Source organism: Agrococcus sp. GCM10030265, assembly GCF_042666675.1.
In the GTDB taxonomy this organism is placed as follows: Bacteria; Actinomycetota; Actinomycetes; order Actinomycetales; family Microbacteriaceae; genus Agrococcus.
In genome coordinates this window covers 1-57389 of the sequence record NZ_JBHTCZ010000008.1, presented here as the reverse complement: position 1 = coordinate 57389, position 57389 = coordinate 1, and the positions used below count along the sequence as shown (strand labels likewise).

Genomic DNA, 57389 nt, shown 5'->3' with positions numbered 1-57389 from the left:
CGCGAGCGCCACTTCGTCGACCTCGGCGTCGCCCTCACCGTCGTCGGACTCGTCGGCGTCGTCGCCGCCGTCGCCGCGGGCGCGCCCGTCGGCGAGGCCGCGGCCGTCGTCGCGGGGCTCACGATGCTCGCGCTCATGCTCGCCTACGGCATCCGCGGGCGAGCGCTCTCGTCGCGCTGACGCCGCAGCGTGGCACGAGGTGGCGTCGAACGATCGCTCGACCACGATGCGCAGTCCACGTGCCGCTGCGCGCCACCTCGTGCCATCCGCCCCGCGTCGCACGCCCGCACGACATGCGAGGATCGATGCCGACCCGTCGATGGAGACCCCATGCGTGCACTCGTCACCACGGGCGAGCCCGGACTGCGTCTGACCGACGTGCCCGAGCCCGCCACCCCGCCAGGCCATGTCGCCGTGCGCGTGCTGCGCGCCGGCATCTGCGGCACCGACCTCCACATCGACGCGTGGGATGCGTGGGCGCAGAGCGCCGTGCGCCCCGGGCTCGTCGTCGGCCACGAGGTCGTGGGCGAGATCGTCGAGGTCGGCGACGGCGTCGCCGAGCTGCACGTCGGCCAGGTGGTGTCGGCCGAGGGCCACGTCGTGTGCGGGCAGTGCCGCAACTGCCGCGCCGGCCGCCGCCACCTGTGCATCCGCCAGTCGAACCTCGGCGTGCAGCGCGACGGCGTCTTCGCCGACCGCGTCGTGGTGCCCGCGACGAACGTGTGGGTGCACGAAGGCCGCACGCTCGAGGGCGTCTCGGGCGAGGAGCTCGACGTGCTCGGCATCTCGGATCCGCTCGGCAACGCCGTGCACACGGCACTGAAGTTCCCCGTGATCGGCGAGGACGTGCTCGTGACGGGCGCCGGCCCCATCGGGCTCATGGCCGCCGCCGTCGTGCGGCACGTCGGGGCGCGGCACGTGCTGCTCACCGACGTCGCCCCCGCGCGGCTCGAGCTCGCTCGGGCCATGGGCTTCGAGGCGATCGACGTACGCGCGCACCGCATCGAGGATGCGCAGCGCCGCTTCGGCATGCGCGAGGGCTTCGACGTGGCGCTCGAGATGTCGGGGGCGCCGAGCGCGCTGCCCGCGATCATCGACAACCTCAACTTCGGCGGGCGCATCGCGATGCTCGGCCTGCCGTCGCAGTCGATCGACATCGACTGGGGCAAGGTCGTGAGCCACATGCTCACGATCCAGGGCATCTACGGTCGCGAGATGTACGAGACCTGGTACGCGATGTCGGGTCTCGTCGCGACGGGCCTCGATGTGTCGCCCGTCATCACGCACCGCTTCGCGTTCGCCGACTGGCGCGAGGCGTTCGAGGTCGCGCGCTCCGGTGGCGCGGGCAAGGTCGTGCTCGACATGACGAGGGAGGGCTGATGTACGGCATCAAGGATGCGCTGGCGGCCGAGCTGGCGGAGATCGACGAGGCGGGGCTCTTCAAGCGCGAGCGCGCGATCGCCGGGCCGCAGGGCGCGATGGTGACGGTGCGCGACGCATCGGTGCTGAACCTGTGCTCGAACAACTACCTGGGGCTCGCCGACCATCCGGCGATCGTCGAGGCGGCGAAGGCCGCCCTCGACGACTGGGGCTTCGGCATGGCGTCGGTGCGCTTCATCTGCGGCACGCAGGAGCAGCACCTCGAGCTCGAGCGGCGGCTGTCGGCCTTCCTCGGGCAGGAGGACACCATCCTCTACTCGTCGTGCTTCGACGCGAACGGCGGACTCTTCGAGACGCTGCTCGGCGCCGACGACGCCGTGATCTCGGACGCGCTGAACCACGCGTCGATCATCGACGGCGTGCGGCTGTCGAAGGCGGCCCGCTACCGGTATGCGAACCGCGACATGGCCGAGCTCGAGGCGCGGCTGCAGGAGGCGCAGGGCGCGAGGCGCCGGCTCGTCGTCACCGACGGCGTGTTCTCGATGGACGGCTACCTCGCGCCGCTCGAGGCGATCTGCGACCTCGCCGAGCGCTACGACGCCATGGTCATGGTCGACGACAGCCACGCCGTCGGCTTCACGGGCGCGACGGGCGCGGGCACGCCCGAGCACGCCGGCGTCTCGGGCCGCGTCGACATCGTCTCCGGCACCCTCGGCAAGGCGCTCGGCGGCGCATCCGGCGGCTACGTCTCGGCGCGCACCGAGATCGTGGCGCTGCTGCGCCAGCGGTCGCGGCCGTACCTCTTCTCGAACGCCCTCGCCCCATCGGTCGTCGCAGGCTCGATCGCCGCGCTCGACCTCGTCGAGGGCGCCGGCGAGCTGCGCGAGCGGCTGCAACGCTCGACGGCGCGCTTCAAGGCCGGGATGGAGGAGGCGGGCTTCGAGCTGCTGCCCGGCACGCATCCCATCACGGCCGTCATGTTCCACGACGCGCGCCTCGCGGCCGACATGGCCGACGCGATGCTCGAGGAGGGCGTGTACGTCACCGCCTTCTCGTTCCCCGTCGTGCCGCGCGGCGAGGCCCGCATCCGCGTGCAGATCTCGGCCGCGCACTCCGACGACGACGTCGACCGCGCGATCGCGGCGTTCGTCGCGGCCCGAGCGCGCGTGCAGGGGTGACCACCTCCGCCTACCCCCTGCCGCGCGGGCGTCGCCGCGGGCGCTCGCGGCTCGTCCGCCTCGCACGGCTGTGGCGCACGCGGAGGCCGCGCCGCTTCACCGAGAAGGTGCGCTACAAGATGCAGCGCGACCGCCGCGACCTCGTCGTGACGTTCGCCGACAAGGCGGCGGTGCGCGATCACGTCGCCGCTGCCGGGTTCGCGCATCTGCTGCCCGAGGCGTACGCCGTGCTCGACCACGCCGACGAGCTGCTCGCGCTCGACCTCCCCGACTCCTTCGTCATGAAGCCGACGCACGGCAGCGGTGCGGCGATCGTCGTGTCGCACCGCGCACCCGCCGACGCCGTGCTGCCGCGCCCCGAGTGGGGCTGGGCGTACGCGCACGTGCGCCCCGAGGCGACCGACCGCGAGACGCTGCGCGCCATCGCCGACGGATGGTGCGGCCGGCTCTACGGCAGGGGGCCGAACGAGGAGTGGGCCTACAGCCGCATCCGCCCCCGCATCATCGTCGAGGAGCTGCTCGCGGGCGCCGACGGCGGCATCCCCGACGATGCCAAGCTCTTCGTCTTCCACGGCCGCGTGCAGTACGTGCAGGTCGACTCGGGTCGCTTCGGCACGCGCACGCAGGACTTCTTCGACCGCGAGTGGCGGCATCTGCCGCTGAGCGGCGGCCCGCCCTGGTCGGAGACGCCGCCGCCGCGCCCCGAGCGCCTCGACGAGATCCTCGCGATCGCCGAGCGCCTCGCCGCCGGCACCGACTTCGTGCGCGTCGACCTCTACCTGCTGCCGGAGCGCATCGTCTTCGGCGAGCTGACGAGCTACCCGGCGGGCGGGCACAGCCCCTTCTTCCCCTCGTCGTACGACGAGGAGTTCGGCAGCCACTGGACGGTGCCCGCGCGGTACCGCTGAGCGCGGGGAGCGGCGGATGCGTCGCGCCCGCGCCGAGGGGCGACGCGGGCGACGCGGGTCGCGTCGGTCGCCATGTGACGTCGCGCCTCGCGCTCCCTCGCCGCCGCTGCGAGCGTGGTGGCATGGCACGCATCCGCGACCGCGAGCACGACGCATGGTGAGCGACCGTCGGCAGCCCACCGCGCCGCATCCCTACGACCTGCGCGACCGTGCCCGGCTCTCCCGTGCGTCGAGCCGCAAGTGGAGCCTGCACCCGGGCACGATCGGGGCGTGGGTGGCCGAGATGGACTTCGGCACGGCGCCTGCGGTGCAGGAGGCGCTGCAGCGCGCGATCGCCGACGAGGTGCTCGGGTACCTCTCGCCGGCGCTGGCGGGCGACCTCGCCGACGCGACCGCCGACTGGATGCGCGACGCCTACGGCTGGCAGGTCGACCCCGATCGGGTGCACGCGGTCTCCGACGTGATGGCGGCGCTGCGCGTCGCCGTCGAGGAGTACAGCCCCGAGGGATCGGCGGTCATCGTGCCGACGCCCGCCTACATGCCCTTCCTCACCTACCTGCCCACGCTCGGCCGCGAGGTGGTCGAGGTGCCCGGCACCGTGGTCGACGGGCGCTGGCAGCACGACCTGGACGGCATCGACCGCGCCTTCGCGGCCGGCGCCCGCACGCTCGTGCTCTGCAACCCCCACAACCCGACGGGCACCGTCCTCGGCCGCGACGAGCTGCTGGCGATCTGCGAGGTCGTCGAGCGGCACGGCGGCCGCGTCTTCGCCGACGAGATCCACGCCCCCATCCGCTTCGACGCGCACGAGCACGTGCCCTACGCATCCATCTCGGATGCGGCGGCGGCGCACGCGACCACCGGCACGAGCGCCTCGAAGGCGTGGAACGTGCCCGGGTTGAAGGCGGCGCAGCTCATCACGTCGAGCGACGCCGACGAGGAGCGCTACGGGCGCTTCGGGTTCTCGGTCGTGCATGGCGCGTCGACGCTCGGCGTCGTCGCGGGCATCGCGGCGTATCGCGATGGTCGCGCCTGGCTCGACGATGCCCTTGGCTACCTCGACGCGAACCGCCGCGCGCTCGCGGCGCTCGTCGCCGAGCACCTGCCGGACGTCGAGATGCGCGCGCCGGAGGCGACGTACCTGGCCTGGATCGACGCATCCGCCCTGGGCCTCGCCGATCCCGCGACGTTCTTCCGCGAGCACGCCGGCGTCGCGCTCACCGACGGCGCGCTGTGCGGCAGGGGGTCCGAGGGGTTCGTGCGCCTCGTGTTCGCGACGCCGCGACCGCTCCTCGAGGAGGCGGTCGCGGCGATGGGACGTGCCGTGCGCGCCCGCTGAGCGGCCGGCCGCCGTCAGGACGCGCCCGCGACGGCGACGCCCGCTCCCTTCGGCGGCCTCGCGCTCGCCTGCGCGGCGCGCGGGGCCGCCGGGAGCGGGCGTCGTGTCACACGACGACGCGCTCGCGGTCGGCTCCGCGCACGCGCCGTGCGCCGTCGCCGAGGGATGCGAGCTTCGCCCACGCGATCTGCGGGTGCACGCGACCACCGAGTCCGCAATCCGTCGACGCGATCACGCGGTCCGGGCCCACCACGTCGACGAACCGCTCGATGCGCTGCGCGACGAGGTCGGGGTGCTCGACGACGTTGGTCGCGTGGCTGACGATGCCGGGCACGAGCACGAGGTCGTCGGGGACGGACGCCGCCTGCTCCTGCCACACGGTGTGCTCGTGCTCGTGCCGCACGTTCGCCGCCTCGAACGACAGCGACCCCACGCGCGCCTCGAGCACCACGGGCAGGATGTGCCGCAGCTCGACGTCGGTCGTGTGGGGTCCATGCCACGATCCCCAACAGAGGTGCAGGCGCACGAGCTCCCGCGGCAGGCCCTCGATGGCGTGGTTGAGCGCCTCGATGCGGATGCGCGTGAACCGCTGGTAGTCCTCGATGCTCGGCTCCGGGCGGATCTGATCGAAGTTCTCGGCGAGCGACGGGTCGTCGATCTGCACGACGAGCCCCGCGTCGGTGATGGCCCTGTACTCCTCGCGGAGCGCATCCGCCCACGCGAAGATGTGCTCCTCGTCGCTCGCGTAGTGCTGGTTGCCGACGCGGGCGGCGCTGCCGGGAGAGATGGCGGTGAGGAAGCCTCGCTCGCCCGGCTGCAGGGCGGCCGTGAGGTTCTGCACGTCGGACTGCACCTGGGCGAGACCCGTGTAGCGGATCGGGCCGGTCGTCGTCGGGAAGGCCGTCGCCTGCTCGCCGGTGCCGATGCCGCTCGTCGGGTCGGCGTAGGCGTCGGCGAAGGCCGTGAAGTCGCGGCGATCGAGGAACGCCGTGAGGCGCACGTCGCCGGGCTCGGACAGCACCGGGGTGGGCGTGAAGAAGTCGGTCTCGGTGAGCGACAGCCCCGAGAAGCGCTGGAACGAGTACGTCCACCATGCGCCGTAGTCGATCGGGGCGCGCATCGTATGGCCGTACTCGCCGTCGCCGAGCAGCGTGATGCCGGCCTGGCGCTGGCGGTCGACGACGTCGGCGACCGCGGCCGCCACGGCCCGCTCGTGCTCGTCGGAGGGGATGAAGGTGAAGCCGTCGTCCGACAACGGCCGGGCGGCGTTCGCCTCGAGCAGCGCGGGCGTGCGGGGCAGGCTGCCTGCCGTGGTGGTCTGGATGCTCATGGTCCCGACGGTAGGCGCGCGGCGGGGTGGGCTTCCAGGGCGGCCGACACGGTGCGTCATGCGCGCGGTGCGACGGCCTGGAAGGCGGCCGACACGGTGCGTGGCGCGGTCGGCGCGCACCGCCTCGTCCCGCATCCGTGCACGGGGCGACGCGCGGATGCGGGGCGGGCGCGGCGGCCTGCGACCCGGCTACGACGCGCGCAGGTTCGCGCGCAGGCCGCCTCGGACGAGCTCGCGGCGCAGGATGCCGCGGCGTCGGAGGATCGGCACGAGGTCGTCGAGCACGCGATGCACCGTGACGGGGTGGAGGTCGCCCCACAGCAGGAACCCGTCGTTGTCGACCGCCTCGCCGAGGTGCTCGATGCGGTCGGCGAGCTCGTCGGCCGTGCCGACGAGACCGCCACCGACCGCGACGTCGCTCGAGGTCGTGCGCCCCAGCCGGGCGTGCGCTGCGAGCAGCTGCCGCAGCGGCGTCGTCGTCGCGTCGTGCGCGCCGACGAGGCGGGCGATGCTCCCGTGCGACACATGGTCGCCGAAGGTGCCCGGCGGGATGGGCGCATCCACGTCGAGGGCCGTGAGGTCGGTCTCGAGGTCGCTCGACTGGCGCCGTGCGATCGCGAGGATCGTGGCGTCGTCGGGATTCGCCGACGCTCTCACGAGTCGATCCGCCTCCTCGGCGCTCGCCGTGATCGTCGGCTGGATCGCGAAGAGGATCGTGACGTCGTCGGGCTGCCTGCCCGCGGCGATCGCCGCGTCGTGGATGCGTGCGCGATGGGCGCGCAGCCGCTCCGGCTCGAGCGACGAGAGCGCGAGCTGCACGTCGGACATCGCTCCCGCGAACGCGAGGCCACGGCCGGAGCCACCCGGCGAGACGATCACCGGCTCGCCACCCGTGAACGGCACGGCGTTCAGCGGCCCGTCGAACGCGAAGTGCTCGCCCCGGTGCCGCGTCGCCGCGAGGCGGCCGCCATCGGCGAAGACGCCGGACGCGCGGTCCTCGACGAGCGCGCCCTCCGGCCACGAGCGCCACAGCGCCCGCACGCCCGAGAGCCACTCCTCCGCGCGGTCGTACGCTGCGTCGTGATCGAGCGGCGGCGCGTCGCCGAAGTGCCGCGCGCTGCCGGTGTCGGTCACGACGTTGACGCCGAGCCGGTGCCCGCTGAGGTGCTGCAGCGTCGCGAGCTGCCTCGCCGCGGTGTACGGCGGCAGGGCGGCGGGGTTCACGGTCGGGACGATGCCGATCGCCTCGGTCGCGGCGAAGAGGTACGGCGCGAGCAGCAGCGGGTCGTGCTTGGGGCCGCCGAACGCGTGCCGCACGCGCAGGTCGATCGTGGCGGGGCTGCCGAGCGAGGGCGCATCCTCGATGACGAGCAGCTCGATGCCCGCCCGCTCGAGCTCGCGCACCGACTGCTGGTAGAGCGCCGGCTCGGTCCAGCGATGGTCCCAGTCGAGGTACGGGTGCCCCCATCCCTGGGGTCCGAACCCGCGGGCGAGGAACCAGCCGAAGTGCTGCAGCCTGCTCACGAGCGCCTCCTGCTCATGCGCCGGCCGCGGCGAGGCCGCGCTCGAGGTCGCGCAGCAGGTCGTCGACGTCCTCGATGCCGACCGAGATCCGCAGCGTGCCCGGACCGATCCCCGCCGCCTCGAGCTCGGCGTCCGTGCGCTGCGCATGGCTCGTCGTGCGCGGATGCAGGATGAGCGAGCGCACGTCGCCGAGGTGCGTCATCTGCGTGAACAGCTCGAGGGCGTCGACGAGCCGTCGCGCCGCCTCCTGCCCGCCGTGCAGGTGGAAGGCGAACACCGAGCCCTGCCCGCGCGGCAGGTAGCGGTCGGCGAGCGCGCGGTACGGACTGCCTGCGAGGCCCGAGTAGTCGACGGACGCCACCTGCGGCTGCCGTGCGAGCCACTCGGCGATCGCGAGCGCGTTCTGCGAGTGGCGCTCGACGCGCAGCGAGAGGGTCTCGATGCCCTGCCCGATGAGGAAGGCGGTGAGCGGCGACACGGTGGGGCCGAAGCGCACGGCGAGGTCGCGGAGCGCTGCCATCCTGGCGAGGCCGCCGTGGCGCTCGGCCCGGCTCGGCCCGCCGAGGCGACTCCGTGCCACGAGGTGGGGGTAGCGCTCGCCGTCGCGCGCGGCGTCGAAGCCGCCCGCATCCACGATGACGCCGCCGAGCACCGAGCCCTGCCCGGCGAGGAACTTGCTCGCCGAGTGCACGACGAGGTCGGCGCCGTGCTCGATCGGCCGCAGCAGGTACGGGGTCGCGAGGGTGCTGTCGACGACGAGCGGCACCCCGTGCGCGTGCGCGACGTCGGCGACGGCGCGGATGTCGACGAGGTCGTTGCGAGGGTTCGGGATCGCCTCGGCGAGCACGGCGCGCGTCTCGTCGCGGACGGCGGCCGACCAGTCGGCGGGCTCGTCGCCCACCACGAAGGTCGTCGCGATGCCGAGCCGCGCGAGCTCCTCGAGCAGGAGGCTGCGCGTGCCCTCGTAGAGGCTCGCGCCGGCGACGACATGGCCTCCGCTGCCCACGAGCCCGAGCAGCGCGACGACGATCGCCGCCTGCCCGCTGCCGACGAGGAGCGCCTCGGCGCCGCCCTCCAGCTGCGCGATGCGGCGCTCGACCGCCGTGATCGTGGGGTTCGCGACACGCGTGTACGAGTAGCCCTCGCCGGTGCGGAAGTGCTCCACGGCCTCGTCGAACGCGTCGAACGGGAAGCCGGCCGCCATGTGGAGCGGCGTCGTGCGGGTGCGCACGGGCTCCTCGACCTCGACCGGCTGCAGCTGGCGCGTGGCGAAGGCGAGCTCCGAGGTGGCGGGGTGGCGGCGCAGCATGGTGCGACTACGCTGCCACGCGCGGGGCGCCTGCGCGTGAACGCTACGTCTCGTGACGCCGCGCCATCTCGTGCGACCCGTCATGCCGACGTGGTGGCCGACGCCGACGGCTCGGAGGCGTCGGGCGTGCGCCGAGCCTCGAGCGGCAGGCGGGGTGCAGACGGCAGGCGGGCGAGATCAGGGCGCGGTGGCGCAGCGCGTCCTCGAGGCGCTCGCTGGGCCGGGACTGCGCCTGCGCGACGACCAGCAGACGGCGAAGGCAGCCACCGGACGGTGCCGCGCCGCTGCCGCTGAGGCTCGGCTCGGCGTCCTCAGCGTCCGCCAGGCAGCTCCGCCGGCTCGGCGACGAGCGCACGCAGCGCGTCGGCGCCGACGTTCGCGCCGAACGCGGGCGTGCCAGGCTCGAGCCGTGCACCCGCGGCGAGGCCGCCGATCACGACGGGGTCGAAGCCCATCGCGTCGACGAGCTCGGCCGCGATCGCGAGGTCCGTCGCGTCGTCGCCCGCCATCGCGATCGCCCGGCGCTCGGGGTGGCCGGCGACCCGGGCTGCCTCGTCGAGGTCGTGGTAGCCCATGTGGTTGAAGGCCTTCACGACGCGCGCATCCGCATCCGCCAGCACCCGCTGCACGAGCTCGGACGACGAGATGCCCGGGGGCACGACGCGCTCGCGCGGGCCGTCGACCTCCCACCAGTGGTTCGTCGCGTCGAGCACGAGGCGCCCGCGCAGCGCATCCACGGGCAGCGTGCGCACCTTGCCGAGCGGCAGCGCGAGGATGACGACGTCGGCACCCGCGGCCTCGGCGGCCGTCACGGCGTGCGCGCCGGGCGTGAGCACGTCGGTCGACAGGGCGATGCGCTCCGCCGCGCCCGAGCCTGCCACGAGCACGCGGCGTCCGGTCGCGAGCGCGAGGCGCGCGAGCACCGTGCCGAGCCGGCCGGCGCCCAGGATGCCGACCGTCTGCGCCGTCCCGGCCGTCTCGTCCGGCTCGATCGCGGCGCTCATCGCACCGCCGCCGGAGCGGGTGCCTCGGCCAGCAGCTCGCGCACGCGCGGGATGACCTGCGTGCCGTACAGCTCGACCGAGCGCAGGCGCGCGGAGGCCGAGACGGCGCCCGCGGCGGAGTAGATCATGTCGAAGCGGCCGGCATCGAGCGCGCGGATCGCGGCCGCGACGCGGCGAGCGACCGTGTCCACCGAGCCGACGAGCAGCGAGCCGTGCGCGACCTCGGCGGCGAACTCGTGCTCGCGCATCGGCGGCCAGCCGCGCAGCGCTCCGATGCGGTCGCGGATCTCCCGGTAGCCGGGGTAGAACAGCGCCGTCGCCTCCTCGTCGGTGTCGGCGACGAAGCCCGGCGAGTGCATGCCGATGGGCAGGGTCGGCTGGCCGAGCTGCTCGGTGGCACGCCGGTAGAGCTCGGCGTACGGCGCGAAGCGGTCGGGGCTGCCGCCGATGATCGCGAGCATGAGGCCGAAGCCGTAGTGCGCGGTGCGCAGCACCGACTGCGGCGACCCGCCGACGCCGACCCACGTCGTGAGCCTGCCCGACTCGGTCTTCGGGTGCACGTCGGCCTCGTGCAGCGCGGCACGGGTCGTGCCCTCCCACGTGACGGGCCGCTCGTCGAGCAGGCGCGAGAAGAGCTCGATCTTCTCCTCGAAGAGCACCTCGTAGTCGGCGAGGTCGAAGCCGAACAGCGGGAACGACTCGGTGAACGACCCGCGGCCGAGGATCACCTCGGCGCGCCCGTTCGACAGCGCATCCACGGTCGCGAAGCGCTGGAAGACGCGCACGGGGTCGTCGGACGACAGCACCGTGACGCCGGATGCGAGCCGGATGCGCTGCGTCGCGGTCGCGATGCCCGCGAGCACCGTCTCGGGGCTCGAGATCGCGTACTCGGGGCGGTGGTGCTCGCCGAGCGACACGACGTCGATGCCGACCTGATCGGCGAGGATCGCCTCCTCGACCGTCGCGCGGATGGCGGCGGCGGGATGCATGAGGGCGCCCGAGTCGTCGCGCGGCAGGTCGCCGAAGCTGTCGATGCCGAACTCGATCTGCGAGACGTTCATGGTCGGTGCTCCTCGTGGGTGCTGGCTCGCGCCGCCGCTCGGTGGACGGGCCGTCGCGAATGATTGACATGTGCATCATCTCGACGGATGGTGGACATGTCAACTACCCTGTCCGCATGGCCAGGACGTCGAGGGATCTGCCGACGAGCGACGAGCTCGCCGCCTGGCGCGAGCACGTCGAGACGTTCGAGATCGTGCGCGCGCGCATCGCCGCGCAGCTGCAGCGCGACTCTGGGCTCTCGGCCGGCGACTACAAGGTGCTGCTCGCGCTGAGCGAGAGCGAGGGCCGCACGCTGCGGTCGTCGAGGCTCGCGTCGCTCATCGAGTGGGAGCGCAGCCGCCTGTCGGCGCAGCTCGGCCGCATGGAGCGGCGCGGGCTCGTGCGCCGCGAGCCGTGCGCCGAGGACGCACGGGGGTCGAACGTCGTGCTCACCGACGCGGGCGCCGACGCGTTCCGCGCCAGCACCATCCCGCACCTGCGCGCCATCAAGGAGCTCTTCGTCGACGCCTTCACGCCCACGCAGCTCGCCGTGCTGCGCGACGCATCCGCCGCGATGCGCACCCACCTGGAGGCGACGTCGCGATGACCGACGCCGACGCCCGCCGGGCGACCGTGGTGGTGCTCGGCGGCGGGCAGGCGGGCCTGTCGGCGGCGCACCACCTCGCGCGTCGCGGCTTCGCGAGCGCGCTCGACGCACCGCACGCGCCCCGCACGTTCGTGGTGCTCGACGCCGAGGACGGCCCCGGTGGCGCGTGGCGGCACCGGTGGGCGTCGCTCACGATGGCGACCGTCAACGGCATCTTCGACCTCCCCGGCTTCCACCGGCAGCCGGGTGACGCTGCCGAGCCGGCGCGCGATGCGGTGCCCGCCTACTTCGCTGCGTTCGAGCGCGCGGAGTCGCTGCCCATCCTGCGGCCCGTCCGCGCCCTGTCCGTCACGCGTGCGGACGGCGATCCGCGCGGCGCGCTGCGCGTCGCGACGACGCACGGCACGTGGGAGGCGCGCATCGTCGTGAACGCGACCGGCACGTGGACGAATCCCAGGATCCCCGCCGTCCCCGGCGCCGAGACCTTCCACGGGACGCAGCTGCACACGCGGGACTACGTCTCGCTCGACGCGTTCGCCGGGCAGCGGGTCGCCGTGGTGGGTGGCGGCATCTCGGCGGTGCAGCAGCTCGAGGAGATCTCGCGCGTCGCCGACGCGCGCTGGTACACGCGCCGCGAGCCGGTCTTCCGCGACGGCGGCTTCATGCCCGAGGTCGACGGCCGCGACGTCATCGCCCGCGTGATCGCCGACGTCGAGGCGGGGCGGCCGACCGGCAGCGTCGTGTCGTACACGGGACTCGCGTGGACCCCGTACGCCATCGCCGCGCGCGACCGCGGCGCGCTCGTGCGCCGGCCGATGTTCACCCGCATCGAGCCCGGCGGCGTGCGCGAGGCCGACGGCACGCTCACGCCGATCGACGCGATCCTGTGGGCGACGGGCTTCCGCGCAGCGCTCGCCCACCTCGGACCGCTCGGCCTGCGGAACGACCTCGGGGGCATCGCGATGCGCGGCACGCAGGTCGCCGACGAGCCCCGCGTGCACCTCGTCGGCATCGGGCCGTCGCAGTCGACCGTCGGCGCGAACCGCGCGGGCAGGGATGCGGTGCGCACGATCGAGCGGTGGCTGGATGCGGAGGCGGCTGCAGCTTGAGGCGGGGGGCCGTGCGAGCGGGGTCGCGACGGACGCTGGTTCGCGGGGCCTGGCAGCACGCGGCACATGCCGCGAGCCGGCCCCGGCGACCCCGGCCGAGCGTCCAGAGGGACGGGCAGCGCTGCGAGGCTCACGGCTCGGACCACGTCGCGGCGTGCCACGATGACCCGGTGCCCGAGACTCCGCATCCGCTCCTCTCGCGCCTCGTCGGCATGCGGCTCGCCTCCGTGCAGTTCGTCCTGAACGACTACGTGCGACTTCACTTCGAGTCGAATGCGCTCGACGGGGAGATGCCCATCCTCGATTGCTTCGCATGGCCGCGCATCGAGGTCCGAGGCCGCGTCTGGGCCGAGGCGGACGCTGGCTACGGCGACGTCATGCGACGGCTCGCTCCAGGAGACGTGCTCGAGGTCGTGGAGGTGCCCGGGCACGGCATGCGCATCGTCCTCGACACCGGCGCCCTGATCATCGACCCGCGGCTCGACGAGGTCGTCGTCGAGATCGCTCTGCTGAACATGGGAGACGGCGGCTGGGGCGTCTGGCGACCTGGTGACCATCCCTTCGCCCACCTCCGCTAGGCGGCTTCGTCTCGGTGACCTCGAGGTGCGGTCGACGTCGGACGGTGCGCCTAGCCTCGAGGGGTGAGCGGGGTGCGGGCGATGGGTGAGCAGGACGAGGGCGCGGTGGCGCAGCGGGTCATCGAGGCGCTCGCCGGGCCGGGGGCGCGGCTGCGCGACGACCAGCAGACGGCGGTCGACGCCCTCGCGGCGGGCGACGGTGCGCGCGTGCTCGTCGTGCAGCGCACCGGATGGGGCAAGTCGGCCGTGTACTGGGTGGCGACGGCGCTGCGGCGCGCGCAGGGCCACGGGCCCACGCTCGTCGTGAGCCCGCTGCTGTCGCTCATGCGCGATCAGGTGGCCGCCGCGCAGCGTGGTGGCCTCGTCGCCGCGGCGATCAACTCGTCGAACGTGGGCGAGTGGCGCGAGATCGAGCGCGCGCTCGCCGACGACGAGATCGACGTCGTGCTCGTCTCGCCCGAGCGCCTCGCGAATCCCGGCTTCGGCGCCCGGGTGCTCGACGCCATCGGCCACCGGCTCGGCCTGCTCGTGATCGACGAGGCGCACGCGGTCTCCGACTGGGGCCACGACTTCCGGCCCGACTACCGCCGCGTGTCCGACGTGCTGCAGCGTCTCTCGCCCGCGACGCCCGTGCTCGCCACGACCGCGACGGCCAACGAGCGCGTCACGGCCGACGTCGCGGCGCAGCTCGGCACCACCGCGGGCACCGAGACGCTCGTGCTGCGCGGTCCGCTGTCGCGCGCATCCCTCGCGCTCAACGTGCTGCCGGCGCTCTCGCCGATCGAGCGCTACGCGTGGGTCGTCGACCACCTGCCGACGCTGCCGGGCTCGGGCATCGTCTACGCCCTGACTGTCGCCGACGCCGAGCGCCTCGCGACGGCGGTGCGGGCCGTGCACGGCGACGCGCTGCGGGTCGAGGCGTACACGGGGCAGCTCGAGCCCGCGGTGCGCGAGCGGCTCGAGGACGACCTGCTGCAGAACCGCGTCAAGGCGCTCGTCGCGACGAGCGCCCTCGGCATGGGCTACGACAAGCCCGACCTCGGATTCGTCGTGCACGTCGGCGCGCCGCCCTCCCCCGTGTCGTACTACCAGCAGGTGGGCCGTGCAGGGCGAGGCATCGAGCACGCCGAGGTCGTGCTGCTGCACTCCGAGTCGGACGCGGGCGTGTGGGACTACTTCGCGACCGCCACGATCCCCGACGAGCAGCAGATGCAGACACTCCTCGCCGAGCTCGCCGCCGAGCCCGCATCCGTCGTCGACCTCGAGGCGCGCACGGGCCTGCGGCGCACGCGCGTCGAGCTCATGCTGAAGCAGCTCGCGGTCGACGGCGTCGTCGAGCGGTCGGCCGACGGCTGGTCGTCGACCGGCACCCCCTGGCACTACGACCGCGCGCACTACGACGGCGTCGTCGCCGTGCGGCGCCGCGAGGCCGACATCATGCGCGACTACGCCCGCGGCAGGCGGTGCCTCATGCAGCTGCTGCAGGAGTCGCTCGACGACCCGACGGCTGCGCCGTGCGGGCGCTGCTCCGTGTGCACGGGCACGCTGTCGGAGGGCCTCGCCGGCGCGCCGCGGCCCGAGACGGTGCGCGCCATCAGCACGGCGCTGCGCGGCAGCGCCCACGAGCTCGAGCCGCGCAAGATGTGGCCCGGCGGCGCGCTCGGCCGCGGCCGCATCCCCGAGTCGCGGCGCGCCGAGACCGGCCGCGTCATCGTGCACGCCGACGCCCCCGAGTGGTCGGATGCGCTGCGCGCCGCGATCGCAGGCGACGCCGGCGCGCTCGACGAGCTCGGGCAGGCCGCGGTCGCGACGCTCGGCGCCTGGCGCACGACGTGGCCCTCGCGTCCCGAGGTCGCCGTCTCGCTGCGCGCCGCATCCGACGCGGGCACCCTCGCCGCCGCGATCGCCGAGCGGGTCGCGAGCGCCGGACGCCTCGACCTCGCCCACGCGACGGTCGGCGACATCCCGAGCCGCGACCTCACCTCGGCCGACGAGGCCGCAGCCTGGCAGCGGTCGATCCAGACGCCTGGCGACGTCGCGGGCCGCGCCGTGCTGCTCGTCGTCGACGCATCCGCATCGCAGTGGCCCGTGACCATCGCCGCGGCGCAGCTGCGCGATGCGGGTGCGACGCACGTGCTGCCACTGCTCGTGCACCGACGCGTCTGACGCCTCAGGCGTCCCCCGCGCTCGCCGCGTCGTTCGCAGCATCTCCAGGGCCGATCGTCAAGCCTCAGCATGGGCACTGAGCATCCGTCACGATGGTCCGACATGACTCTCGAGGCCCAGCGCACCAGCACCCCGATCGACGCGACGACGCTCGCGGCGATCGAGGATCGCGTCGCCATGGGCGACCGAGGAGCGTTCGCAGAGCTCGTCGACCTGCTGCTGCCGCGCGTGCATCGCCAGCTCGAGGCCGCGCTCGGCGCGAGCGAGGCCGACGCCCTCGCATCCTCCGTGCTCGTCGAGGCGTGGCGCACGGCCCCCCGGATCCGTCGCAGCGGGGCGTCGATCGCCGCGTGGGCGCTCGCCCGCACGGCGACGCTCGCCTCGGCCGCCGGCTCCGCCGCCGCCTGAGCGCCTCGTCCCGCAGGCCGCGTCCGCGACGGGGATGCCGCGGGGAGTAGGCTCGGTGCGCCCCTCCCCTCCGAACGTCTGGAGCCACGTACCCGTGTGCGGCATCGTCGGTCTGGTCTCCACCAGCCCCGTCAACCAGCAGGTCTACGACGCGCTGGCGCTCCTCCAGCACCGAGGCCAGGACTCGTGCGGCATCGCCACCATCGATGGTCGGCACGCGCACGTCCGCAAGGCGCAGGGGCAGGTGCGCGAGGCGTTCCGCACGCGCGACATGCGCACGCTGCTCGGCAACGTGGGCCTCGGCCACGTGCGCTACGCCACGAAGGGCGAGGCGTCGAACGAGCTCGAGGCGCAGCCGTTCTACGTCAACGCGCCCTACGGCATCGTGCTCGTGCACAACGGCAATCTCACGAACACGCGCGAGCTCGCCGCGCAGCTCGAGACGCTCGACATGCGGCACGTGAACTCGGGCTCCGACACCGAGATGCTCGTCAACGTGCTCGGCTCCGAGCTGCAGCAGCTCGTGAACGGCTCCGGCCTCGACACCGATCAGCTCTTCACGGCCGTGCGCCGCGTGCACGAGCGCGTCGAGGGCTCGTACGCCGCCATCGCGCTCATCGCCGGCCACGGCATGCTCGGCTTCCGCGACCCGTACGGCATCCGCCCGCTCATCCTCGGCCGCCGACCCGCCGGCAACCGGATGGAGTGGGTGCTCGCGTCGGAGTCGCTCGTGCTCGAGGCGTCGGGCTACGAGGTCGTGCGCGACGTCGCGCCCGGCGAGGCGGTGTTCATCACGCTCGACGGCGAGATGGTGTCGCAGCAGTGCCACCCGAACCCCGTGCTCATGCCGTGCTCGTTCGAGTACGTCTACCTCGCACGGCCCGACTCGACGATGAACGGCATCGGCGTCTACGACGCGCGCCTGCGCCTCGGCGACCGTCTCGCCGACACGATCGCGCAGCACGCACCCGCCGGCGACATCGACGTCGTCATGCCCATCCCCGACTCCGCTCGCCCCGCCGCCATGCAGGTCGCGCGGCGGCTCGGCATCGAGTACCGCGAGGGCTACTACAAGAACCGCTACGTCGGCCGCACGTTCATCATGCCCGGGCAGGAGCAGCGCAAGAAGTCGGTGCGGCAGAAGCTCAACGCGATGCCGAGCGAGTTCCGCGGCAAGAACGTGCTCATCGTCGACGACTCGATCGTGCGCGGCACGACGAGCCGCGAGATCGTCGAGATGACGCGGCAGGCGGGCGCGAACGAGGTGACGTTCACGTCGGCGGCGCCGCCCGTGCGCTACCCGCACGTCTACGGCATCAACATGCCCTCGCGCACCGAGCTCATCGCCGCCGGCCGCTCGATCCCCGAGATCAACGCGGCGCTCGGCGCCGACCACACGGTGTTCCAGGAGGTGGCCGACATGCAGTCGGCGATCCTCGAGGGCACCGACATCCCCGGCCTCGACATGTCGTGCTTCACCGGCGAGTACGTCACGGGCACCGTCACCGACGAGTACCTCTCGTGGGTCGAGCGGACGCAGCTGAGCTGACGCCCGTGGCCTCCGCTCGCGCGATCGGCGTCGCCGCCGCGATCGACGTCGCGGCCGTCGTGCTCTTCGCAGCCGTCGGGCGGGCGAGCCACGCGTCGTTCACGCTCGCGGGCGTCGCCACGACGGCGCTGCCCTTCCTCGTCGCGCTCGCCGTGGGGTGGATCGCGTCGCTCGCGTGGCGCGCGCCGCACGCGCCCGTGCGTGCCGGGCTGCCGATCTGGGCCGTGACGGTCGTGGGCGGGATGCTCGGCCGCGTCGCGCTCGGCGAGGTCACGGCCGTCGCGTTCGTCGTCGTCGCGACGCTCACGCTCCTGCTGCTCCTCGTCGGCTGGCGCGTCGTCGCGCACCTCCTCGGCGTGCTGCGCCGCACCGCCGAGGACGCCGCCGCACGGCGATAGCCTCGAAGGACCCGCCACCGATGGAGGTCCCCCCGTGCCCGCAGCCGCCGATCCGCTCGCCCACGCGCAGGATCTCGCCGACCTCGTCGCCGCGTCCCCCTCGGCGCTGCACGCCGCCGCCGAGGTCGCGCGCCGGCTCGAGGAGGCGGGCTTCGCACGGCTCGACGAGGGCGACGCGTGGCCGGCGAGCCCCGGCGCGTACGTCGTCGTGCGCGACGGCGCGGCCATCGCGTGGGTCGTGCCCGCATCCGCGTCGGCGACGACGCCCGTGCGCATCCTCGGTGCGCACACCGACTCCCCCGGCCTCGTGCTGAAGCCGCAGCCGACGACGGGGCGGCTCGGATGGCTGCAGGCGGGCGTCGAGGTCTACGGCGGGCCGCTGCTGAACTCGTGGCTCGACCGCGAGCTGCGCGTCGCGGGGCGGCTCGTGCTCGACGACGGCGCCTCGGTGCTCGTCGCCTCGGGCCCGCTGCTGCGGCTGCCGCAGCTCGCGATCCACCTCGACCGCTCGGTGAACGACGGCCTCGCCCTCGACCGGCAGGCGCACACCCAGCCGGTGTGGGGGCTCGGCGCCCCCGAGTCCGCCGACCTCGTCGGCGAGCTGGCCGACGGCGCCGGGGTCGACGTCGCGCGCGTGCGCGGCTTCGACCTGTGCGTGGCGGATGCGGCACGCGGCGCCGTCTTCGGCAAGGACGACGCGTTCTTCGCGTCCGGCCGGCTCGACGACCTCGCGAGCGTGCACGCGGGCGTCGTGGCGCTCGCCGCCGCGGCCGCCGACGGCGTCGACGCCGACCACATCCCCGTGCTCGCGATCTTCGACCACGAGGAGATCGGCTCCGACACGCGCACGGGCGCCGGCGGACCGTTCCTCGCCGACGTGCTCGAGCGCATCGGCATCGCGCTCGATGCGACGCGCGAGGAGCGGATGCGGGCGCTCGCCGCGTCGTGGTGCGTGTCGAGCGACGTGGGGCACTCGGTGCACCCCAACCACCCCGAGAAGCACGACCCCGTCGTGCGGCCGCTGCTCGGCTCGGGCCCCATCCTCAAGATCAACGCCAACCAGCGCTACGCGACCGACGGCGCGGGCGAGGCGGCATGGCGTGGCTGGAGCGCGGCCGCCGGCGTGCCCGTGCAGGAGTTCGTGTCGCACAACGCCGTGCCGTGCGGCTCGACGATCGGACCCATCACGGCGACGCGCCTCGGCATCCGCACGATCGACGTGGGCATCCCCATCCTGTCGATGCACTCGGCGCGCGAGCTCGCGGGCGTCGCCGACCTCGCGTCGCTCGCACGCGTGGCGGAGGCCTTCCTCCGCGACTGACGCGCTCGGCTCCGCGGGTGCGCGGCGGTGGCGTTCCCGCGCGGCTGACGGGCTCCGCGGGCGCGCGACGGTGGCGCTCCCGCGCCGCCCTCGTCCGAGTGCCGCGCTACAGGCTGCCCACCCGGGTCACGCGCACGACGGGCTCGTCCGCCTCCGCCGACGCGGCGAGGTCGATCGTCGCCCAGATGCGCCAGTCGTGGTCGCCAGCGGGGTCGGCGAGGATCTGCTGCACCTCCCAGGCCGCCGTGCCCTCGTCGACGTCGAGCATGCGCGCCGAGCGCGCGTCGGCGCCCGTGCCGATCGCGTCGTGCGCGTCGAAGTACGCATCGAGCGCCTCCGCCCACGCGTCGCGCCCGAAGGCCGCATCGAGCTCGCCCAGGTCGTCGACGCGGTCGAGCGCCGCGAGCTGCACGCGCCGGAACATCGCATTGCGCACGAGGATGCGGAACGCTCGCGGGTTCGCGACGATCGACGGCGGAGGCGGCGGCGCGATGGGTGCGCCGGCGTCGTCGGTGGGGTGCATCAGCTGCTCCCACTCGTCGAGCAGGCTCGAGTCGACCTGTCGCACGACGCTGCCGAGCCACTCGATCAGCTCGTCGAGCTCGTCGCCCTTCGCCTCCTCCGGCACCGTCTGCCGGATCGCGCGATACGCATCCGACAGGTAGCGCAGCACGAGCCCCTCCGAGCGCGACAGCCCGTAGTGCTGCACGTACTCGGCGAACGTCATCGCCCGCTCCCACATGTCGCGCACGACCGACTTCGGCGACAGCGCCGCATCCTCCACCCACGGCTGCGACGACGCGAACACGCGCAGCGCCTCCGTGAGGAGCTCGTCGAGGGGCTTCGGATGCGTGACGTCCTCGAGCAGCTCCATGCGCTCGTCGTACTCGATGCCCTCTGCCTTCATCGCGGCGACCGCCTCGCCGCGGGCGAGGAACTGCTGCTGCGAGAGGATGGGCCGCGGGTCGTCGAGCGTCGCCTCGATGACCGAGACGACGTCGAGGTGATGCGTCGGCGACTCGGGGTCGAGCACGTCGATGACCTCGAGCGCGAACGGCGACAGCGGCTGGTTGAGCGCGAACTGCGGCGGCAGGTCGACCGTGAGGCGGATGCGCTGCCCACCGGCCATCGCGGCGTCCGGCACCTGCTCGACGACGCCGGACGTGCGCAGCGTGCGGTAGATCGCGAGCGCCCGCCGTGCGAGCGCGAGCTGCTGCGTGCGCGTGCCGTGGGATGCGCGGATGAGGTCGCGCATGTCGGCGAACGCGTCGCCACCGCGGCCGATGACGCCGAGCAGCATCGCATGGCTCACCTGCATCTGCGACTGCAGCGGCTCGGGCTCGGCGTCGATGAGCTTGAGGAACGAGGGCTCGCCCCACGAGACGAACCCCTCCGGCGCCTTCTTCCGCACGAGCTTGCGGCGCTTCTTCGGGTCGTCGCCGAGCTTCGCGAGCTGCTTGGCGTTCTCGGCCTCGTGCTCGGGCGCCTGGGCGACGACCGTGCCGGCCGTGTCGTAGCCCGCACGGCCGGCGCGACCCGCGATCTGGTGGAACTCGCGCGCCGTCAGATGCCGCATCCGCTGCCCGTCGAACTTCGTCAGCGCCGTGAGCAGCACGGTGCGGATGGGCACGTTGATGCCGACGCCGAGCGTGTCGGTGCCGCAGATGACGCGCAGGAGGCCCTGCTGCGCGAGCTGCTCGACGAGGCGCCGGTACTTGGGCAGCATGCCCGCGTGGTGCACGCCGATGCCCGCGCGCACGAGGCGCGAGAGGGTCTGCCCGAACCGCGTCGAGAAGCGGAAGTCGCCGATCGCCGCCGCGATCCGGTCGCGCTGCTCGCGGCTGACGACCTTCGACGACGTGAGCGCCTGCGCCCGCTCGAGCGCCGCGGCCTGCGAGAAGTGCACGATGTACACGGGCGCGCGCTGCGTCGCGAGCAGGTCGTCGATCGTCTCGTGCACGGGCGTCATCGCGTACTCGTAGTGCAGGGGCACCGGGCGCTCGACGCCCGTGACGAGCGCCGTCTCGCGACCCGTGCGGGCGCTGAGGTCGTCGGCGATGCGCGTCACGTCGCCGAGGGTCGCCGACATGAGCACGAACTGCGCCTGCGGCAACGCGAGCAGCGGCACCTGCCACGCCCATCCGCGCTGCGGGTCGGCATAGAAGTGGAACTCGTCCATGACGACCTGGCCAACGTCGGCCGCCGCACCCTGCCGCAGGGCGACGTTCGCGAGGATCTCGGCCGTGCAGCACACGATGGGCGCGTCGGGGTTCACCGACGAGTCGCCCGTGACCATCCCGACGTGCTCGGCACCGAACACCTCGACGAGCGCGAAGAACTTCTCGCTCACGAGCGCCTTGATGGGTGCCGTGTAGTACGTGCGCCGCCCCTGCGCGACGGCGGCGAAGTGAGCGCCGATCGCGACGAGCGACTTGCCGGTGCCGGTCGGCGTCGACAGGATGACGTTCGCGCCGCTCACGATCTCGATGAGCGCCTCCTCCTGCGCGGGGTAGAGGCGCAGCCCGCGCCCGTCGGCCCAGCTCGCGAACGCGTCGAAGGCGGCGTCGGCGTTCCAGGGCGTGGGGGCGGCGTCGAGGAGGGGCATCACGTCGATCCTCCCGCACGCGAGGCCTGCGCGCCTCGGCGCGGCGATCGGGCCGCGCGGATGCGCACCGAGCGGCGGCTCGGACGCCATGCGCGATCGAAGGCTCGCTCCGTGCGCATCCCGGTCGGCGCGGCGCCCGGCAGCCGGCCGCGCGCCCTCGGCGGCCGACGGTACGGCGCGCTCAGCGGCCGACGGTACGGCGCGCTCAGCGGCTGACGGGGCTGCGTCGTCTGCTATCGGTCGCGCGTCCTCGGCTGCCAGCCGGCGCACCGCGCGACCGTGCGCGGTCGCCTGCGTCAGTCGTGCTGGTCGGTGCGGTGGTGGCGCGTGCGCTCGGCCGTCACCGTGCGACGGCGGCGGCCGACGAGGCGGTCGAGCACGATGGCGACGACGGCTCCGACCACGATGCCGGCGACGGCCCCGACCGCCATGAGGAAGGGCACCACCGACGACGTGTCGATCGTCGGCCCGACACCGAGCAGTGGGCCGGAGGAGCCGAGCCGCGCCCACAGCCATCCGCCTGCGAGGCCGAGGATGGCGCCGAGCACCATGAAGCGTCCGTAGCGGGGCACGAGCCGAGCGCGCACCTGGACGTCGTCGCGCTCGACGACGATCGGCGAGCGCACGGGCTCGTCGCGCTCGTCGGCCTCGCGGTCGGCAGCATCGAGCTCGGCGGCATCGAGCTCCGCGGCGTCGCGCTCGGCGGCCTCGAGCTCCGCGGCGTCGCGCTCGGCGGCCTCGCGGTCGGCGGCGTCACCCGCTGTCGCGGCAGGGCCCCGCGCTGCGGCCGCGTCGCGGGCGCCGGTCGCGCCGGCGACGTCGTCGGTGCGGTCTGCATGCGCCTCGGTGCCGGCATCGCGCGGCTGCGCGGCGCGCGCGTCGGCGTCGTCGGCAGGGCGGTCGCTCATGTGCTCCAGCATCCCACCCGCGCCGCACACGCCACGAATCGGCGCCTCAGCGACGCAGGCGCAGCGACTCGAGCGAGAGCGACGTTCCCCGGAGCGACGTCGACCGCAGCGACGACGAGGCGAGGATGCTCGACGACCGCCGACCCGCCACGAGCGCCGGCGTGCCGAACGAGTGGGAGTGCTCGACGAGCCCCTCGGAGATGTCGCGGGCCGCATCCGCCGCCCGTGCCGCGCGGCGCTGGAGCTCGGCTGCCTGCCGATCGTGCTGCGCCATCGCGGCATCTCGCGCGCGATCGACGGCGCCCGGCGCGTCGGCGATGCGCTGCTGCATGCGCTCGAGCGTCGACTGCCCGCGCTGCTGGGAGGGCTGCTGGCGCTGAGCCGGCTGCGGAGGCGGCGGCTGCACGCGCTGCTGCTGGCCCTGCCACGCCGCCCGCTGGCCGCCGGCCTGCTGCGGCTGCCCCGGCCATCCCTGCCGCGCCTGCTGCTGCCCCGACCACGCGGGCGCCTGCTGCTGCGCGCGCTGCTGCGCCTGCTGCCACGCGCCGCCACCCTGCGCCTGCAGCTGCTCGCGCGCCGACTGGAAGCGCTGCTGCACCTCCGGCTGATGCTGCTGCCACTCGGACCTCGCCCAGCCCGCACCCTTGCGGCCCTGCGTGCGCAGCACCCCGAAGCCGGCCCGGATGGCGATGAGCCCGCCGATCGTGAGGATGAGCGGCAGGATCGCGTAGGGCAGCAGCGACTCGATGGCTCGCTCGATGCCCATGAACGCCGCGTACGACGCGAGCTGCCCGATGGTGCCGAGCAGCGGCGGCACGCCGTTGAACAGCATGACGATGCCGCCGATGAACAGCACCACCCCGGTGATCGCGGCCGGACCGTTGGGGCGGCGCTGCTGCTCGACGGTGCTCATGGGCTCACTCAAGCACAGCGGGCCGCATGTCGCCTCCGAATCCGCGCAGGTCTCGCGTCGGCGCGAGGGCGCGCGAGTAGCATCGCGCTCGGCGCGCACAGCCCTCGCCGCGCCCGCTCCTCCAGCACGAAGGACCTCCCATGCCCCTCCCCTGGACCGCCCGCCCCGAGCGCGGCATCCGCGACGTCGTCCTCCCCGAGCAGCGCCTGTCGTGGCCGCGCACGATCGGCATCGGCATACAGCACGTCGTCGCGATGTTCGGCGCGACGTTCCTCGTGCCCACCCTCACGGGGTTCCCGCCGTCGACGACGCTGCTGTTCTCGGGCGTCGGCACCATCCTGTTCCTGCTCGCCACCGGCAACCGGCTGCCCAGCTACCTCGGCTCGTCGTTCGCGTTCATCGCGCCCGTCGTCGCCGCGTCCTCCGCGGGCGGGCCAGGGCTCGCGCTCGCGGGCGTCGTGCTGACGGGTGCGCTGCTCGCGCTCGTGGGCCTCGTCGTGCAGGTCGCGGGCACGCGGTGGCTCACGGTGCTCATGCCGCCCGTCGTGTCGGGCACGATCGTCGCCCTCATCGGCTTCAACCTCGCGCCCGCCGCGCGCGACTCCTTCCTCGCGTCGCCGGGCATCGCCGCGCTGACGCTGCTGACGATCATCGTGGTCGCCGTCGTCTTCCGCGGCATCGTCGCGCGCCTGTCGATCCTCATCGGCGTCGTCGTGGGCTACGCGGCCTCCGGCGTCGCGCAGGTCGTCCACTGGTCGAAGGTCCACGACGCGGCATGGATCGGCCTGCCCACCTTCCAGACGCCGACGATCGACCTCGCGCAGTGGCCGCTGCTGCTGATGTTCGTGCCGATCGTGCTGCCGCTCATCGCCGAGAACGTCGGCCACGTGCGCGGCGTCGGCCAGCTCATCCACCGCGACCTCGACCCCCTCGCGGGCCGCGCCCTCATCGCCGACGGCGCCGCGACGGTGCTCGCGGGCCTCTTCGGCGGCTCGGCGACCACGACGTACGGCGAGAACATCGGCGTCATGAGCGCGACGCGCGTCTTCTCGACGGCCGCCTACTGGATCGCGGCGATCACGGCGATCCTGCTGTCGCTGTCGCCCAAGGTCGGTGCGGTGATCGCCGCGACCCCCGCCGGCGTCATCGGCGGCGTCACGACCGCGCTGTACGGCCTCATCGGCATCATCGGCGTGCGCATCTGGATCGAGCACCGCGTCGACTTCTCGCGCCCCCGCAACCAGTTCTCGGCAGGCGTGGGCCTCATCGTCGCGATCGCCGACTTCACGCTCAACGCCGGCCAGGTCACGCTCGGCGGCATCCTGCTCGGCACGGTCGCGACGCTCGTGATCTACCACCTGATGGCCGGCCTCGAGCGGCTGCGCGGCGGCGACGAGGTCGCCGACGGGCTCGAGGCGCCGCCCGCGACGACGGTGTCGGATGCGGGGGCCGGCTCGCGCTGACCGGCAGCGCCTCCCGCGCGCCTCCCGCGCGCCTCCCGCTCACGAGCTGCGCCCCGCCGCCCACGCGTCCCCGACGCCCGACGCCGACTGGGCACTCGATGCCGCCGACTGGGCACTCGATGCTGTCATCGGGGCCCGAGAACGACACCGAGCGCCCGGTGCGGGGCGGGGTGCCGGCGCAGGGCGGCGTCAGGCCCGCACGAGCGGCAGCCAGCCGTCGAGCGTGGCGCGCACGCCCGAGGCGCGCACGGCGCCGCCTGCCACCGCATCCGCCCACGTCGTCGCCCCGGTCGCGAGGGCGAGCCAGGTCGCGGCGTCGGTCTCGATGACGTTGGGCGGGGTGCCGCGCGTGTGCCCCGGGCCCTCCACGGCCTGCACCGCGCCGAACGGCGGCACACGCACCTCGACGCTCTTGCCGGGTGCGCGGTCGGCGAGGCACTGCAGCGTGTAGCGCACGGCCATCGCGCGGTCGTCCCTGCTCGCGCCATCGCCGAGCGCGGCGCGCACGGCGTCGAGCCCTGCGAGGTCGGGGATGCGCTTCGCGGCCACCCTGCGACGCTACCGCCCGCCTCCGACGACCCCCGCATCCCGATCCTTGAGAGGTTCTCGGCCGGTTCTGAGATCACAGACGGCCGAGAACCTCAGAAGGACGGGGGCGGGCGAGGGGACGCGCACGCGCGAGCCCGCAGGCACGCGCGCTCGTAGGATGGGCGGGTGCGCATCCTCGTCCTCGGCTCCGGCGCGCGTGAGCACGCCATCATCACCGCGCTGCTGCGCGACGGCGACCACTCGGTCGTCGCCGCCCCCGGCAACGCAGGCATCGCGCAGGTCGTCGAGACCGTGCGCGTCGACCAGAACGACGGGGAGCTCGTCGCCCGGCTCGCGACCGACCTCGGCGCCGAGCTCGTCGTCATCGGCCCGGAGGCCCCGCTCGTCGCCGGCGTCGCCGACGCCGTGCGCGCCGTCGGCATCCCCGTGTTCGGCCCGTCGCGGCAGGCGGCGCAGCTCGAGGGCTCGAAGGCCTTCGCGAAGCGCATCATGGATGCCGCGAACGTGCCCACCGGATCCGTGACGCGCGCCGAGACCGTCGAGGAGGCGGCCGCAGCGCTCGACGCCGTCGGCGCCCCCTACGTCGTGAAGGCCGACGGCCTCGCCGCCGGCAAGGGCGTCATCGTCACGAGCGACCGCGACGCCGCCGCCGACCACGCCCGCTACTGGCTGTCGCACGGCCCGGTGCTCGTCGAGGAGTTCCTGCAGGGCCCCGAGGTCAGCCTCTTCCTCCTCTCCGACGGCACGACGGTGCGTCCCCTCGCCCCCGCGCAGGACTTCAAGCGCCTCCAGGACGGCGACGAGGGCCCCAACACCGGCGGCATGGGCGCCTACTCGCCCCTCCCCTGGCTCGAGCAGCGCTTCGGCGGCGAGCAGGCCTTCGTCGACGAGGTCGTCGCCACCATCGCGCAGCCCACCATCGACGCCCTGCGCGCCGAGGGCACCCCGTTCGTCGGCCTGCTGTACTGCGGGCTCATCGTGACGGATGCGGGCATCAAGGTCATCGAGTTCAACGCCCGCTTCGGCGACCCCGAGACGCAGGTGGTGCTCCCGCGCCTCACGTCGCCGTTCGGCGCCGCCCTGCACGCCGCCGCCACCGGCGCGCTCGCCGGCGTCGCACCGCTCGAGTTCGGCGGAGGCGCGGCCGTGACCGTCGTCGTCGCGAGCGAGGGCTACCCCGACGACCCGCAGACGGGCCGCGCCATCGCCGGCATCGCCGATGCCGACGCGCTCGAGGGCGTGCACGTGATGCATGCCGCGACCGTGGTGAGCGAGGAGCACGGCTTCGTCGCGACCGGTGGCCGCGTGCTCTCCGTCGTCGGCTCGGGCGCCACGCTCGCGCAGGCCCGCGAGCGCGCGTACGCAGGCGTCGAGGTGATCCGCCTCGAGGGCTCGCAGGCGCGCACCGACATCGCGCGCGCCGCCGCGGAGGCCTGATGGCCGACCTCCCCGGCTACGACCTCGCCTACCAGGGCAAGGTGCGCGACCTCTACGTGCCCGCCGGCTCCGACCTCGCGTCGGCCGACGCCATCCTCATGGTCGCCTCCGACCGCGTCTCCGCCTTCGACCACGCGCTCGAGCCGCCCATCCCCGGCAAGGGCGCCACGCTCACGTCGATGACGACGTGGTGGCTGCGCACCCTCGGAGACGAGGCGCAGCTCGCGGGCGACCACCGTGCAGGGGGCGATGCCGCAGCACGCATCCCGGATGCCGTCGCCGGCCGCTCGCTGCTCGTGCGCAACCTCGACATGCTGCCCGTCGAGTGCGTGGTGCGCGGACGCATCACGGGATCCGGGCTCGTCGAGTACCGCGAGACCGGTGCGATCTCGGGCGTGGAGCTCCCCTCGGGCCTGCAGGACGGCGACGCGCTGCCCGAGCCGATCTTCACCCCCGCGTGGAAGGCGCCGAAGGGCGAGCACGACGAGAACATCCCGTACTCGCGCGTCGTCGAGCTCGTCGGCGCCGACGCCGCCGAGACGCTGCGGTCGCGATCGCTGGAGGTCTTCGCGCGCGGCGCCGAGATCGCGGCGTCGCGCGGCCTGGTGCTCGCCGACACGAAGCTCGAGTTCGGCCGAGACGCGTCGGACGCCATCGTGCTCGCCGACGAGGTGCTGACCTCCGACTCGTCGCGCTACTGGGATGCGGACGCGCTCGCCGCCGGCCGCGTCGAGTCGTTCGACAAGCAGATCGTGCGCGACTGGCTGCTCGCCGAGGCTGCCGCCGGGCGCTGGGACCGCGCGGGTGCGCCGCCCGCGCTCCCCGCATCCATCGTCGACCGCACCGCCGCTCGCTACGCCGAGCTGCTGGAGCGCCTCGTCGGCTGACGGAGTGTCGACCGTGCGCGCGGTCGGGGCGCGTCGGGAGGATGGCCGGGGCGCGCGTCGGCGAGGGCCCGGGCTCGCGTGACGAGGCTCGGGCAGCCGCCGTCGCCGCTGACGGCATGGCGCGTCGCCGTGGACGGCACGCCGTCACCGAGTCCGACGGCACGCCCCGTCACCGCTGACGGCATGCCCATCGACGCTGACGGCACGCCCCGTCACCGCTGATGGCGTGCCCGGTCGACGCTGACGGCACGCCCGTCCACGCCGACGGCATGCCGGCACGAGGCCGACGGCATGCTGCCGTCGCCGCGCGACCGGCTACGGCGTCGGCACCTGCCACACGGCGGCGCACGCCGAGACGCCGTCGCGGTAGCCGTTCGCGAACCACGTCTGCCGCTGCTGGCTCGAGCCGTGCGTCCACGAGTCGGGGTTCACGCCCTGCCCCGACTGCTGCTGCAGGTTGTCGTCGCCGATCGCGGCGGCCGCGTCGAGCGCGTCGTCCAGCTCGGCCTGCGTCGGTGCGACGAGCACGGGATCGCCGCCGCCCTGGTCGTCGGTCGTCGACGCCGCGGCGATCCAGGCGCCCGCGTAGCAGTCGGCCTGCAGCTCGCTGCGCACCGCCGAGCCCGACGGGCCGGTGTCCTGATGGTTCATCCGCTGCAGGTCGCCCGTGAGCTGCTGCACGTGGTGGCCCCACTCGTGCGCGAGCACGTAGAGCTGCGAGAGCGAGCCTCCCGAGGCGCCGAAGCGCGTGCGCATCTGGTCGAAGAACGTCTCGTCGATGTAGATCTGCTCGTCGCCCGGGCAGTAGAACGGGCCGACGGCGCTCGACGCGTTGCCACAGGCCGTCGCCACCTGCGCCGAGTAGAGCACGACCGACGGCTCGCGGTAGTCGAGCGAGTTCTGCGCGAACACGCCCGTCCAGTACGCGGAGAGCGAGTCGGCCCCGCCCTCCATGCGGCACTGGTAGTTCGCGGGCTCGTTCGCCTGCTCGCCCGTGCAGCCGATGACCTCGGTGTCGCTGCCCGAGCCTGCCGACGGATCCTGCTGGATGGCGCTGCCGAGGCCTGTGAGGTCGATGCCGAGGAACGACGACACCACGAACAGGAGCACGGTCACGAGGCCGCCACCGCCGAGCGCGATGGCGCCACCGCGGCCGCCGCCACCCCTCCGGCGCACCTGCGTCGTGTCGAACTGCGCATCGCCGCGGAACGTCATGGCGGAAGCGTAGCCCGCGCTCGCTCGGTCGCGGCCGCACGAGATGAGCGTGAGCGGCACGCGGGGTGGAATGCACCCTCGGTGCGCCGCTCACGCGCATCCCGTGCGCGCAGTCGCGGGCCGGTGGCCGCAGACGGCGGCATCCGACGTCGGTAGACTGGGCGCATCCCACCCCGCGAGGAGTCGAAGCCCATGCCCCTCATCGTCGTCGACGTCATGCCCAAGGCCGAGATCCTCGACCCTCAGGGCAAGGCCGTGACCCGCGCCCTCGCCCGCCTCGGCCACGAGGCCGTCGGCCAGGTGCGCATCGGCAAGCGCTTCGAGCTCACGGTCGACGGCGAGGTGACCGACGAGCTGCTCGTGCAGATCCGCACCGTCGCCGAGGACGTGCTCGCGAACACCGTCATCGAGGACGTCGTGGGCATCCACGTGGAGGACGAGGCGTGAGGGTCGGCGTCGTCACCTTCCCGGGGACGCTCGACGACCGCGACGCGCAGCGCGCCGTGCGCCTCGCCGGCCACGAGCCGGTCGCGCTGTGGCACCGCGAGCACGACCTGCAGGGCGTCGACGCGCTCGTGCTGCCCGGCGGCTTCTCCTACGGCGACTACCTGCGCGCCGGGGCGATCGCGTCGCTCTCGCCGATCATGACCGAGGTCGTCGACGCCGCGAGGCGCGGCGTGCCCGTGCTCGGCATCTGCAACGGATTCCAGATGCTCGCCGAGGCGAAGCTGCTGCCCGGCGGACTCGTGCGCAACGCGACCGGCCTCTTCACGCAGCGCGACCAGCGCCTCACCGTCGAGCGCACGACGACCGCCTGGACGAGCGGCTTCACGCCCGGCCAGGAGATCGTCATCCCGCTGAAGAACGGCGAGGGCCGCTTCGTCGCGCCGAAGGCCGAGCTCGAGCGCATCGAGGGCGAGGGCCTCGTGGCCTTCCGGTACGCCGGTCGCAACCCGAACGGCTCGATGGACGACATCGCCGGCGTCTCGAACGCCGCGGGCAACGTCGTCGGCCTCATGCCGCATCCCGAGCACGCCGTCGAGCTGGGCTTCGGCCCCGACACGTCGGCCCGCATGCGCTCGGGCCTCGACGGCCTGACGATCTTCGCGCTCGCGCTGGAGGCTGCGGCGGCCTGACGCCCGCTGCGAGGTGCGTGCCTCGCCGCGCGAAGCGTGCCTCGCAACGGGACGGGTGCGTCGGCGCGCGCGCCGCAAGCGCTATCCGCGCGCCCTGCCGCGGCCTAGGCTGCCGCCACGGGCTCGACGACGTGGTCGGCCCCGCGAAGGAGACGCCATGCGCAGCACCCGCCCCGAGCCCGTCATCGCCGACACGAGCGTGTTCGCCGCGCTGTTCGACGACCTCACCGACGACGACCGGGCGCTGCCCGCCCTCGTCGACGGCGCATCCGGCGCGGTGATGACCTACGGCGAGCTCGTCGGCCGCTCCGAGGCGTTCGCTGGCGCGCTCGCCGCGATGGGCGTGCGGCCGGGCGACGTCGTCGGCCTGCACTGCCCCAACGTGCCGGCGTTCGCGATCGCCTTCCACGGCATCCTGCGCGCCGGCGCGACCGCCACCACCGTGAACGCGCTGTACACCGCGGGCGAGATCGAGCATCAGCTGCGGGCATCGAGGGCCGTCGCGCACGTCACGGTCTCGCCGCTGGCACCGCAGTCGATCGAGGCGGCGCACGCCGTCGGCATCGCCGACGACCGCATCGTCGTGCTCGACGGCATGGATGGGCATGCGAGCCTCCCCGAGCTGCTCGCCGCCGGGCATGCCGCACCGGACGTGCGCATCGACCCCGCGACGCACGTCGCCGTCATGCCGTACTCGTCGGGCACGACGGGCAAGCCCAAGGGCGTCATGCTGTCGCACCGCAACCTCGTCGCCAACGTCGCGCAGTGCGAGCCGATCCTCGGCGTCGAGCGCGGCGAGCGCGTGCTCGCGGTGCTGCCGTTCTTCCACATCTACGGCATGACGGTGCTGCTGAACCTCGCGCTGCGCACGCGCGCGACGCTCGTCACGATGCCGCGCTTCGACCTCGCCGAGTTCCTGCGCGTCATCCAGGACCAGCAGGTGTCGTTCGCGTTCATCGCACCGCCGATCGCGGTCGCGCTCGCGAAGCACCCCATGGTCGACGACTACGACCTGTCGAGCCTGCGCACCGCGTTCTCCGGCGCGGCTCCGCTCGACGAGCAGCTCGGGCAGGCGGTCGCGAGGCGCGTCGGCATCGAGATGCTGCAGGGCTACGGCATGACCGAGCTGAGCCCCGTGAGCCACGCGTTCGCGCGCGGCGAGGGCGACGCGCGCCCGCTCGGATGCGTCGGCGTCGTCATCGGCGGCACGGAGGATCGGATCGTCGACATCGAGTCGGGCGAGCCCATCGAGCCGCCCGAGCACGACGGCCTCTCCGAGCCGGGCGAGCTGTGGGTGCGGGGTCCGCAGGTCATGCTCGGCTACCTCGACGACGCGGAGGCCACCGCGCACACCCTGCGCGACGACGGGTTCCTGCGCACGGGCGACATGGCCGCGTACGACGCCGCGGGCAACGTGCACATCGTCGACCGCCTCAAGGAGCTCATCAAGCACAAGGGCTACCAGGTCGCGCCCGCCGAGCTCGAGGCGCTGCTGCTCACGCATCCCGCCGTCTCGGACGTCGCGGTGATCGGCGTGCGCACCGACGACGGCGACGAGGATCCCATGGCGTTCGTCGTGCCGGCCGCCGCCGGCGAGGAGGATCCGGATGCCCTCATGGCGTGGGTCGCCGAGCGCGTCGCGCCGTACAAGAAGGTGCGCCGCGTGGCCTACGTCGAGGCCATCCCGAAGTCGACGTCGGGCAAGATCCTGCGGAAGGACCTCAAGGCGTCGCTCTGACGCCGCCGGGCGCCGCGTCGCGACGCAGGTGGAGCGCCGCAGGGCCCCGGCGTGCCGGTCGACGAGGCGTCGTCGCCGTCGGGGATCGCGACGCCGCCTTCCGGGCGCCGTCGGGATGCGGGCCACGCGACCCTCGCATGCGTCGCCCAGCGCGCGCCGGTAGCGTCGACGCATGCGTCTCGCAGCAGCCCTCAGCCACCGCGCCGACCTCGCGACGCGTGCCGACGCGCTCGCGCAGCGCGCGATGCGCGCCGCCGTCACGCAGGAGGGCACCGCGCCCGTCGACGACCCCGCAGCGCTCATGGCCGAGCACGATGCGGTGCTCGACGAGCTCGAGCGTCTCGTCGTGCGCATCAACCTCACGAACGCCGCGACCGACGTCGACGGCGTGCCCGTCACCGCCGCGCTCGCGCGTCGCGACACCCTGCGCCGACGGCACCGCACGCTCACGTCGCTCGCCGACGCGTCCACGCCGTTCGCCGACCGCATGCGCGGCGCCGAGCTGCGCCTCCTGCCCACGAGCGACGTCGCCGCCATCCGCGCCGCCGCCGACGACACCGCGAAGGCCCTGCGAGAGCTCGACCTGCGCATCCAGGAGGTGAACTGGTCGACGGAGCTGCGCTGACGAGTCGGTAGCCGCGCGGGAGCGGGCACGAACCCCACGCCTGCCGGGGCAATGGCAGGCTCTGCAGCGTCGACGGGCCGACGCATCCGCTTCGGATCCTTCGCCCGGCACGCCGCACACGCGCAGTCTCGACCGCGCACGCATCACCACCACGTGCCGACCCTCGCGGCGAGGGCGGGATCGGGGACTCTCGTCAGCGCTCGGGTGCTGCGTCGCGCCCACCGCCGGCCGGCGGACGCGCCTCGCGCCCCGGGACCGGCGCCGCGGAGGCCTCCGGGCGGCGCACGACCGCCGCGGGCCTGCGCGCCCGGCTCGGCGCGAACGGCGTCGCGACGAGCCACCCGAGCGCGATGCCCGCCGCGTCGGCCACCGCATCCCACGCGTCTCCCGAGCGCGTCGGCAGCAGCGCGCCCTGCACGACCTCCGAGATGCCGGCGTGCACGAGCAGCGCCGCCGCGAGGAGGCGCGGCGGCAGCCCGGCGATCACGCCCGTGGCCATCGCGAGCGCGAACATGCCGACGTGCGCGACCTTGTCGAGGCCCGGGATGCCCGGGCCGTCGGGCGTGCTCGGCGCGTAGAGGCCCCACAGCTGGATGCCGACGGCAGCCGCGAACGCCACCCACGGCAGCGCGCGACGGCGGCGTGCGTGCGCGGCGGAGCGACGTGGCTGGCGCATCCGTCCACGGTAGTCGCGCGCCGCATCCGCCCCGCGCCCTCGAGTCGCGCGCCGCATCCGCCCCTCCCCCGCCTCCCACGTCGAGTGGGCAGTCGATGCTGCGGGACACGCCGCATCCGAGCATCTGCTGCCCACTCGGCGACATCAGGCGCCCGGTCCCCGGCGGGGAAGAGTGCGCGACGCCGAGCATGCGTGCCGCGGCTAGACTCGGGAGCACCGCATCCGCCCTGAGCCGTGAGGTCTACGCCCGTGCCCGATGCCCCCGCCCGCCCCGCAGCCGACACCGTCGAGCATGCGATCGCGACCCCGGAGAAGGAGCAGCCGTACGCGGCGCTCGGCCTCAAGACCGACGAGTACGAGCGCATCCGCGAGATCCTCGGCCGCCGCCCCACGTCGGGCGAGCTGGCGATGTACTCCGTCATGTGGTCCGAGCACTGCTCGTACAAGTCCTCCAAGAAGCACCTGAAGGTCTTCGGGCAGAAGGTCACCGACCAGATGCGCGAGCGCCTCATGGTCGGCATGGGCGAGAACGCCGGCGTGCTGGATGCGGGCGAGGGCTGGGCGGTGACGTTCAAGATCGAGAGCCACAACCATCCGTCGTTCGTCGAGCCCTTCCAGGGCGCCGCGACCGGCGTGGGCGGCATCGTGCGCGACATCATCTCGATGGGCGCACGCCCCGTGGCCGTCATGGACGCGCTGCGCTTCGGCGCGATCGACCACCCCGACACGGCGCGCGTCGTGCACGGCGTCGTCGGCGGCATCTCGTTCTACGGCAACTGCCTCGGCCTGCCGAACATCGGCGGCGAGACGGTGTTCGACGCCGTCTACCAGGGCAACCCGCTCGTCAACGCGCTCGCGGTCGGCGTGCTGCGCCACGAGGACCTCCACCTCGCCAACGCGCGCGGCGCCGGCAACAAGGTCGTGCTCTTCGGCGCGCGCACGGGCGGCGACGGCATCGGCGGCGCATCCATCCTCGCGTCGGAGTCGTTCGACGACGAGGGCCCCGCGAAGCGCCCCGCGGTGCAGGTGGGCGACCCGTTCGCCGAGAAGGTGCTCATCGAGTGCTGCCTCGAGCTCTTCCAGGCCGGCGTCGTCGAGGGCATCCAGGATCTCGGCGCCGCCGGCATCTCCTGCGCGACGAGCGAGCTCGCGTCGAACGGCGACGGCGGCATGCAGGTCGAGCTCGACCACGTGCTGCTGCGCGACCCCACGCTCACGGCCGAGGAGATCCTCATGTCGGAGTCGCAGGAGCGCATGATGGCGATCGTGACGCCCGAGAAGCTCGAGGCCTTCCTCGCCGTCACCGAGAAGTGGGACGTCGAGACGAGCGTGCTCGGCGAGGTCACCGGCACGGGCCGACTCGTGATCACGCACGGCGGCGAGACGATCGTCGACGTCGACCCCCGCACCGTCGCCATCGACTCCCCCGTCTACGACCGACCCATGGCGCGCCCCGAGTGGCTCGATGCGCTGAACGCCGACACGACGTCGCGCCTGCCGCGCTCGGAGGCGGCGGGCCTGCGCTCCGAGCTGCTCGCGCTCGCCGGCAGCCCGGGCATCGCCGACACGTCGTGGATCACCGAGCAGTACGACTCGTACGTGCTCGGCAACACGGCGCTGTCGATGCCCGACGACGCCGGCATGGTGCGCATCGACGAGGAGTCGGGGCTCGGCTTCGCCGTCTCGGTCGACGCCAACGGCCGCTACTGCCAGCTCGACCCGCGCGAGGGCGCGAAGGCCGCGCTCGCCGAGGCGTACCGCAACGTCGCCGCGACGGGTGCGACGCCGCTCGGCGTCTCCGACTGCCTCAACTTCGGCAACCCCGAGGTGCCCGCGGTCATGTGGCAGTTCGCGGAGGCGGTCGACGGGCTCGCCGACGCCTGCGTCGAGCTGGGCATCCCCGTGACGGGCGGCAACGTGTCGTTCTACAACCAGACGGGCGAGACGCAGATCCACCCGACCCCCGTGGTCGGCGTGCTCGGCGTGATCGACGACGTCGCCCGCCGCGTGCCTGCCGGCTGGCAGGACGACGGCCTGCACCTGTACCTGCTGGGCACGACCCGCGACGAGCTCGACGGCTCCGCATGGGCGGGCGTCGTGCACGACCACCTCGGTGGCACGCCTCCGATCGTCGACCTCGCCGCCGAGCGCGCCATCGCCGGCCTCGTGCAGGCCGCGGCGCACGAGGGCCTCCTCGCCGCCGCGCACGACCTGTCGGAGGGCGGCCTCGGCGTGACGCTCGCCGAGGGTGCGCTGCGCTTCGGCATCGGCGCTCGCGTGTGGCTCGACGAGCTCTGCGACCGCGACGGCGTCGACCTCACGGCCGCGCTGTTCTCGGAGTCGGGCGCGCGCATCCTCGTCGCCGTGCCGCGCGAGGACGACGTGCGGTTCCAGGGCATGTGCGCTGCGCGCGGCGTGCCCTCGATGCGCATCGGCGCGACGGATGCGACGACCGGCTCGATCGAGGTGCAGGACGTCTTCACGATCGGCCTCGACGAGCTGCGGCAGCGCCACGGCTCGACGATCTACGACCGCTTCGCCTGACCGACTGGTCGCTCGTGGGGTGACTGGTCGCTCGTAGGGGTGGCTGGTCGCTCGTTGTTCCCACGAGCGACCAGTCCAGCCCAACCAACGACCAGTCCGACCCGACCAGCGACCAGTCCAGCCCGACCAGCGACCAGTCCTGCTCGCGCTAGCGTGACGCCATGGCCGATGCCGACGACCTCGACGCGCTCGTCGACCGCATCCCACTCGGGTGGAGCCGTCACCGCATCCACGGGCGGGCATGGGGAGTCACGCGCGTCGACCATGCCGACGGTCGCTCGAGCACCATCGAGGGCGAGGAGCTCGGCGGCACCGGGCGCATGAGCGCCAACGTGTGGCGCACGGCGTCCGGCACGCACCTCAAGCCCTGCGAGATGCCCGCCGAGCAGGTGCTGGCCGTGCTGCGAGCCCTGCCAGACGAGGATGCGTCGACGACCCGCTGAGCGGGATCCTCACGCGCGGCGCGAGGCGGGCAGCGCCCTCGCGACCGGCGCCACGCACGGCCACCTCCCCCAGCCGCGCGAGCCGCGCGACGCGCGCGCAGCCCTCGCCGCAGCCGCGCTCAGCCCTGACCGGCGGCGTGCTGCTCGTGGTGGTGGATGACCTCGGCGATCACGAAGTTCAGGAACTTCTCCGCGAACGCCGGGTCGAGCCCCGATGCCTCGGCGAGCTGCCGCAGTCGCGCGATCTGCCGCTGCTCGCGCCCCGGATCGGACGCCGGCATGCCCTCCGCAGCCTTCAGCGCGCCCACGGCCTGCGTCAGCTTGAAGCGCTCGGCGAGCGTGTGGATGAGCACGGCATCGATGTTGTCGATGCTGCTCCGGTAGCGGTCGAGCTCGTCGTGTGCGGACACCCATCCACCCTACGCATCGCACGCCCGTCGACCATGCGCAGAGGCCTCGAGCGACTGCGGCCGCGGGGATGAACGTTGCGTGTCGAGGCGGCGACGAGATGCCGATCCGGGGCTCGATCCCGAGGCTGGGCACCTACCGTGGCCTTTCGATGACGACCACCGAGCGAGCATCAGCCACGACCGCGCGCACCCGCACGAGCGCGCTGCGCCACACGCGCGCCATCGCGCGGCTCGCACCCCGCTGGCGGGAGCCTCGCACCGTGTGGCTCGCGTTCGCCGTGCTCCAGGGCGCCACGATCGCTGCGTTCGCCGGGCACATGGTCGCGGGCGACACGCTCGGCGACCTGCCGCTCTACCGCGAGTGGGCGATGGATGCGTTCGAGGGCCGCGGCATCGTCGGCATCGACGAGGCGTGGGTGTACCCGCTGCTCGCGTGGCTGCCGATCGGGTTCGCGAACCTCGCGGGCGCCTCCCCGTACCTCACGGTGTGGCTCGCGCTCGTCATCGCCCTCGACGCGCTGGCGCTGCGCACGCTGCTCGCGGCGCGCACGACGCGCGCCATCATCGCGGGCTGGGCGTGGCTCGGGATGCTGCTCGTGCTCGCGCCCGTCGCGCTGCTGCGGCTCGAGGGCGTCACCGCGCCGCTCGTCGTCGTCGCCGTCGCCCTGCTCGCGAGGCGGCCGTGGCTCGCGGGTGCGCTGCTCGCCGTCGCGACGTGGATCAAGGTGTGGCCCGCCGCGATCGTCGGCGCCGCGATCGTCGTGCTGCACGAGCGCATGCGCGTCCTGCAGGCGGGGCTCGCCGTCACGGCTGGCGTCGTGCTGCTCGCGGTCGCGATGGGCAACGCGGGCTTCCTCGCCTCCTTCGCGATGATGCAGGACGACCGCAACCTGCAGCTCGAGGCGCCGCTCGCGACGCCGTGGGTGTGGATGGCCATGCTCGACGTGCGCGACGCCGCCGTGTTCCAGAACGTCGCGCTCGCGACGCGCGAGGTCGTCGGGCCGCTCGACGGGCTCGCGCAGGAGGCGTCGACGCCCCTCATGCTGCTCGCGACGATCGCGGCGCTCGTGCTCGCACGCGTCGCGGTCCGGCGCGGCGCCGACCGCCACGAGACCCTGCTCACGGCATCCCTCGTCGTCACGGTCGCGATGTTCGCCTGCAACCGCGTCGGCTCGCCGCAGTACATGCTGTGGATCCTGCCCGTGGCGGTCGCTGCGCTCGCGACGGTCGACGGTGCCGCGCAGCGGTGGTGGCGCCGCATGACGGCGACGCTGCTCGCGACCGGGCTGCTGACGACGATCATCTTCCCCGTCGCGTACATGGCGCTCGTCGACCTGCAGGCGTGGGCGGTCGTGCTGCTCACGGCCCGCAACGTGCTGCTGTTCGTCGTGCTCGTCGCGACGGCGAGGCGCATGGTGGTGCTCGCCGTGGGCCGCTCGACGCTCGATGCGGTGCGCGCGCGCCGGGTGACGGGCCTCCCGCAGGCCGACCGCCTCGGCTGACGGACCGGTCGCACGCCGCACGCGATGCGCGAAGCCATCGCGGACGACGCGCCAGAATCCCGGCCGGGTGCTGCCATCGCGGACGATGCGCCACCATCCCGAGCGCGTGCTGCCATCGATGCGCCGCCATCCCGAGCGGCTGCTGCCATCGCGGGCGATGCGCCACCATCCCGAGCGCGTGCTGCCATCGACGCGCCGCCTTCCCGAGCGGGTGCTGCCATCGCGGACGATGCGCCGCAAGGGGGCACGACCCGGCGCGCCCGGGCCATACCGTGGCGCAGGATGACGAGGATCGAGCGAGCGCAGGGTGGCCTCACGCGTCGCGCGTCGCCGGTCGTGAGGCGTGCGCGCACCAGGGCGCTGCAGCGCGCCCGCGCGATCGCCCTGCACGCGCCGCCGTGGCGCGAGCCGCGCACGGTGTGGATGGGCTTCGCCCTGCTGCAGGTCGTGACGCTCGCGTCGTTCGCCGCGCCCATGCTCGCGGGCGACGTGCTCGGCGACCTGCCGCTGTACCGCGAGTGGGCGCTCGATGCGGCCGAGGGCCGCGGCATCGTCGGCATCGACGAGCCATGGGTGTACCCGCTGCTCGCGTGGCTGCCCATCGCGCTCGCATCCGTCGCCTCCGCCCCCGCGTTCCTCACGATCTGGCTCGCGATGCTGGGCGTGCTCGACGCGCTCGCGCTGCGCGCGATCCTCGCCTCCGGCTCGGCCAGGGCGAGCATCGCCGGATGGGCGTGGCTGTGCATGCTGCTGACGCTCGGACCCGTGGCGCTGCTGCGGCTCGAGGGGGTCACGGCGCCGCTCGTCGTCATCGCGGTCACGATGCTCGCACGCCGGCCATGGGCGGCCGGGGTGCTGCTGGCCGCCGCGACGTGGATCAAGGTGTGGCCCGTCGCGCTCGTCGCGAGCGCGCTCGTCGTGATGCGCGAGCGCGGCCGCATCCTGCAGGCGGGCATCGTCGTCACGGCGGGCGTCGTCGCGGCGGCGGTCGTGCTCGGGGACGTCGGCGAGCTCGCCTCGTTCGCCACGATGCAGGGCGACCGCGACCTGCAGCTCGAGGCGCCGCTCGCGACGCCGTGGGTGTGGATGGCGATGCTCCACGTGCCCGGCGCATCCGTGTCGTTCGACGTCGCGCTCGAGACGCGCGAGGTCGCCGGCCCGTTCGACGGGCTCGCGCAGCAGGCCTCGACGCCGCTCATGCTGCTCGGGACCATCGCGGCGCTCGTCCTCGCGCGCATCGCCGTGCGGCGCGGCGCCGACCGGCACGAGACGCTGATGACGACGGCGCTCATGGTGACGATCGCGATGTTCGCATGCAACCGCGTCGGATCGCCGCAGTACATGCTGTGGATCCTGCCGGTCGCGATCGTGGCGATCGCGACGGTGCACGCGGGCGCGCAGCGGTGGTGGCGGCGCATGACGGCCGTGCTGCTCGCGACGGGGCTCGTGACGACGATCGTCTTCCCCATCTCGTACCTCGCGCTCATCGACCTCCACGTGTGGGCGGTCGTGCTGCTGACGGCGCGCAACGTGCTGCTGGTCGTCGTGCTCGCGGCGGCGGCACGTCGCATGGTCGTGCTCGCCGTGGGTCGCTCGACGCTCGATGCTGTGCGTGCGAGCCGGCTCGGCGGCATGCCGGAGGGCTCGCGCGTGGCGTGACGCGGCGCTGCGACCCGTCGCGAGGTGGAGGTCTCCCCGCGACGTGGAGGTCTCGCCGCGCCGGCGGGCGCGCCGCGAGGTGGCGGGCTCTGCCGCGAGGTGTAGGTCTCACAGCGAGGTGGAGGACTCCCCACGAGATCGGGGTCTCGCGTTCGGATGCGGCCGTCCCGGCGCCTCGGTGGGAGCAGCGCACCTCGCGGTGACGAGGCGGCTCGGCGTGAGCAGCGCACCTCGCGATGGGAAGGCACTCGACGCGGGAAGCGCACCTCCCCTCGGGAAGCGCACCTCTCGACGTGCGCTAGGGGCGTCGGGAGGCGCGCACGCGCTCCACGAGGCCGTCGCGCACGCCGGGCCACTCGTCGACGAGGATCGAGTGCACCGCGACGTCCCGCCACGTGCCCGAGGCATCCTGCCGCATCCGCCGCAGCACGCCCTCGAACGTCGCGCCCAGTCGCACGATCGCGGCGCGCGAGCGCTCGTTCGCCGCATCGGCCTGGATGCGCACGCGCCCGAACCCGTGCGAGAACGCATGCCCGAGCACCAGCAGCTTCGCCTCGGGGTTCACGGCGGTGCCCCACACGTCGGGTGCGTAGGCGGTCCAGCCGACGTGGCACTGCTCGGTCACGACCTCGAGGTCGGCGAGCGACGTCGTGCCGACGAGCCGGCCGCTGCGGCGCAGGCGGATGGCGAAGGGTCTGCCGCTCCAGGGGTAGGTGCGCTCGGCCCACCGCACCCAGCCGTCGTCGGAGGAGTCGAGCGCCTCGGGCCCGCCGCAGTAGCCGCTCGCGAACACCGCAGGCACCCCGATCGCGTCGCGCAGCTCGAGGAGCACGTCGCGCGTGAGCGGCTCGAGGCGGATGACGTCGCCCTCGAGCGTCGCCGGATCGGGGATGCGGGCGGTCACGCACCCATCACAGCACGCGATCGGGAGGCCGGTGCGCGAGCGGTGGCGCGCCGCGATGCGGCGAGAGCGGCGCCTCGAGCGCCATGCGCACTCGAGACGCCGCTCCCGCCGCATCTGCGCGGGTGACCGCGTGCCAGGTGACCGCGTGCCGGGTGACCGCGTGCCAGGTGACCGCGTGCCGGGTGACCGCGTGCCGGGTGACCGCGTGCCGGGCAACAGGGCCACAGTGCCACACGGACACCCGGCCACACGGGTGCCCGGCCACGGCGTGCCCGGCCACCGGACGCGGTCAGCGCACCCGCCGCCGGTACAGCACCGTCGCGACCGTCGCCGCCAGCGCGAGCACGCCGAGCATCCACGCGAGGGCGATCCACAGCTCGACGCCCACAGGGTCGCCGGCGAGCAGCGCGCGCAGCGCATCGACGATCGCCGTCACCGGCTGGTGCTCGGCGAACCAGCGCACCGGGCCAGGCATCGAGTCGGTCGGCACGAACGCCGACGACACGAACGGCAGGAGGATGAGCGGATACGAGAAGGCGCTCGCGCCGTCGACGCTCCGCGCCGTCAGGCCCGCGATGACCGCGACCCACGTCAGCGCGAGCGTGCACAGCGCGAGGATGCCGACGACCGCGAGCCATTCGCCGATGCCGGCCGGCGAGCGGAACCCCATGAGCAACGCCGCGCCCACGACGACCGCGAGCGACACGAGGTTCGCGACGATCGACGTCAGGACGTGCGCCCACAGCACCGACGAGCGCGCGATCGGCATCGACTGGAAGCGCTCGACGATGCCGCCCTGCAGGTCGAGGAACAACCGGTACGACGCGTACGCGACGCCCGACGCGACCGTGATGAGGAGGATGCCGGGCAGCAGGTAGTCGACGTACGCCGCATCCCCCACGTCGATCGCCCCGCCGAGCACGAACGCGAACAGCAGCAGGAACGCGATCGGCATGACGGCGGTCGTCACGATCGTGTCGGGGCTGCGCAGGATGTGGCGCAGCGAGCGGCCCGTGAGGGCGGCGGTGTCGCTGATGGCGTGCGTGGTCATCGCTGCTCCTCGGTGGGCGCGGGCGCGGATGCGGGGTGGCGGGTGGATGCAGGGGCGACTTCGTCGGCGGAGGCCGAGGGCGCCTGGGCCGAGCGCGACGACGCGGGCGGGGTCGGCGCGGACGGCGCCGACGAGGACGGGGCCGACGCATGTCCGGGCTCGGGCGCACCGACCACCGCGAGGAAGACCTCCTCGAGCGTCGGCTGCCGCTCGACCATCTCGACGGTCGCCTGCGGCAGCAGATCGCGGAGCTCGGCGAGCGTGCCGTCCTGCACGATGCGGCCGCGGTGCAGGATCGCGATGCGGTCGGCGAGCTGCTCGGCCTCCTCGAGCTGCTGCGTGGTGAGCAGCACGGTCGTGCCTGCGCGTGCGAGCTCGCGCACCGCATCCCACACCTCGATGCGCGCCTGCGGATCGAGCCCCGTCGTGGGCTCGTCGAGCACGACGACGCGCGGATCGCCGACGAGGCTCATCGCGATGTCGAGGCGGCGGCGCATGCCGCCCGAGTAGGTGCCGGCGCGGCGGCCGCCCGCGTCTGCGAGCGAGAAGCGCTCGAGCAGCCGGTCGGCGACGCCGCGCGGATCGCGCAGATGCCGCAGGCGGGCGACGAGCGCGAGGTTCTCGCGGCCCGTGAGCACCTCGTCGACGGCGGCGAACTGCCCCGTGAGGCTCAGCGACTCGCGCACGCCCTGCGCGTCGTCGCGCACGTCGTGACCGTCGACGGATGCCGTGCCCGCATCCGCGCGCAGCAGCGTCGCGAGGATGCGCACGAGCGTCGTCTTGCCGGCGCCGTTCGAGCCGAGGAGGGCGACGATCGTGCCGGGTGCGACGTCGAGGTCGACGCCGCGCAGCACGGGGAGGTCGCCGAACGAGCGCTCGAGGCCGCGCACGCGGATGGCCGGCGGCGCCAGGGTCGCGGCGCTCATCGCGGATCGTCCTCGGGTGTCGCGGCAGCCTCGCGGATCGAGCGGCGCAGGCGCTCGCGCTCGCGGTCGATCCAGCCGTCGCCGCCGTAGTTGGCGAGGAACGTCTCGACGAAGTCGACGGGGTCGTCGCCGAGCAGCCGCACGAGGGGCGTGCCGTCGGCTGCTGCCTGCTCGAGCATGGTCATGAGGTCGTCGAGCATGCGCACGAGGGTCTCGCCGTCGTTCGTCGCGCCGAGGTGCATGAGGTAGCGGTCGAGGGCGATGGCGCTCGCGCGGTACGGCTCGGGCAGCGCCTTCTGGCGGGCCTTGTACTCGCGGTAGCGACGCTTCTGGCCGAGGTCGCCGACGATGAGCTCGATGAGGTTGGGCATGGTCACTCCTTAGGGGTGGTGGTGTCGGATGCGGTGGTGTCGGATGCGGCGGCCGGTGCGCTGGCGTCGGATGCGGTGGCCCGTGCCGTGGCGGGTGCGGTCACGACGGATGCGGTGGCCGGTGCCGAGGTCGGGGTGGCGGCCGGTGCGGTCACGTCGGATGCCGCGCCCGGTGCGGTCACGTGGGATGCGGTGGCCGGGGTGTCGCGCAGCGTTGCGAGCCGGTCGGCGAGGAGGTCGTAGGTGGCCCAGAACTCCTCGAGAGCGGTGCGGCCCGCGGAGTGGAGCGCGTAGACCTTGCGGGGCGGACCCTTCTCGCTGGGCACTCGGCTCACGTCGACGAGGCCGCGCTGCTCGATGCGGGTCAGCAATGCGTAGATCGTGCCTTCGGCGATGTCGGCGAAGCCGCGGTCGCGCAGCTCGGCCGTGATCTCGTACCCGTACGCCGATCGGCGGCCGAGGATGGCGAGCACGATGCCCTCGAGGATGCCCTTCAGCATCTCGGTCTCCTGCTTGGGCATGGGCCCTCCTCCGGTACTCAGTGACGGTGACTACCAGTACATAGTGACGCTGGTTACCGACTGCGTCAAGCCCCGATCGATCGCCGTGGCGATCGACTGGTCGCTCGTTGTGCCGACTGGTCGCTCGTTGCCCTCGACTGGTCGCTCGTTGCCCTCGACTGGTCGCTCGTTGTTCCTACGAGCGACCAGTCACCCCCACCAGCGACCAGTCACCCCACGAGCGCCCGCTCACCGCACGAGGGACTGGTCACTCGTTGTTCCCACCAGCGACCAGTCACCCCCACCAGCGACCAGTCACCCCCACGAGCGACCAGTCACCCCAACGAGCGAGCAGTCGACGGCGGGCCGCCTACCCTTGAGGGCGTGCCGCATCCCTCCCCCTCGCTCGCCCGTGCCGAGTCGCTCATCGCGCTGACGCCCGACTTCCCGTCGCCGGGCGTGCTGTTCCGCGACATCGGGCCGATGCTCGCCGACGCCGACGCGCTCGCCGCCGTGACCGCGTCGCTCTCGGCGCCGACGGAGGGCGCGTTCGACCTCGTGGCGGGCGTCGAGGCCCGCGGCTTCCTGCTCGCGGGGGCGGTGGCGGCTGCCACCCGCACGGGCCTCCTGCCCATCCGCAAGGCGGGCAAGACCCCGCACCCCACCGCATCCGTCGACTACGCGCTCGAGTACGACGTCGCGACGATCGAAGCGCGCGGCGACCTCACCGGCCGGCGCGTGCTGCTCGTCGACGACGTGCTCGCGACGGGCGGCACGCTCGTGGCGGCGGCGTCGCTCGTCGAGCAGCTCGGCGGCACGGTGGCGGGCGTCGCCGTGGTGCTCGAGCTCGTCGATCTCGGCGGGCGCGCCCGCGTCCCCGCCGCCCACGCCGTCTTCACCGCCTGACCTCCAGAACCCTCTGAGGTTCTCGGCCCTCTCTGATGTCAGAAGGGGCCGAAGACCTCAGATCGGCGGGGCGGGATAGCGTCGAGGGATGGCCGACACGCGATTCTCGGACTGGACCGACATCGAGGGCTTCCTGCGCATCCCCCGCCTCGCGGGGCTCGCAGCGGGGCCGGACGGGCGCCTCGTCGCCCACGTGCAGGAGGCGGCGGACGACGGCTCGCGCATGACGTCGTCGCTCTGGGCGCTCGACGCCGCGGGCGACGGGGATGCCCGCAGGCTCACGTGGTCGACGAAGGGCGAGTCGGCGCCGCGGTACGCGCCCGACGGCTCGCTGCTGTTCGCGTCCGCTCGCCCCGATCCCACGGGCGAGGCGGACGACGACGGCACCGCGATCTGGCGGCTCCCCACGACGGGCGAGGCGACGGTCGTCGCGTCGGCCCCCGGCGGCCTGAGCCTCGTGGCCGTCGCCGACGACGGCACGATGCTCGCGACGACGCAGGTGCTCGCGGGCGGCTCGCTCGACGACGACGCCGAGCGTCGCGAGGCGCGCACGTCGGCGAAGCGCACCGCCATCTGGCACACGGGGATGCCCATCCGGCACTGGGATCACGAGCTGGGCGAGGAGTCGACGCGTCTCGTGCTCGTGTCGCCCCAGGGCGAGCTGCGCGAGGTCACGCCCGAGATCGACACGGTCGCGCTCACGAACGCATCCGCAGACCTCTCGCGCGATGGCGCGACGATCGTCGCGACGTGGACGACGCGCGCCACCGGTGGCGAGACGCGCACGGGCATCGTCACGATCGACGCGCGGACGGGCGGTCGCCGCGCCCTGCTCGAGCCCACCGCCGAGCACGGCTGGTCGAGCCCGCGCCTGTCGCCCGACGGGACGCGCGTCGCCGTCACGCGCCTCACGACCTCGACCCCGACCGACACGTCGTACGACTTCCTCGAGCTGCACCCGCTCGCGGGCGGCGACCCCGTGCGCGTCGACGTCGGCGACCTCACGATCGGCGCGTACGCGTGGGTCGACGACGCACGACTCGTGGTCGCGGGCGACCTGCGCTCGCGCGGCGCCGTGCTGCTCGTGGATGCCGCGACGGGCTCGGTGCGCACGCTCGTCGACGACGCCCCCTACGGCTCGCTCGCCGTCGCACCCGACGGCGACGCCGTCTTCGCGCTCCGCAGCGACATGGCCTCGCCGGCTGCGGCCGTGCGCATCCCGCTCGACGGTCACGGCGCCGTGACCCCCGCATCCATCCCCGCACCCGGCGCCATCGGCGAGCTGCCGGGCCGCGTCGAATGGGTCGAGACCGACGTCGACGGCCTCACCGTGGGTGGCTGGCTCTGCACGCCGAAGGGCGCGAGCGCCGCTGAGCCCGCGCCCGTGATGCTGTGGATCCACGGCGGCCCGCACGGCTCGTACAACGCGTGGAGCTGGCGGTGGAACCCGTGGCTCGCCGTCGCCCGCGGCTGGGCGGTGCTGCTGCCCGACCCGGCGATGTCGACCGGCTACGGGCACACGGGCCTGAACCGCGGATGGCCGCGCCTGCCCGACGTCGTGTGGCGCGAGTGCGAGACGCTGCTCGACGACGTGCTGCTGCGCGACGAGCTCGACGCCTCGCGCACCGCGCTGCTCGGCGCATCCTTCGGCGGCTTCATGACGAACTGGATCGCGGGGCACTCCGACCGCTTCGGTGCCATCGTGACGCATGCGGGCCTGTGGGCGCTCGACCAGCAGCACACGACGACGGATGCGGCGGCGCACAAGGTGCGCGTGCACGGGCATCCCGACGAGCTGCCCGAGTGGTACCGCGCGTACTCGCCGCACCACTCCGCCTCGGCGATCGTCACGCCGATGCTCGTCACGCACGGCAACCGCGACTACCGGGTGCCCGTGAGCGAGGCGCTGCGGCTGTGGTGGGATCTCGTGTCGGGATGGGAGGGGTCGCCCGCGTCGATGCCGCACCGCTTCCTGCAGCTCACCGACGAGCACCACTGGGTCATGCGGCCGTCGAACGCCGCGACGTGGAACGAGACGGTGCTGGCCTTCTGCGCGCAGCACGTGCTGGGCGCCGACCCCATCCCCGACGCCCTGCCCTGGTAGCGCCCGCACGCCGAACGATCCGAGGTCCCCGGCCCTCTCCGATGTCTGCAGGGGCCGAGAACCTCAGATCGTGCGTGGAGGCGAGAGGGTCGTCAGCCGTCGATGAGGTCGTGCCGCACGACGATGGCCTCGCGGTCGGGCCCGACGCCGATGGCCGAGATGCGCGAACCCGACATGGCCTCGAGCGCGAGCACGTAGTCCTGCGCGTTCTTCGGCAGATCCTCGAACGTGCGGGCGCCCGAGATGTCCTCGGTCCAGCCCGGCAGCTCCTCGTAGATCGGCGTCGCGTGGTGCACGTCGCTCTGCGACACGGGCATCTCGTCGTGGCGCACGCCGTCGACGTCGTAGGCGACGCATACGGGGATGCGCTCGATGCCCGTGAGCACGTCGAGCTTGGTGAGCACGAAGTCGGTGACGCCGTTGACGCGCGCCGCGTAGCGCGTGATGACGGAGTCGTACCAGCCGGTGCGGCGCGGACGGCCCGTCGTCGTGCCGAACTCGAAGCCCGTGGCGCGCAGGCGCTCGCCCCACTCGTCGAAGAGCTCGGTGGGGAACGGGCCGGAGCCGACGCGCGTCGTGTACGCCTTCACGATGCCGATGATGCGGTCGAGGCGGGCGGGCGCGACGCCGGCGCCCGTGGCAGCGCCGCCGGCGGTCGCCGACGACGACGTGACGAACGGGTACGTGCCGTGGTCGATGTCGAGCATCGTCGCCTGGCCGGCCTCGAAGACGACGGTCTTGCCGGCCTCGAGGGCGCGGTCGAGCTCGAGCGCCGTGTCGGCGACCATGGGGCGCAGCCGCTCGACGTACTGCGTGAGATCGGCGACGATCTCGTCGACGGTGATGGCCCTGCGGTTGTAGACCTTCGTGAGCAGGTGGTTCTTGAGGTCGAGCGACCCCTCGACCTTCTGCCGCAGGATCGACGGGTCGAAGAGATCCTGCACGCGCACGCCGACGCGGTTGATCTTGTCGGCGTAGGCGGGGCCGATGCCGCGGCCGGTCGTGCCGATGGAGCGCTTGCCGAGGAAGCGCTCGGAGACCTTGTCGAGCGTGCGGTGGTAGTCGGCGATGATGTGCGCGTTGGCCGAGATGCGCAGCCGCGACACGTCGACCCCGCGCGCCGAGAGGGCCTGCAGCTCGTGGAAGAGCACCTCGAGGTCGATGACGACGCCATTGCCGATCACCGGGACGACGCCGGGCGTGAGGATGCCGGACGGGAGGAGGTGCAGCGCGTACTTCTCGTCGCCGACGACGACGGTGTGGCCCGCGTTGTTGCCGCCGTTGAACTTGACGACGTAGTCGGTGCGGCTCGCGAGGAGGTCGGTGGCCTTGCCCTTGCCCTCGTCACCCCACTGCGCGCCGAGGATCACGATGCCTGGCATGGGGTCCCCTTCTGCTCGAATCGCAAGCGGGAGCCCGCTTGCACTCCACCCTATCGTGGGGGCCTGCGGCCGCTCGGGGGCTGTGGACGGGCGTCAGCGGCCCGCGAGCACGGCGTCGACCGCCTCGGCGATCGACGCATCCGGCTCGAACACCGTGCGCTCGAACGCGACCATGACCATGGCGCCGACGATGGCGGATGCGCGCAGCGTCGACGGGCGGGGTGCGCCGTCGGCGGCGACGGCGTCGGCGACGAGCGCGAACAGCGCCGTGCGGTACGCGGCGAGCGACTCCTGCCATGGCCGATCGGTGCGGAAGAGCTCGCCTGCGACCACCTTCGCGGCCGCCGGCCGCTCCTCGACGCCCTGCAGGAAGGCCGTCACGACGGCGCGCAGCGCCCCGCCGGGCTGGGCGCTCGCGAGCGCCTCGCCGAGCCGCATGCGCGTGCGCTCGACGGCGTCGGCGAGCACGGCCTCGAACACGGCGTCCTTCGAGGCGAACGAGTAGTAGACGCTGCCCTTCGCGACGCCCGCGCGCTCGGCGATGTCGTCGACGGTCGTGGCGCTGACGCCGCGCTCGGCGGCGAGGGCGGCCGCGGCGTCGAGCACCTTCTCGCGGCTGCGGTTCGGGCGGGCCATGCGTCTCCCTCGGAATACTTGTACTGACCAGTCAGTCTAGTCTACCGTGGTGCGGTCGAAGGAGGAACCGACATGGACGTGACGCTCGAGCAGGTCGCGATGGGCCGAGCGCTGCCGCCCACCGATGCGACGTTCGCATCGGGCGAGGCGTCGCTCGTCGTCGTCGAGACCGAGCAGCGCCCGACGGTGCTCGGCCTGGTCGCAGCCGGGCGCATGGTGCCCACCGCCGGCCGCGTGCTGCTCGACGGCGTCGAGGATCGCGCGGGCCTGCGATCGCGCGTCGCCCTCGTGGACGCCCCCCGCGCATCCGACCCCGACCCCGCCGTGACCGTCGCCGGGGTCGTCGCCGAGGAGCTGCTCTTCGCAGGCGTGCCCGGCGACCCGCGCAGCGTGCGCGGCTGGGCGACGCAGCTCGGCGTCGCAGGCCTGCTCGACGTGCCCATCGCCGACGTCGCGCCCGCGACCCGCACGCGCCTGCTCGCCGAGCTCGCCATCCTGCGCGACGACGTCGAGGCGATCGTGCTCGCGAGCCCCGACCGCCACGGCGGCGACCCGCACGACTGGTGGGCGCTCGCGCGCGCGCTCGCCGACCGCGGCCTCGCCGTGCTCGTGCTCGCGAGCCCCGCGTCGGCACGCGTGCTCGCCGCGATGGGCGAGCTCGACGGGGGCGGCGCGTCCGCACCCGCGTCCACAGGCGCGTCCGCACCCGCATCCGCATCCGCATCCGCATCCGCATCCGAGGAGGTGGCGGCATGACCGTGCCCCAGATCGTGCTCGCCGAGCTGCGCAGGCTCGTCGCGACGCGCATGGCGCGCATCGCGCTGCTCGCCCTGTGCACCGTGCCGCTGCTGTACGGCGGCCTGTACCTGTGGGCGAACCAGGATCCGCAGGGCAACCTCGACGGCGTGCCCGTGGCGCTCGTGGTGGCGGATGCGGGCGCCACCGACGCCGACGGCGCGACGCGCGTCGTGGGCGACGAGGTGGCCGACGAGCTGCAGGGCTCCGACTCGTTCGGCTGGCACCGCGTCACCGCGGCGAGCGCGGCGGCCGGCGTCGCAGACGGCACCTACGACTTCTCGGTGACGCTGCCCGCGACGTTCTCGGCCGACCTGCTGAGCGCATCCGGCGACGACCCGCATCCGGCGCGCATCGAGCTCGAGACGAACGATGCGAACGGCTACCTCGCGGGCACGCTCGGCGAGCGCGCGACCGACGCCATCCTCGCCTCCGTGCGCGAGTCGGTCGGCCAGGAGGCGGCCGGCAGGCTGCTGCTCGCGATCAGCGACATCCGCGACGGCCTCGCCGATGCGTCGACCGGGGCGGGCGACCTCGCGGCGGGCGCCTCGCAGGCGCACGACGGCTCGATTGCCCTCGCCTCGGGCACGGGCGAGCTCGCGACGGGTGCGGATGCGCTCGCGAGCGGCACGGCGCAGGTCGCGTCGGGCGCGCAGCGGCTGGCCGACGGTGCGGCGCCCCTCGCGTCCGGCCTCGCGGACGCGCAGTCGTCGACCGCGACGCTGCCCGCCGACGCCGCGGCGCTCGCCTCGGGTGCGCAGCAGGTCGCCGACGGCGACGCGCAGGTCGCGGCCGTGGGCGCCCAGGTCGCATCGGCGACGGGAGGCCTCGCGGCCGACGTGCCGCAGACCCGCGCGCGGATCGTCGCCGCGCTGCAGGCCGCCGGCGTCGACGAGACCGCGACGGCGCAGGTGCTCGCTCCGCTCGACGAGCTCGGCGCGGCGATCGTGTCGGGCGATGCGCAGGTGCAGACCGCCTCGGGCCAGCTGCAGCAGCTGTCGGCCGGTGCGCAGCAGGTGGCCGACGGCGCCGCGCGGCTCTCGGCCGCTGCACCGCGGCTCGCCGACGGCATCGCGCAGGCGGCGTCGGGCGCGTCCACCCTCTCGACCGGGGCGACGACGCTCGCCTCGGGCGCCGCGTCCGCAGCCTCCGGTGCCTCGACGCTCGCGAGCGGCGCGCACGACGCCGCCGACGGCGCATCCGCCCTCGACGACGGCCTCGCGCGACTCGACGACGGCGCCTCGGCGCTCGCGGGCGGGCTGTCGGATGCCGTCGGCGAGATCCCCGCGTCGAGCAGCACGCTGCGCGCGGAGCAGGCCGACACGATCGCCGACCCCGTCGCGCTCGACGCCGACGCCGTGACCTCCGCAGGCTCCTACGGCGAGGGGCTCGCGCCGTTCTTCCTCTCGCTCGCCGCGTGGATCGGCATCTACGCCCTGCTGCTCATCGTGCATCCCGTCTCGCGACGGGCCGTGACGGCGCTGCGCTCACCCATCCGCGTCGGCATCGCGTCGTGGCTCGCCCCCGCATCGCTCGGCGCGCTGCAGATGGTGGCGCTCTTCGGCATCGTGACGCTCGCCCTCGGCTTCACCCTCGCGGCGCCGCTCGGGGTGCTGGGCATCATGCTGCTCGCCTCGGCCGCCTTCGCGGCGATCGTCGTGGCGCTCAACGTGTGGCTCGGCTCCGTCGGCCAGTTCCTCGGGCTCGTGCTCATGGTGGTGCAGCTCGTGACGGCAGGCGGCACCTTCCCGTGGCAGACGTTGCCCGGCCCGCTCGCAGCCCTGCACCACGCGATGCCGATGACCTACGCCGTGGAGGCGCTGCGGCAGGCGATGTACGGCGGATCGGCGGCGATCGCCTGGCACGACGTGCTCGTGCTCGCGCTGTTCGGCGTCGGTGCGCTGCTCCTGACGATCCTCGGCGTCGCACGCATGATGGATCACCGCACGCTGCGAGACCTGCAGCCGAGCCTCATCGGCTAGCGCCGGTCTCCCGGCGCCGCGGCCCGGGCTGCCCGGCGGCATTGCGTCTTCGTGCGGCCTGGGCCTATGGTTTCGGCATGCCGAAAGCAGCCGAGCGCACCGCGTCCGCCATGCGACCGCGACCGCTGTGGCTGCTGGGCCCGGCGCTCGTCGCAGGCGTCGCGTACCTCGACCCCGGCAACGTCGCCGCCAACATGACGGCGGGGGCGCGCTACGGCTACCTGCTGCTGTGGGTCGTCGTCGTCGGCAACCTCATGGCCTGGCTCATCCAGTACCTCTCGGCCAAGCTCGGCATCGTCACCGGCAAGAGCCTCCCCGAGGTGCTCGGCGAGCGCTTCGGCTCGCGTGCCGGCCGCATCGCCTACTGGCTGCAGGCCGAGGCCGTCGCGATGGCGACCGACGTCGCCGAGGTCATCGGCGGCGCCGTCGCGCTCTGGCTGCTCTTCGACGTGCCGCTCGTCGCCGGCGGCGCCATCACCGGCGCGATCTCGATGGCGCTCCTGTGGCTGCAGACCCGTCGAGGGCCTCGTGCGTTCGAGATCGTCATCACCGGGATGCTCGTCGTCATCGCCGTCGGATTCACCGCCGGCGTCTTCGCTGGCCCTCCCGGCGCGGAGGCGCTCGGCGGTCTCGTGCCCCGCTTCGACGGCCCCGACACCGTGCTGCTCGCCGCTTCCATCCTCGGCGCCACCGTGATGCCGCACGCCATCTACGCGCATTCGAGCCTCACGCGCGACCGGTTCCGCGACCGCGAGGGCCGGGCGCTCGCCGTGCCGCGGCTGCTGCGCGCGACGCGATGGGACGTCACGATCGCGCTCGCCATCGCGGGCACGGTCAACGTCGCGATCATCGTGCTCGCCGCCGCGAACCTCGCGGGCGTCGACGGCACCGACTCGCTGGAGGGCGCGCACGCGGCGATCGCCGGGGCGCTCGGGGCGGGCATCGCGACGCTCTTCGCCATCGGCCTGCTCGCATCGGGCCTCGCATCGACCGCCGTCGGCGCGTACGCGGGCTCCGAGATCATGCAGGGCCTCGTGCGCGTGCGCGTGCCCGTGACGACGAGGCGGCTCGTGACGCTCGTGCCCGCCCTCGCCATCCTCGCGTTCGGCGTCGACCCGACCCTCGCGCTCGTGCTGAGCCAGGTGGTGCTGTCGTTCGGCATCCCGTTCGCGCTCGTGCCGCTCGTGTGGCTCACGTCGCGGCGTGCGGTGATGGGCGAGCACGCGAACCGCTGGTGGACGACGGCGCTCGGCGCGCTCTTCGCGACGGCGCTCGTGACGCTCAACGTGCTGCTGCTGTGGCTCACGTTCACGGGCGCCTGACCCCGCGCGCTCGGCCCGGCCATCTGAGGTTCTCGGCCGCTTCTGATGTCGGAACGGGCCGGAGACCTCGGATCCGTGGATGCTCGGCGCGATCCGATGCAGGTTCTCGGCCGCTCGTGAGGTGAGAAGCGGACGAGCACCTCAGATCTGCGGATGGGGGGCGTGGGTGCGGAGCCACTCGTGCATCACGATGGCTGCGGCCGCCGCCGCGTTCAGGGAGCGCGTCGACCCCAGCTGGCGCACGTGCACGTGCTCGCTCGCCGCAGCGATCGCCGCGTCCGTGAGCCCCGGGCCCTCCTGGCCGAGGAGCAGCACGCAGCCGCGCGGCAGCGGCGCTGCGTCGACGGGGCGGGATGCGGGATGCGTGTCGACCGCCACGAGCGGCAGCCCGGCCTCGGCCGCCCACGCGACGAGCGCATCCACCGACTCGTGGTGCCGCACGTGCTGGTACCGGTCGGTCACCATCGCGCCGCGGCGATTCCAGCGCCGACGGCCCACGATGTGCACCTCGGCGGCGAGGAACGCGTTCGCCGTGCGCACGATCGAGCCGATGTTGAGGTCGTGCTGCCAGTTCTCGATGGCGACGTGGAAGGGATGCCGACGCTCGTCGAGCTCGGCGACGATCGCATCCATGCTCCAGTAGCGATAGCGGTCGACGACGTTGCGGCGGTCGCCGAGCGCGAGCAGCTCGGGATCGTAGCGCGGGTCGGTCGGCCACGCGCCGACCCATGGGCCGACGCCGACCTCGGGCGGCTCGGCTCGGCCCTCCTGCCTCGCATCCACCCGTCCAGTCTGCCCCTCGCGACGCGCGACGGACGACGCGCGACGGACAACGCGCGACGGACGCGCGACGGACGACGCGCGACGGACGCGCGACGGACGACGCGCGACGGGCCCCGTGCATCTGCACGGGGCCCGTCGCGTGTCGGGTCAGTCGCGGACGCGACGCCCCCGCCGCAGCAGCCAGCCCGCCGCGATGAGCAGCGCGGCTGCGAGCATCGCCAGCAGCGCGATGCCACCACCGGTGGTCGGCAGGCCGCCGTTCGACGAGCCGGGCTCGTCGGGCTGGCCGGGCTGGCCCGGCTGGCCGGGCGCGCTCGGCGACGGCTCACCCGGTCCGGGCGTCGGCGGCACCGCGTCGTACTCGATCACGATCGTGCCCTCGGTGAAGACGCCGTCGACGTCGGCCACGCGGTACTCGATCGGCGTCGGCGAGCCCGTGAAGCCGGGCTCCGGCGTGAACGTGATGGCACCCGTCACCGGGTCGACCGTCCACGTGCCCTCGCCGGGCACGACCACGGTCGTCGTCCACAGGCCCGTCGCCGGGTCGCGGATCTCGACCGTCGTCGGGTCGAGCTCGCCGGCGTCGTTCGCGAGCGGGTCGACCGTGACCGGCTGACCGGGCTCGTTGCCGCTCGAGACGTCGTCCTGCGCGACGGGTCGGTACGTGACCTCCACCGTCGCCTGCACGACGTCGCCCGTGACGTCCGTCACCGAGTAGACGATGGGCGTCGGGTTGCCCGTGAAGCCCTCCTCCGGAGCGAACGCGATCGCCCCCGTCTCGGGATCGACGGTCCACGTGCCCTCGCCGGGCACGACGAGCTCGAGCACGAGCCCGTCCTCGCCCACGATGCGCACCGACGCGGGGTCGAAGTCGCCGAGGTCGTTCGCGAGGACGTCGACCACGACGGTCGAGCCCTGCGCGTTGCGGAGGGATGCGTCGGCCACGGCCGTGGGCCCGTACGTCACGGTGACGGTCGCACGGACGACGTCGCCGTTCGACGCCGTCGCGACGTACTCGATCGGGGTCGGGTCGCCGCCGTAGCCCGGCTCGGGCGTGAAGGTGACGACGCCGGTCGCCTGGTCGATCGACCAGGTGCCCTCGCCTGCGACGACGAGCGGAGCGCCCGCTGCCAGCGGGGCACCCGTCGCCGGGTCGACGATCGCGACCGACGCGGGGTCGAAGTCGCCCTCGTCGTTGGCGAGCACGTCGACCTCCACCACGGTGCCGACCTCGTTCGCGAGCGACTCGTCGTCGTTCGCGACCGCGGCGTACGTCACGGTGATCGGCGCGGAGACCACGTCGCCCGAGCGGTCGGCCACCTGGTAGGCGACGACCGTCGGGTCGCCGAGGAAGCCGGCCTCCGGCGTGAACGTCACCGTCGCGCCGTCGATCGTCCACGTGCCCTCGCCGGCCACGACGAGCGGTGCGCCGGGAGCCAGCGCAGCACCCGTCGCCGGGTCGATGAAGGCGAGCGTCGCCGGGTCGAGGGCGCCCACGTCGTTGGCGAGCACGTCGATGGAGACGGGCTGGCCGATCGGCTGGTCGAGCGCCTCGTCGGCGGCCGCCGACTGCGCGTAGTCGACGACGATGGCCGCACCCGTCGCCGAGCCCGACGCATCCCGGGCCTCGTAGGCGATCGGGGTCGGGTCGCCCTCGAAGCCCAGGACGGGCGTGAACGTGACCGCGCCGGTTGCGGGATCGATCGTCCAGGTGCCCTCGCCGGCGACGACGAGCGCCGCACCGGGCTCGAGCGCCTCACCCGTGGCGGGGTCGACGAGCGCGACGGTGGACGGGTCGAGCTCGCCCGCGTCGTTCGCGAGCACGTCGATCGTCACGGGCGTGCCGACGGGGTTGCCCACCGACTCGTCCGGGGCGGCGACGGCCGCGTAGTCGACGGTCACGAGCGCACCGGTGACGTCGCCCGAGCGGTCGGCGACGCGGTAGTCGACCGGCGTCGGGTCGCCCTCGTAGCCGGCCTCGGGCGTGAAGGTGATCGCACCCGTCGCCGGGTCGATCGACCACGTGCCCTCGCCAGCGACGACGAGCGGGGCGCCCGCCTCGAGCGCCTCGCCCGTCGCCGGGTCGACGAGCGCGACCGTGGCGGGGTCGAGGTCGCCGCGGTCGTTCGCGAGCACGTCGATCGTCGCCGGGGCGCCGATCGCCTGCGCGTCGACCGAGTCGTCGACGGCCACCGGGAGGTAGCCCACGGTGATGCTCGCCTGCGACACGTCGCCCGACAGGTCCGCGACCGTGTAGGTCACGACGGTCGGGTCGCCCTCGAAGCCGTCCTCCGGCGTGAACGTGACGTCACCCGTCTCGGGGTCGATCGACCACGTGCCCTCGCCTGCGACGACGAGCTCCGCGCCCGCCTCGAGCGCCTCGCCCGTCGCGGGGTCGATGAACGCCACCGAAGCGGGGTCGAACGCGCCGAGGTCGTTGTCGAGCACCGGCACCGTCACGGCATCGCCGATCGCGTTGCCGAGGTCCGCGTCATCCTGCGCGACACCCACGTAGCCGACGGCGATGGATGCGGAGCGGGTGTCGCCCGAGGCATCCGTCACCTCGTAGTCGATGGGGGTCGGGTCGCCCTGGAACCCCTCCTCGGGCGTGAACGTCACGACCGAGCCGTCGATCGACCACGTGCCCTCGCCATCGACCACGAGCGGCTGGCCGGCGTCGAGCACCGTGCCGTCCGCATCCACGAGCGACAGCGACGCGACGTCGAACACGCCGGCGTCGTTCGCGAGCACGTCGATGGCGACGGCCTCGCCCACGACGTTGTCGACGTCGGCGTCGTCGTTCGCGACCGACAGGTAGTCGACCGTGATCGCGGCACCCGTGACGTCGCCCGACAGGTCGGCCACCTCGTAGGCGATGGGCGTCGGGTCGCCCTCGAAGCCCGCCTCGGGCGTGAACGTCACGGTCGAGCCGTCGATCGTCCAGGTGCCCTCGCCCGCGACGACGAGCGGCGCACCCGGTGCGAGCACCGAGCCATCCGCTGCCACGAGCGACAGGGTCGCGACGTCGAGGACGCCTGCGTCGTTCGCGAGCACGTCGACGCCCACGGCGGTGCCGATCGCGTTCTCGAGGCTCTCGTCTGCCGCGGCGACCGGGAGGTAGCCGACGGTGATCGTCGCCTGCGAGCGGTCGCCCGACAGGTCGGCGACCTCGTAGGTGACGACGGTCGGGTCGCCCTCGAAGCCGTCCTCCGGAGCGAAGGTGACGTCACCCGTCTCGGGGTCGATCGACCACGTGCCCTCGCCTGCGACGACGAGCTCCGCGCCCGCCTCGAGCGCCTCGCCCGTCGCCGGGTCGATGAACGCCACCGAAGCGGGATCGAACGCGCCGAGGTCGTTGTCGAGCACCGGCACGGTCACGGCATCGCCGATCGCGTTGCCGAGGTCCGCGTCATCCTGCGCGTCGCCGACGTAGCCGACGGTGATGGATGCGCCGGTCACGTCGCCCGACAGGTCCGCGACCTCGTAGCCGATCGGCGTCGGGTCGCCGAGGAACCCGTCCTCGGGCGTGAACGTCACGACGGACCCGTCGATCGACCACGTGCCCTCGCCGTCCACGACGAGCGACTCGCCCGCCTCCAGCACCGTGCCATCCGCATCCACGAGCGACAGCGACGCCACGTCGAACGCGCCGGCGTCGTTCGCGAGCACGTCGATCGCGACCGGCTCGCCCACCACGTTGTCGACGTCGGCGTCGTCCGCCGCGACCGGCACGACGCCGACCGTGATGGATGCACCCGTGACGTCGCCGGAGAGGTCGGTCACCTCGTACGCGATCGGCGTCGGGTCGCCCTCGAAGCCCTCGGCCGGCGAGAACGTCACGACCGATCCCTCGATCGACCACGTGCCC

49 protein-coding genes and 1 pseudogene (1 of these 50 running past the window's edge) are annotated in these 57389 nt (G+C 73.8%); 29 read left to right on the top strand and 21 right to left on the bottom strand.

The window, feature by feature from the left end; genetic code table 11:
• From ACFQPP_RS14610 to ACFQPP_RS14590, 5 genes are all read left to right on the top strand, one after another.
• On the top strand, positions 1-180 hold the end of the coding sequence (locus ACFQPP_RS14610) for a hypothetical protein (protein WP_376917391.1). It extends 450 nt beyond the left edge of the window; the window shows 180 of its 630 coding nt (coding positions 451-630); its start codon lies beyond the left edge, outside the window; the stop codon is at positions 178-180.
• Positions 181-330: 150 nt separating this feature from the next.
• A complete protein-coding gene (gene tdh, locus ACFQPP_RS14605) occupies positions 331-1380 on the top strand; it encodes an L-threonine 3-dehydrogenase (RefSeq protein WP_376917390.1) in 1050 nt (349 codons plus the stop codon).
• The gene (locus tag ACFQPP_RS14600; RefSeq protein WP_376917389.1) at positions 1380-2558 is read left to right on the top strand and encodes a glycine C-acetyltransferase; all 1179 of its coding nucleotides are present in this window, start codon (positions 1380-1382) and stop codon (positions 2556-2558) included. Before tdh ends, ACFQPP_RS14600 begins: the two co-directional genes overlap by 1 nt.
• Positions 2555-3466, top strand: coding sequence for an ATP-grasp fold amidoligase family protein (locus tag ACFQPP_RS14595; RefSeq protein WP_376917388.1), 912 nt, complete (start codon positions 2555-2557; stop codon positions 3464-3466). Before ACFQPP_RS14600 ends, ACFQPP_RS14595 begins: the two co-directional genes overlap by 4 nt.
• Positions 3467-3620: 154 nt before the next feature.
• A complete protein-coding gene (locus ACFQPP_RS14590) occupies positions 3621-4805 on the top strand; it encodes a MalY/PatB family protein (protein ID WP_376917387.1) in 1185 nt (394 codons plus the stop codon).
• 106 nt (positions 4806-4911) lie between these two features.
• Here ACFQPP_RS14590 and ACFQPP_RS14585 read toward each other — a convergent pair whose 3' ends face one another.
• From ACFQPP_RS14585 to ACFQPP_RS14565, 5 genes are all read right to left on the bottom strand, one after another.
• Entirely contained in the window at positions 4912-6135 is a 1224-nt protein-coding gene (locus ACFQPP_RS14585; RefSeq protein WP_376917386.1) for a cobalamin-independent methionine synthase II family protein, read from the bottom strand.
• Positions 6136-6324: 189 nt separating this feature from the next.
• Entirely contained in the window at positions 6325-7659 is a 1335-nt protein-coding gene (locus ACFQPP_RS14580; protein ID WP_376917385.1) for an LLM class flavin-dependent oxidoreductase, read from the bottom strand.
• 13 nt (positions 7660-7672) lie between these two features.
• Positions 7673-8968 carry an O-acetylhomoserine aminocarboxypropyltransferase/cysteine synthase family protein gene (locus ACFQPP_RS14575; protein ID WP_376917384.1) on the bottom strand — a complete coding sequence of 432 codons (1296 nt, stop codon included), beginning with the start codon at positions 8966-8968 and terminating at the stop codon, positions 7673-7675.
• 311 nt (positions 8969-9279) lie between these two features.
• On the bottom strand, positions 9280-9972 hold the full coding sequence (locus ACFQPP_RS14570; RefSeq protein ID WP_376917383.1) for an NADPH-dependent F420 reductase: 693 nt from the start codon (positions 9970-9972) through the stop codon (positions 9280-9282).
• The gene (locus tag ACFQPP_RS14565) at positions 9969-11033 is read right to left on the bottom strand and encodes an Atu2307/SP_0267 family LLM class monooxygenase (RefSeq protein WP_376917382.1); all 1065 of its coding nucleotides are present in this window, start codon (positions 11031-11033) and stop codon (positions 9969-9971) included. The genes ACFQPP_RS14570 and ACFQPP_RS14565 overlap by 4 nt, the downstream gene beginning before the upstream one ends.
• Before the next feature lie 116 nt (positions 11034-11149).
• Between ACFQPP_RS14565 and ACFQPP_RS14560 the strand changes: the two genes are divergently transcribed.
• The 8 genes from ACFQPP_RS14560 to ACFQPP_RS14525 all read left to right on the top strand — a co-directional run bounded on the left by ACFQPP_RS14560 (position 11150) and on the right by ACFQPP_RS14525 (position 19149).
• A complete protein-coding gene (locus tag ACFQPP_RS14560; protein ID WP_376917381.1) occupies positions 11150-11620 on the top strand; it encodes a MarR family winged helix-turn-helix transcriptional regulator in 471 nt (156 codons plus the stop codon).
• Positions 11617-12729, top strand: a complete 1113-nt coding sequence (locus ACFQPP_RS14555; protein WP_376917380.1) for an NAD(P)-binding domain-containing protein — start codon at positions 11617-11619, stop codon at positions 12727-12729. Before ACFQPP_RS14560 ends, ACFQPP_RS14555 begins: the two co-directional genes overlap by 4 nt.
• A gap of 170 nt (positions 12730-12899) precedes the next feature.
• Positions 12900-13307 (top strand): hypothetical protein, encoded by a 408-nt coding sequence (locus tag ACFQPP_RS14550; RefSeq protein WP_376917379.1) that lies wholly within the window; start codon positions 12900-12902, stop codon positions 13305-13307.
• Positions 13308-13370: 63 nt separating this feature from the next.
• The gene (locus ACFQPP_RS14545; protein WP_376917378.1) at positions 13371-15473 is read left to right on the top strand and encodes a DEAD/DEAH box helicase; all 2103 of its coding nucleotides are present in this window, start codon (positions 13371-13373) and stop codon (positions 15471-15473) included.
• A 102-nt stretch (positions 15474-15575) separates the two neighbouring features.
• Complete coding sequence (locus ACFQPP_RS14540; RefSeq protein WP_376917377.1) at positions 15576-15881, top strand: hypothetical protein; 306 nt, start codon at positions 15576-15578, stop codon at positions 15879-15881.
• A 94-nt stretch (positions 15882-15975) separates the two neighbouring features.
• Positions 15976-17430: an amidophosphoribosyltransferase gene (gene purF / locus ACFQPP_RS14535; protein WP_376917376.1), complete on the top strand. Its 1455-nt coding sequence runs from the start codon at positions 15976-15978 to the stop codon at positions 17428-17430.
• A gap of 5 nt (positions 17431-17435) precedes the next feature.
• Complete coding sequence (locus ACFQPP_RS14530; protein WP_376917375.1) at positions 17436-17828, top strand: DUF3054 family protein; 393 nt, start codon at positions 17436-17438, stop codon at positions 17826-17828.
• A gap of 34 nt (positions 17829-17862) precedes the next feature.
• Positions 17863-19149 (top strand): M18 family aminopeptidase, encoded by a 1287-nt coding sequence (locus tag ACFQPP_RS14525; protein ID WP_376917374.1) that lies wholly within the window; start codon positions 17863-17865, stop codon positions 19147-19149.
• A gap of 106 nt (positions 19150-19255) precedes the next feature.
• On the opposite strand, the gene ACFQPP_RS14520 is transcribed toward ACFQPP_RS14525, so the two are convergent.
• From ACFQPP_RS14520 to ACFQPP_RS14510, 3 genes are all read right to left on the bottom strand, one after another.
• The gene (locus ACFQPP_RS14520) at positions 19256-21754 is read right to left on the bottom strand and encodes a DEAD/DEAH box helicase (RefSeq protein ID WP_376917373.1); all 2499 of its coding nucleotides are present in this window, start codon (positions 21752-21754) and stop codon (positions 19256-19258) included.
• 296 nt (positions 21755-22050) lie between these two features.
• The gene (locus tag ACFQPP_RS14515; protein ID WP_376917372.1) at positions 22051-22662 is read right to left on the bottom strand and encodes a hypothetical protein; all 612 of its coding nucleotides are present in this window, start codon (positions 22660-22662) and stop codon (positions 22051-22053) included.
• Between the two features lie 46 nt (positions 22663-22708).
• Entirely contained in the window at positions 22709-23575 is an 867-nt protein-coding gene (locus ACFQPP_RS14510) for a hypothetical protein (protein WP_376917371.1), read from the bottom strand.
• Between the two features lie 140 nt (positions 23576-23715).
• Here ACFQPP_RS14510 and ACFQPP_RS14505 point away from each other — a divergent pair, with 140 nt between their 5' ends.
• Complete coding sequence (locus ACFQPP_RS14505) at positions 23716-25038, top strand: uracil-xanthine permease family protein (protein WP_376917370.1); 1323 nt, start codon at positions 23716-23718, stop codon at positions 25036-25038.
• A 189-nt stretch (positions 25039-25227) separates the two neighbouring features.
• Here ACFQPP_RS14505 and ACFQPP_RS14500 read toward each other — a convergent pair whose 3' ends face one another.
• Positions 25228-25587, bottom strand: a complete 360-nt coding sequence (locus ACFQPP_RS14500) for a sterol carrier family protein (RefSeq protein WP_376917369.1) — start codon at positions 25585-25587, stop codon at positions 25228-25230.
• Positions 25588-25752: 165 nt separating this feature from the next.
• On the opposite strand from ACFQPP_RS14500, the gene purD reads away from it, so the two are divergent.
• Positions 25753-27024, top strand: coding sequence for a phosphoribosylamine--glycine ligase (purD, locus tag ACFQPP_RS14495; protein WP_376917368.1), 1272 nt, complete (start codon positions 25753-25755; stop codon positions 27022-27024).
• Positions 27024-27911 carry a phosphoribosylaminoimidazolesuccinocarboxamide synthase gene (locus ACFQPP_RS14490; RefSeq protein ID WP_376917367.1) on the top strand — a complete coding sequence of 296 codons (888 nt, stop codon included), beginning with the start codon at positions 27024-27026 and terminating at the stop codon, positions 27909-27911. The genes purD and ACFQPP_RS14490 overlap by 1 nt, the downstream gene beginning before the upstream one ends.
• 315 nt (positions 27912-28226) lie before the next feature.
• Here ACFQPP_RS14490 and ACFQPP_RS14485 read toward each other — a convergent pair whose 3' ends face one another.
• Positions 28227-29126 (bottom strand): neutral zinc metallopeptidase, encoded by a 900-nt coding sequence (locus tag ACFQPP_RS14485; RefSeq protein WP_376917366.1) that lies wholly within the window; start codon positions 29124-29126, stop codon positions 28227-28229.
• Between the two features lie 192 nt (positions 29127-29318).
• On the opposite strand from ACFQPP_RS14485, the gene purS reads away from it, so the two are divergent.
• The 4 genes from purS to ACFQPP_RS14465 all read left to right on the top strand — a co-directional run bounded on the left by purS (position 29319) and on the right by ACFQPP_RS14465 (position 32625).
• On the top strand, positions 29319-29573 hold the full coding sequence (gene purS / locus ACFQPP_RS14480; RefSeq protein WP_376917365.1) for a phosphoribosylformylglycinamidine synthase subunit PurS: 255 nt from the start codon (positions 29319-29321) through the stop codon (positions 29571-29573).
• Positions 29570-30262, top strand: coding sequence for a phosphoribosylformylglycinamidine synthase subunit PurQ (gene purQ, locus ACFQPP_RS14475; protein WP_376917364.1), 693 nt, complete (start codon positions 29570-29572; stop codon positions 30260-30262). The genes purS and purQ overlap by 4 nt, the downstream gene beginning before the upstream one ends.
• Positions 30263-30419: 157 nt before the next feature.
• Positions 30420-32000: an AMP-binding protein gene (locus tag ACFQPP_RS14470; protein ID WP_376917363.1), complete on the top strand. Its 1581-nt coding sequence runs from the start codon at positions 30420-30422 to the stop codon at positions 31998-32000.
• 172 nt (positions 32001-32172) lie between these two features.
• Positions 32173-32625, top strand: coding sequence for a DIP1984 family protein (locus ACFQPP_RS14465; RefSeq protein ID WP_376917362.1), 453 nt, complete (start codon positions 32173-32175; stop codon positions 32623-32625).
• A 193-nt stretch (positions 32626-32818) separates the two neighbouring features.
• Here ACFQPP_RS14465 and ACFQPP_RS14460 read toward each other — a convergent pair whose 3' ends face one another.
• On the bottom strand, positions 32819-33301 hold the full coding sequence (locus ACFQPP_RS14460) for a hypothetical protein (RefSeq protein WP_376917361.1): 483 nt from the start codon (positions 33299-33301) through the stop codon (positions 32819-32821).
• A 249-nt stretch (positions 33302-33550) separates the two neighbouring features.
• Between ACFQPP_RS14460 and purL the strand changes: the two genes are divergently transcribed.
• Both purL and ACFQPP_RS14450 read left to right on the top strand, forming a co-directional pair.
• Entirely contained in the window at positions 33551-35845 is a 2295-nt protein-coding gene (gene purL, locus ACFQPP_RS14455) for a phosphoribosylformylglycinamidine synthase subunit PurL (RefSeq protein ID WP_376917360.1), read from the top strand.
• Positions 35846-36006: 161 nt separating this feature from the next.
• Positions 36007-36288, top strand: coding sequence for a peptide methionine sulfoxide reductase (locus tag ACFQPP_RS14450; RefSeq protein ID WP_376917358.1), 282 nt, complete (start codon positions 36007-36009; stop codon positions 36286-36288).
• 119 nt (positions 36289-36407) lie between these two features.
• On the opposite strand, the gene ACFQPP_RS14445 is transcribed toward ACFQPP_RS14450, so the two are convergent.
• A complete protein-coding gene (locus ACFQPP_RS14445) occupies positions 36408-36698 on the bottom strand; it encodes a chorismate mutase (protein WP_376917357.1) in 291 nt (96 codons plus the stop codon).
• A 149-nt stretch (positions 36699-36847) separates the two neighbouring features.
• On the opposite strand from ACFQPP_RS14445, the gene ACFQPP_RS14440 reads away from it, so the two are divergent.
• Both ACFQPP_RS14440 and ACFQPP_RS14435 read left to right on the top strand, forming a co-directional pair.
• The gene (locus ACFQPP_RS14440) at positions 36848-38200 is read left to right on the top strand and encodes a hypothetical protein (protein WP_376917355.1); all 1353 of its coding nucleotides are present in this window, start codon (positions 36848-36850) and stop codon (positions 38198-38200) included.
• Between the two features lie 282 nt (positions 38201-38482).
• The gene (locus tag ACFQPP_RS14435) at positions 38483-39859 is read left to right on the top strand and encodes a glycosyltransferase 87 family protein (RefSeq protein ID WP_376917354.1); all 1377 of its coding nucleotides are present in this window, start codon (positions 38483-38485) and stop codon (positions 39857-39859) included.
• 298 nt (positions 39860-40157) lie between these two features.
• On the opposite strand, the gene ACFQPP_RS14430 is transcribed toward ACFQPP_RS14435, so the two are convergent.
• The 5 genes and pseudogenes from ACFQPP_RS14430 to ACFQPP_RS14410 all read right to left on the bottom strand — a co-directional run.
• Positions 40158-40763, bottom strand: a complete 606-nt coding sequence (locus ACFQPP_RS14430) for a GNAT family N-acetyltransferase (RefSeq protein WP_376917353.1) — start codon at positions 40761-40763, stop codon at positions 40158-40160.
• 289 nt (positions 40764-41052) lie between these two features.
• Complete coding sequence (locus ACFQPP_RS14425) at positions 41053-41814, bottom strand: ABC transporter permease (protein ID WP_376917352.1); 762 nt, start codon at positions 41812-41814, stop codon at positions 41053-41055.
• Entirely contained in the window at positions 41811-42740 is a 930-nt protein-coding gene (locus ACFQPP_RS14420; RefSeq protein WP_376917351.1) for an ABC transporter ATP-binding protein, read from the bottom strand. Before ACFQPP_RS14420 ends, ACFQPP_RS14425 begins: the two co-directional genes overlap by 4 nt.
• The gene (locus tag ACFQPP_RS14415) at positions 42737-43111 is read right to left on the bottom strand and encodes a DUF1048 domain-containing protein (RefSeq protein ID WP_376917350.1); all 375 of its coding nucleotides are present in this window, start codon (positions 43109-43111) and stop codon (positions 42737-42739) included. Before ACFQPP_RS14415 ends, ACFQPP_RS14420 begins: the two co-directional genes overlap by 4 nt.
• 203 nt (positions 43112-43314) lie before the next feature.
• Positions 43315-43632 (bottom strand): annotated as a pseudogene (locus tag ACFQPP_RS14410) (PadR family transcriptional regulator); the annotation flags it as partial.
• Positions 43633-43995: 363 nt separating this feature from the next.
• On the opposite strand from ACFQPP_RS14410, the gene ACFQPP_RS14405 reads away from it, so the two are divergent.
• Together ACFQPP_RS14405 and ACFQPP_RS14400 are read left to right on the top strand one after the other, a co-directional pair.
• The gene (locus ACFQPP_RS14405; RefSeq protein WP_376917349.1) at positions 43996-44517 is read left to right on the top strand and encodes an adenine phosphoribosyltransferase; all 522 of its coding nucleotides are present in this window, start codon (positions 43996-43998) and stop codon (positions 44515-44517) included.
• A gap of 88 nt (positions 44518-44605) precedes the next feature.
• Positions 44606-46621: a prolyl oligopeptidase family serine peptidase gene (locus tag ACFQPP_RS14400; protein ID WP_376917348.1), complete on the top strand. Its 2016-nt coding sequence runs from the start codon at positions 44606-44608 to the stop codon at positions 46619-46621.
• 92 nt (positions 46622-46713) lie between these two features.
• Here ACFQPP_RS14400 and ACFQPP_RS14395 read toward each other — a convergent pair whose 3' ends face one another.
• Both ACFQPP_RS14395 and ACFQPP_RS14390 read right to left on the bottom strand, forming a co-directional pair.
• Entirely contained in the window at positions 46714-48003 is a 1290-nt protein-coding gene (locus ACFQPP_RS14395; protein WP_376917347.1) for an adenylosuccinate synthase, read from the bottom strand.
• 93 nt (positions 48004-48096) lie between these two features.
• Positions 48097-48639, bottom strand: a complete 543-nt coding sequence (locus ACFQPP_RS14390) for a TetR/AcrR family transcriptional regulator (protein ID WP_376917346.1) — start codon at positions 48637-48639, stop codon at positions 48097-48099.
• Positions 48640-48711: 72 nt separating this feature from the next.
• Here ACFQPP_RS14390 and ACFQPP_RS14385 point away from each other — a divergent pair, with 72 nt between their 5' ends.
• The 3 genes from ACFQPP_RS14385 (at position 48712) to ACFQPP_RS14375 (ending at position 52738) form a co-directional block, all read left to right on the top strand.
• Entirely contained in the window at positions 48712-49395 is a 684-nt protein-coding gene (locus ACFQPP_RS14385; protein ID WP_376917345.1) for a hypothetical protein, read from the top strand.
• Positions 49392-51416 carry a YhgE/Pip family protein gene (locus tag ACFQPP_RS14380; protein WP_376917344.1) on the top strand — a complete coding sequence of 675 codons (2025 nt, stop codon included), beginning with the start codon at positions 49392-49394 and terminating at the stop codon, positions 51414-51416. Before ACFQPP_RS14385 ends, ACFQPP_RS14380 begins: the two co-directional genes overlap by 4 nt.
• Before the next feature lie 77 nt (positions 51417-51493).
• A complete protein-coding gene (locus ACFQPP_RS14375) occupies positions 51494-52738 on the top strand; it encodes an Nramp family divalent metal transporter (protein ID WP_376917343.1) in 1245 nt (414 codons plus the stop codon).
• 141 nt (positions 52739-52879) lie between these two features.
• On the opposite strand, the gene ACFQPP_RS14370 is transcribed toward ACFQPP_RS14375, so the two are convergent.
• Entirely contained in the window at positions 52880-53521 is a 642-nt protein-coding gene (locus ACFQPP_RS14370; RefSeq protein ID WP_376917342.1) for a TrmH family RNA methyltransferase, read from the bottom strand.
• A gap of 147 nt (positions 53522-53668) precedes the next feature.
• Positions 53669-57389: Ig-like domain-containing protein (locus ACFQPP_RS14365; protein WP_376917341.1), on the bottom strand; the 3721-nt coding region annotated here is incomplete at its 5' end.

Bases quoted from the DNA above. Each gene is read 5' to 3' on its own strand.
- ACFQPP_RS14450 (WP_376917358.1), top strand. From the start codon at position 36,007: ATGGCCGATGCCGACGACCTCGACGCGCTCGTCGACCGCATCCCACTC.
- ACFQPP_RS14560 (WP_376917381.1), top strand. From the start codon at position 11,150: ATGGCCAGGACGTCGAGGGATCTGCCGACGAGCGACGAGCTCGCCGCC.
- ACFQPP_RS14540 (WP_376917377.1), top strand. From the start codon at position 15,576: ATGACTCTCGAGGCCCAGCGCACCAGCACCCCGATCGACGCGACGACG.
- ACFQPP_RS14415 (WP_376917350.1), bottom strand. From the start codon at position 43,111: ATGCCCAACCTCATCGAGCTCATCGTCGGCGACCTCGGCCAGAAGCGT.
- ACFQPP_RS14435 (WP_376917354.1), top strand. From the start codon at position 38,483: ATGACGAGGATCGAGCGAGCGCAGGGTGGCCTCACGCGTCGCGCGTCG.
- ACFQPP_RS14575 (WP_376917384.1), bottom strand. From the start codon at position 8,968: ATGCTGCGCCGCCACCCCGCCACCTCGGAGCTCGCCTTCGCCACGCGC.
- ACFQPP_RS14385 (WP_376917345.1), top strand. From the start codon at position 48,712: ATGGACGTGACGCTCGAGCAGGTCGCGATGGGCCGAGCGCTGCCGCCC.
- ACFQPP_RS14510 (WP_376917371.1), bottom strand. From the start codon at position 23,575: ATGAGCACCGTCGAGCAGCAGCGCCGCCCCAACGGTCCGGCCGCGATC.
- ACFQPP_RS14425 (WP_376917352.1), bottom strand. From the start codon at position 41,814: ATGACCACGCACGCCATCAGCGACACCGCCGCCCTCACGGGCCGCTCG.
- ACFQPP_RS14400 (WP_376917348.1), top strand. From the start codon at position 44,606: ATGGCCGACACGCGATTCTCGGACTGGACCGACATCGAGGGCTTCCTG.
- ACFQPP_RS14460 (WP_376917361.1), bottom strand. From the start codon at position 33,301: ATGCGCCAGCCACGTCGCTCCGCCGCGCACGCACGCCGCCGTCGCGCG.
- ACFQPP_RS14380 (WP_376917344.1), top strand. From the start codon at position 49,392: ATGACCGTGCCCCAGATCGTGCTCGCCGAGCTGCGCAGGCTCGTCGCG.
- ACFQPP_RS14485 (WP_376917366.1), bottom strand. From the start codon at position 29,126: ATGACGTTCCGCGGCGATGCGCAGTTCGACACGACGCAGGTGCGCCGG.
- tdh (WP_376917390.1), top strand. From the start codon at position 331: ATGCGTGCACTCGTCACCACGGGCGAGCCCGGACTGCGTCTGACCGAC.
- ACFQPP_RS14600 (WP_376917389.1), top strand. From the start codon at position 1,380: ATGTACGGCATCAAGGATGCGCTGGCGGCCGAGCTGGCGGAGATCGAC.
- ACFQPP_RS14570 (WP_376917383.1), bottom strand. From the start codon at position 9,972: ATGAGCGCCGCGATCGAGCCGGACGAGACGGCCGGGACGGCGCAGACG.
- ACFQPP_RS14420 (WP_376917351.1), bottom strand. From the start codon at position 42,740: ATGAGCGCCGCGACCCTGGCGCCGCCGGCCATCCGCGTGCGCGGCCTC.
- ACFQPP_RS14490 (WP_376917367.1), top strand. From the start codon at position 27,024: ATGGCCGACCTCCCCGGCTACGACCTCGCCTACCAGGGCAAGGTGCGC.
- purS (WP_376917365.1), top strand. From the start codon at position 29,319: ATGCCCCTCATCGTCGTCGACGTCATGCCCAAGGCCGAGATCCTCGAC.
- ACFQPP_RS14585 (WP_376917386.1), bottom strand. From the start codon at position 6,135: ATGAGCATCCAGACCACCACGGCAGGCAGCCTGCCCCGCACGCCCGCG.
- ACFQPP_RS14565 (WP_376917382.1), bottom strand. From the start codon at position 11,033: ATGAACGTCTCGCAGATCGAGTTCGGCATCGACAGCTTCGGCGACCTG.
- ACFQPP_RS14555 (WP_376917380.1), top strand. From the start codon at position 11,617: ATGACCGACGCCGACGCCCGCCGGGCGACCGTGGTGGTGCTCGGCGGC.
- ACFQPP_RS14375 (WP_376917343.1), top strand. From the start codon at position 51,494: ATGCCGAAAGCAGCCGAGCGCACCGCGTCCGCCATGCGACCGCGACCG.
- ACFQPP_RS14390 (WP_376917346.1), bottom strand. From the start codon at position 48,639: ATGGCCCGCCCGAACCGCAGCCGCGAGAAGGTGCTCGACGCCGCGGCC.
- ACFQPP_RS14590 (WP_376917387.1), top strand. From the start codon at position 3,621: ATGGTGAGCGACCGTCGGCAGCCCACCGCGCCGCATCCCTACGACCTG.
- ACFQPP_RS14395 (WP_376917347.1), bottom strand. From the start codon at position 48,003: ATGCCAGGCATCGTGATCCTCGGCGCGCAGTGGGGTGACGAGGGCAAG.
- ACFQPP_RS14470 (WP_376917363.1), top strand. From the start codon at position 30,420: ATGCGCAGCACCCGCCCCGAGCCCGTCATCGCCGACACGAGCGTGTTC.
- ACFQPP_RS14440 (WP_376917355.1), top strand. From the start codon at position 36,848: ATGACGACCACCGAGCGAGCATCAGCCACGACCGCGCGCACCCGCACG.
- ACFQPP_RS14465 (WP_376917362.1), top strand. From the start codon at position 32,173: ATGCGTCTCGCAGCAGCCCTCAGCCACCGCGCCGACCTCGCGACGCGT.
- ACFQPP_RS14520 (WP_376917373.1), bottom strand. From the start codon at position 21,754: ATGCCCCTCCTCGACGCCGCCCCCACGCCCTGGAACGCCGACGCCGCC.
- ACFQPP_RS14505 (WP_376917370.1), top strand. From the start codon at position 23,716: ATGCCCCTCCCCTGGACCGCCCGCCCCGAGCGCGGCATCCGCGACGTC.
- ACFQPP_RS14515 (WP_376917372.1), bottom strand. From the start codon at position 22,662: ATGAGCGACCGCCCTGCCGACGACGCCGACGCGCGCGCCGCGCAGCCG.